Consider the following 57,099-nt stretch of genomic DNA (forward strand, 5'->3'; position numbering starts at 1 on the left):
TCCCCGTTGGATTTCCCGCTTCACCGATGCTGCCCGGCAGGCCGCGTCCTATCGCGTCCGACGGGTGCTGGTCGCCGGCGACGCCGCGCACGTCCATCACCCGGTCGGCGGGCAGGGTCTGAACACCGGCGTCCAGGATGCCGTGAATCTGGGATGGAAGCTGGCCCAGGTGGTCAACAACACGTCACGCGACGGCCTCCTCGACACCTATCACGCCGAACGACACCCGATCGCCGCGCGGGTGCTGCGCAACTCGATCGCGCAGCTGGCGCTTCTTCGCGCGGACGACGGCACCGAGGCGCTGCGAGAAACGATGGGCGAGCTGCTGGGCATGGAGGAGCCTCGCAAACGGTTCGCCGCGATGATGTCCGGGCTGGGCATCCGCTACGACCTCGGGGAGGGGCACCCGCTGCTGGGGCGCCGCATGCCCGACCTGGACCTGATCACCGCTGACGGTCCGCTGCGGGTGTTTGCCCTCCTGCGGGACGGCCGGCCCGTTCTGCTCAACTTCGGCTCGGCCGGGCGCATCGACATCGCGTCGTGGGCGGGACGGGTGCGTGTGGTCGACGCGAAACACGAAGGGGATTGGGAACTTCCGGCACTGGGGACGGTGTGCGCCCCAACGGCGGTGTTGATCCGTCCGGACGGATATGTTGCCTGGACCGGTGAGGGAACCGACCCGGCGCTGCGTGATGCCCTCACCGCCTGGTTCGGGCCACCGGCCGGGTGATTGGCGCCGGTCGCGGGCCACCGTCGGGTGACTTGTTTTGGGGGGCGCACGGTGTATCGTGCGTGTTCCCTGATCATGAGCAGGAAGCACGCACCGTGGACATGGCAAGCGACCAATCGTCGACACCGCCGCTGGATTGGGGCGAAGCCCAACCCCTGCTGAGGCCGGTGCTGCGGCCGCAAAGCTACGCCAATCAGCTGGTCAACAACGGGGCACAGCCCTGGGTCCGTCCGGTGTTCCCGCACATCAACGAGATGGTCGTCGTGGACCTTCCCACGGTTCGGGCCATGGTGACGCCGGCCGAAACCGGCGCCTGGGGCATTACCGGCGACCAGGCGTTCGCGGTGGCCCGGGAGAATCTGACCGCGCGTCAGCAGGTCTTCACACCGGGCGAGAAGTATCTGTTGAAGGACGCCGACGGTGCCAGCTATGTCGACTCGATGATTCTGGCCACCGGGTGGCTGGGTTCGCTGGCGGTGGCGGGCGGCCCACGACCGCTGGTGTTCTTCCCCGGGGACGGGTCGCTGGTGCTGGGCACCGACGCCCCCGACCAGGTGGCCGAACTCTTCGAGGTCGCCGAGCAGCTGTACCTCGAGGCCGAACAACCTGTCTCGCCGCAGGGCTACACCATTGCGGGCGCCATCATCGTGCCGTTCGATCAGGCCGGCCCGCACCCGCTGCGCGGGTACGGCCTGGCGGCTCGAAGCCTCTTGGCCGCAAGGGAATACCAACACCAGACCGACTACCTGCGGCAGCATTACGAGCGCGAACTGTTCCCGCAATACGTCGGCGAGGCCCAGGTGATCGACACGCCGTGGGGGCGGCGCACCACGACGGTGTGGGGGCAGGGCCCGGCCTGGGAGCTGCCCCACACCGATTACGTGACGTTCCTCGTCGGCGACCCGTCGAACGTGTCGGACAAGTTCACCGTGCCGTTCGCCACGGTCGTCGACGTGGTGGGCATCCTGCCCGTCGCGGGGATCACCCCGGCGCGATACCGAGCCAACGAGTGGCCGGCACCGGAAACGCTGGCGACGCTGAAGGCTCACGCCATAGATCTGCCGAGCGGATGACTCGCTAGTCCGGCGGCTCGTTGTCCGAGCCTCGGACGGCGGCATGCTCCCGGTCGCTGGGCTTGCCGGGGACGTCTTTGGCTTCGCGGTCCCCGGCGACCTTCTCCTCGAGCCGATCGACGATGTTCTCCAGCTCCTGAGCGCGGCTCAATGGGTCTTTATCGGGCTTTGTCATGTCGCTTTCCGTTGGCTTGGTGGGGCGGCGAACCCCGATGCCGGGGGCCGCCGCTATCCCATACCCGATCGAGCGATCGCTAACCGGCCGCAACCGGAGAACAGGGGCGACAGAGCGTCGCGGCGGTGGAAGTATCGCAGGAGTGGCCACCGCAAAACCTCAGACGATCTCGTACCCCGCGCCCGACGCACGCCCGCGTCGCCACCACCCCGATCCGTTGGACCCCCACGTCATCGTCCTGTTCGGCGCGACGGGGGATCTGGCCAAGCGAAAGCTCATCCCCGGCCTGGCCTACTTGGACCAGTCCGAGCTGGCGCCCAACATTCAGATCGTCGCCACCTCACTGGAAGACTTGACCGACGACGAATTTCGCGAGCTCGCCAAGAACGCGATCGATTCATTCGGGACACACAAGCTCACACCCGACCAATGGGCGAACTTCGCGAGGATCATGACCTACGTCCCGCAGGGCGCCGGACCCGAAGCGCTGGCCACCGCCGTGGCGGACGCCGAAGCCAACCTGGGCCCCAACGCCCGGCGGCTGCATTACCTGTCGGTGCCGCCCAAGGCGGCGCGCGCGGTGATCACCATGCTGCGCGACGCGAAATTGGTCGACCGCTCACGGGTCGTGATGGAGAAACCATTCGGCACCGATCTGGCCAGCGCGGTGGCGCTCAACGACTTCGTGCACGAAACCTTCGAGGAATCCCAGATTTTCCGCATCGACCACTTCTTGGGCAAAGAGGCCGCCCAGAACATCTTGGCGTTCCGCTTCGCCAACGGGCTGTTCGAACCGATCTGGAACCGCAACTTCATCGACCACATCCAAATCGATATCCCCGAGGCACTGGGCCTGGATCAACGAGCGAGCTTCTATGAAGAGACCGGCGCATACAAGGACATGGTGGTCACCCACTTGTTCCAGGTGATGGCGTTCGTGGTGATGGAGCCGCCGACCGCGCTCGAACCCTTTGCCATCAGCGAAGAGAAGAACAAGGTCTTCCGGTCGATGCTGCCGGTCAAGCCCTCGAATGTGGTGCGCGGCCAGTACCAGGGATACCGCGACGAAGCCGGGGTGGCAAGGGATTCCGACACCGAGACGTTCATCGCCCTCCGGGTCGGCATCGACAACTGGAGGTGGGCCGGGGTGCCCATCTACCTGCGGACCGGCAAGAAGATGGCCGAGGGCATCCGCATCATCTCCATCGCGTTCAAGGAGGCCCCGCGCACGATGTTCCCACCCGGATCCGGGGTGGGAACCCAGGGTCCCGATCACCTCACGTTCGACCTCGCCGACAACTCGAAGGTGTCTTTGTCGTTCTATGGCAAGCGGCCCGGCCCCGGCATGAAGCTGGACAAGCTGTCCATGCAATTCTCCTCGCAGGAGATCGAGACGGTCGTCGATGTGCTGGAGGCCTACGAACGGCTCATCCTCGACGCGATGCGGGGCGACCACACCCTGTTCAATACCGCGGAAGGCATCGAATCCTTATGGGAGCGTTCGGAAGAGCTCCTCACCGATCCACCTGCGGTCAAGCTGTACCAGCCGGGAACCTGGGGGCCCAACGCCATTCACCAGTTGATCGCGCCGAACGCCTGGCGGTTGCCGTTCGAGCGGGAGTGGCGCCACGCCAGGCCCTGACGCGGGCGCCGGATCAACTCAGCTCAGCTCGGCGCTGAGGTAACTGATGGCGTGACGGAATCGCTTGAGGATTTCGTTGTCGGGCATCGCGAAACCGTAGTCGGCATACACCTGTTCGGTGGGGTGGCGCGTGACGTTCCAGCCGGTCGTGGACAGGTGCTCGGCGGCCGGACGGCGCTCCCCGAGCCAGACGAGTTCGGCGACGTCGATGTCGAGGCCGTGCTGGCGCCAGTTGTTGCGCATCGCCCGGGCCCGCTCGTCGGTGAACACGCTCATGTCGGTGATGTTCTCGGTGGCCAGCCGGCTACCCGGGGCGCTGAGCGCGGTGATGTTGTCCAGCAACCTGTCTTGGGCTTCCGGCGGTAGGTAGGGCAGTAGGCCCTCGGCGATCCAGGCGGTTGGAGAGTCGGCGTCGAAACCGCTGCCGCGCAAGGCGGTTGGCCAATCATCGCGCAGATCGATGGCGACGGTGCGGCGCTCGGCGGTCGGTTCCGCGCCGATCTGGGCGAGCGTGTCGGTCTTGAACGAGATGACCTCGGGCTGGTCGACCTCGAAAACCACGGTGCCCGCAGGCCACGACAACCGGTAGGCCCGGGCGTCGAGCCCGGCGGCCAAAATGACGGCCTGGCGTGCGCCGGCCGCCGTCGCGGCGCGGAAGAAATCGTCGAAGAACCTGGTCCGCACCGTCATCTGCTCGCGCCGCTGCTGCAGTGTCATCGGCGAGTCGTCGGTGTCGAGCGGGATCTGGCCGTCCAGCATCCGGACGAAGAAGGGATGTCCGACCGCCCGCACCAGCGGCTCGGCGAACCTGTCGTCGAGCAGCGGGTCCGGCTCGCGAGACGCCAACGCCCGGGAGGCCGCCACCATCGTCGCGGTCGCCCCCACGCTGGAGGCCAGGTCCCAGCTATCGCCCTCGCTTCGTGCCGAATCGATCGATGACATCCGTGTTTCCCTTCCAGGATCCGGCCGCCGCGCCGGCCGATTGGGCCGTGGGGCGGCCGCCACCCGCGACTACACCACCGCTACCGAAGGGTACTTTCTGCTATGCCGCGGTCACCACGCGCCACATGCAGGTGACTCCTTTCCCGCACGACTAGACGACAGGAAGCGAATCACGCTATGGCACCGACCCTGCGCCCGCGCCGCTCCGCCCTGTACTTGCCCGGCAACAAGCCCCGGGCGCTGGAGAAGGCCAAATCGCTGCCGGCGGATGTGCTGATATTCGACCTCGAAGACGCCGTGGGGCCCGACGCGAAGGCCGAATCGCGTGCGACGGTGTGCGAGGCCGTCTCGTCGGACAGCTACCGGCCCCGCGAGGTCGTGGTGCGCATCAACGGATTGGACACCAACTGGCACAGCGACGACTTGGCCGCGGTGGCCGGATCGGCCGCCGACGGGGTGCTGGTGCCGAAAGTCGAGACGGGCCAACAGGTTCGGGCGCTGGCCGACGCGCTCGACGCGCTGGGGGCACCGAAGTCGTTGCAGCTGTGGGTGATGATCGAAACGCCCCGGGCGTTTCTGAGGGCCGAGGAGGTCGCGTCGGCCAGCGAGCGCCTGGCCGGTTTGGTGGTCGGCACCAACGATCTCGTCAACGAGCTGCACGGCCTGCACGTCCCCGGGCGCGCGCCCGTCGTCCCCGCGCTGGGCATGGCCCTGCTGGGCGCGAGGGCGGCCGGAAAAATCATTCTGGATGGCGTGTTCAACGACATCACGGATGAGGGCGGATTCCGGGCCGAGGCGCAGCACGGCCGCGAAATGGGATTCGACGGCAAGACCCTGATCCATCCGTCACAGATCGCCCCGGCGAACGAGCTGTTCGGCCCATCGCAGAAGGAGCTCGACGACGCCCGCAAGGTCGTATCGGCCTACGAGGAGGCGCGGGCCGCGGGCACCAGCGTCATCACGGTCGATGGCCGCATGATCGAGAGCCTGCACGTGCGCGACGCCCAGCGGATTCTCGCCCTGGCCGATTTGATCGCGGAGATGGAAACCGCTTCCTAGCTCGGATTAGGCCGGGCAGAGCGATCGGGGTCGGCCACACGGTAGGTTGTACGCGATTCCCGACGACTCGAGAGGAGACAAGGTGGGCGAGACCGCGGCCATGGCCGAGGCCGACCGCACGTGGATGATCGACACGCTGCTCGCACTGCTGCAGACCCCGAGTCCGTCGGGGCGCACGGATGCCGTGATGCAGGTGATCGGCGACATCCTCGACGACTTCGGCGTGCCGTTCACGCTGACGCGGCGCGGGGCGCTGACCGCGGAGCTCCCGGGGGAGTCGGCGACCACCGACCGGGCGCTGGTGGTTCATTCGGACACCATCGGCTGCATGGTCCGCGACCTCAAGGACAACGGCCGCCTGGGACTGGTCCCGGTCGGCACCTTCTCGGCCCGGTTCGCCGCGGGAGCCCGCGTGCGCATCTTCATCGACGACCCCGACGAGTTCATCACCGGCACGGTCATGCCGCTCAAGTCCAGCGGACATGCGTTCGGCGACGAGATCGACACCCAACCCACCGACTGGGACCACGTCGAGGTTCGGATCGACCGCAAGGTGTCCTCGCGCGAGGACCTGCTTCGCCTCGGCCTGCAAATCGGCGACTTCGTCGCGTTGATCACCAGCCCCGAGCTCACCGCCGACGGCTTCATCGTCTCCCGCCACCTGGACGGAAAGGCGGGCGTCGCGATCGCGCTCGCGCTGGCCAAGAACTTCTCCGAGAACAAGGTGGTGCTGCCGCACCGCACCACGATCATGGTCACCATCACCGAGGAGGTCGGCCACGGGGCCAGCCACGGGCTGCCCGCCGACGTCGCCGAATTGGTGTCGGTGGACAACGCGGTGTGCGCGCCCGGGCAGCACTCGCTCGAGGACGGCGTGACGATCCCGATGGCCGATATGCACGGGCCCTTCGACTACCACCTGACCCGCAAGCTCTGCCGCCTCGCCCAGGAGCGGGGAATCCCGTTCGCGCGCGACATCTTTCGCTACTACCGTTCCGACGCCGCCGCGGCGATCGAGGCGGGCGCGAACACCCGCGCCGCGCTCGTCGGCTTCGGTCTTGACGGCAGCCACGGCTGGGAGCGCACCCACATCGATTCGCTCGAAGCCGCCTACAACCTGCTGCATGCATGGCTGCAGACGCCGTTGACGTTCGCCAAGTGGGACGCCAAGCCGACGGGCAGTCTGCGCGACTTTCCGTCGTCGAAGCAGCCCGCGCCCAGCGAGCGGTGGGTGCCGCTGTCTCGCGGCGATTACGAAAGCCCGGGCGAGGCGTCGCCCGGCACGCCGTGGCCGCCGTCGGAGGGACCCCAGGCCTAACAGCCGCGGGGCATCCGGTCGGCGCGCCAGCAGCGGGACTGCATGGGGACGTCGATCGAATCAGCCGCGGGGAAGCGCTCACGCAACACAGCGCGGGCGTTGGCCAGCCGGCGTTCGCGGTCGTCGGGAGACGCGGTGATGATCCTGCTGTAGGTGCCCACCATCCCGACGACGTCGTCGAGCCTCATCGTGCGCACGAAGGTGAACGCCTCGCGGGCCACCTGGTGGAAGATCTGCGGATCGGGGAGTGTGACGTTTTCGTGGAGCTGGCGGAAGCGTTCGGGGGCATCCGCCTCAGTCCTTTCGTCGCCGGGCAGCAGGTCGAGGTCGCGGACCCAGTCCACGTCGCGATCGCGACTGGTCCAAATCAGGCCGAAGCGCCCGCCGTCGCGAAGCACCCGCCCGATTTCCGGAACCGCCCGTTCGGGATCCATCCAGTGCCACGCCGCCGAGACGAACACGGCGTCCGCGGCACGGTCGGGGAGTGGGATCGACTCACCGCTGCCCTCGAGGACGCGGACGCCGGGGGAGCGCTCGGCCAGCACCGCGCGCATCCGGGCGTCGGGCTCGACGGCGATGACCTGTGCCGCCCTGCCGATGAGCGTGCGGGTGAACAGCCCCGTCCCCGCGCCCACGTCGACGGCCACCTCGCACTCCGATGGCATCAACCAGTCCACCGCCTGCCGCGGGGCCTGCGGACGCAGCCCGTCGTAGTTTTCGGCGATCGATCCGAACGACATTGCGCGCGCTTGACGATCAGTCACACGCGACAACGTAATCCAGCTCGCTATGCAGAACGTGAGAAAGGATCGCGCGTCACCAGAGGGCGCTGTGATTGACGAGCGCATCGGCGATGAGGCCGACCCCGAAAACGAGAAACAGAAGCCGCACCGACATGGGGCCGTAGCGGGTGAGCGCGCGCACCAGTCCCCGCTGAATGCGCGCGGCCCGCACCGTTCGTCTCATCGACAGCGCAAGGATCGCCAGCGGCGGCGACACCGCGATTGCGCAGTAGGTGATGATGACCAGCGGCCAGAGCGGGGGCCGGGGATGCAACGCGGCCAGCATGGCCAGCCCCGTGAGGTAGGGCACCGCGGTCGGCGCTTGTCCGCTTCCCACCGCCAGCCCGAGGAATCCGAGCAGCCACGGACGTTTGCGCATGGCCGCCATCGCCCAGCCGGGCGCCGACGATTGTGCGGTCAGCGGGAAGTATGCCAAGCCGATCAGCACGATCCCCAACAGCAATTCGCCACGAAACCGGATGGCCGGCGTGATGTGAAAATCGAACGCCTCGGTGATGAAGCTGATACCCAGCACCGTGCACAGGCCGAAGGTGGTCGTCACGGCGAACACGCCCGCGACGAAGCTCAAGGCGCCCGGGATGGGGGAGCGGCGACCGAGCCGGCTGTCGAAGATGACCGCCGAGACGACGCCCACGTTGAGGACGTTCAGCGAATCGAGAAACGCCAGCCCCGCCAGGGCAAGAATCAGAGCTGCCACGCGCCTGTACCGGCTCTAGCGTGCGGATTCGCCGGGTGCTCGGAAGCGGCTGGGCACTGACCACGGCGACACGATCAAAGCGGCGATCATGCTGCAGACAATACGGTCAGACCGGAGCGCTCACGCAGGGGGCGATGGCGCCAGCGCGGGCGATCCGCGGCATGATCGAGGCGTCGACGAAGCGGCTGACGCATCCACACAGCCACAGCACATCGAATCCGGAGGCGCGCCACCGATGAACACGCTGACACCGCAGGGGCTGCACGAATACCTCATCGGGTTTGCTGGAAATGACCCGGCTTCCAAACGAACTCGGGCATAGACCGCCGACACCGCCGCGCCGACACCGGGAGAACTGAATGGGATTGCTCGACCGCAAGACCGCCGTCGTGACCGGCGCCAATTCGGGGATCGGGCTGGCCACCGCCGAGCGATTCCTCGCCGAAGGTGCCGAACGGGTGTTCATCACGGGCCGGCGTCAGACCGAACTCGATACCGCGGCAAGCAAATTGGGACCGAGGGCAACCGCCGTGGCCGGCGATGTCGGCGTTCCGGAGGACTTGGATCGGCTCTATGGGGAGGTCGAGTCCGCCGGCCGGGGCCTCGACATCGTCATGGCCAACGCGGGGGTGACCCGGGTGGCGCGGCTGGGGGAGATCACCGACGATGACCTCGACGCGCTGCTGACCACCAACGTCAAGGGGGTCGTGCACACCGTCCAAAAAGCGCTGCCCCTGCTCAACGACGGCGCCTCGGTCATCCTGACGGGCTCCACCACCGCCGACCGCGGCCGCGCCGGGCTGAGCATCTACGCCGCCACCAAGGCTGCCGTCCGATCACTGGCCCGCGCCTGGGCCAACGAGCTCGCCGACCGCAACATCCGGGTCAACGTCATCGTCTCTGGGTCCACCGCCACCCCGGGCAGCGATAGACTGGCCGCGCAAACCGACCCGGAAGCGTCGATCGAAGAGTTCCGCGCCGGCCGCATCGCGACCATTCCATTGGGTCGCTTCGCCGATCCCATCGAGATCGCCAATGCCGCGGTCTTTTTGGCGAGCGATCTGTCCAGCTTCACCACGGGATCCACGGTTACCGCCGACGGTGGATTCAACCAAGTCTGACGCAGAACGCGCGGCTGCCACGGCAGTACCCACCACAGCGTGGAGCTAAGCGCTTCGTATACCTGCGCGAATCGCGCGAAGCGCGGACGCCGACGGGCGCGGCCCTCTACAGTTCGACGAATGACGAACACCCGCACTGGCACTTAAGGGAAAACGCGATGTCGAAAAGTGTTGCGACCAAAAACGACAACGAGAAGATCGTGGTCGACTTTATACATGCCGCTTACGGCGAGAGCATGGACATCGACGCGATGACCGCGCTCATGGCCGAGGACTTCGTGTGGCAACTCCACGTTCCGCTGTCCCCGGTCGTGCGGGGACGCGACGCGGCGCGCGCAGAACTCGAGAAGCACAACACGCTGTCGACCGGCATGGTCGAGGGGAGCGAGATCCGCACGATCGTGTCCGACGGCGACACCGTCGTCGTCGAACGAGTCGACGTGAACTCTATGAATGGCGTGGCCGTCACGTTTTATGTCACAGCCATTTTCGAGGTTCGCGACGGTGCGATCGCTCATTGGCGAGAGTATTGGGACACCGCCCACGTCGCGCAGCAACTCGGCATCGATCCCGCGCTGATGTTCGCCCCGCTGACGAATTAGTCGCCGGCGCAGGGTGTTTGGCGGGCGGAGCTAGCCCGATGTGCTGAGGATCTTGATCGCGAAAACCAGCGTGTCACCCGGGCGGATTCCGGCGCTGGGCTGACCTTCGGGGTAGCCATCCGCGGGGACCATCGCGACGGCGACGGTGGACCCCACCTTTTGTCCCGCGATGGCCTTTTGGAAGCCCGGCACGACGCCCGTGAGCGGGAAGTCGACGGGGGCGCCGCGTTGGTAGCTGCTGTCGAACACCGACCCGTCACGACCATTGACACCCATGTAGCAGACGGAGACCTTCGCGGTGCTCGAGACCACGGGTCCATCTCCGGCGCGCAGCGTATGCACCTGCGTCTGGGTCACGGCGAACGGTGCCGTCACGGTCACCCGCGGGGCCGTCGTGTCGGTGGACCCGGTGACGGCGACGCTCCCCGTGTTCCCGGCGAGGGTCCAGTCAGGCGTTCCACCATTCTGCGGTGCCGCGGTTGGGCACGAGTCGGCCGCGTTGGCCGTGCCCGATCCAGCGAGCAGGAGAGCGGTTGCCGCGGCGCCGGCCGCGAGCGCCACAGACGAATACATCCGGAACGAGTTCACGGCCGTCACGCTACAGCGACGCATCGCGCGCCTTGCTGGTAGCTCATCTGTAGCGACTGCGCTGCGCAATTTTTTCGATGAGTGCCCGAACGATAAGGCAGAGGTTCTCGGCGCAAAATAGGCCATTCGTACAAAATGGACAAAGCAGCTAGAATGGCTAAGGTGCAGACCAAGGAGGGAGCGCCATGTCCACCGTCTCGTTCCGCAACCGCGACGGCAAGCTCGTCGATGTCCCCTCGGTGACCGCCAGCCGCCTCAAAAATGAGTTCGGCACAGTCTTCGATGAGGCCGCGGTCAGCGGGGCGGTGGTGATCACCAAGCACAACACCCCCAGGGCAGTGCTGCTGTCGTACGCCGAATTCGAGGCCCTGGCCGCAACGGCGGCACCCGCCCTCGACGACCTCAGTGCACGCTTCGACGAACTGCTGGCGACCATGCAGACGCCGAAGGCCAAAGCCGGGGTCGCCGCCGCGTTCGACGCCACACCGGAAGAGCTGGGCGCCGCCGCGGTGAAGGCGGCACGCACCGCGCCGCTGCGCTGATCCGGCGCGGCCCATGGCTCGCACGACGACACCGGCGCAGATACACGTGTTGGCGGGCGTCAACGGCGTCGGCAAGAGCAGCGTCGTGGGCGCGACGATCCGCGACAAGGGCGGTGAGTACTACAACCCGGACGAGGCCGCGCGAGAGATCATGGCGGCCCACCCCGGATTGGGCCAGGCCGAGGCCAACGCCGCGGCGTGGGAACAGGGCCGAAAGATGCTGCAGCGGGCGATCGATCAACGCCTCGACTTCACCTTCGAGACCACGCTCGGCGGCACCACGATGCCGGCACTGCTGGCCGAGGCCGCCAAGCGCGGACTCGAGGTCCATGTTTTCTATGTCGGCCTCGACAGCGCCGATACCTGCATCGAGCGGGTCCGCCAACGGGTCCGCGCCGGCGGGCATGACATTTCCGACGCCGACGTCCGTCGCCGTTACCGCCACAGCCTGATCAATCTCGTGAAACTACTGCCGGTGCTCACCGGGTTGCGGATGTACGACAACTCGGCGAGCGCCGATCCCGCCGAGGGGCAGGCGCCGAAGCCGGTCTTGGTGTTGCACATGGACCGCGGCCGCATCGTCGGGCCGTCCGACTTGAGCTCCACACCGGCTTGGGCCAAGCCGGTCGTCGCGGCGGCGTTGGAGCTCGCGCAGGGATCGTAAGCGGGAGTCTGGATCTCGGAACCGCAAATTGTTCTCGATTTGCCAGCACGGTCTTGACCCCGTCGCCCGCCTCGGTTCGATAATGCTCGTACCTCGAGGGAAAGGCCCGCATTGACATCGATGGCAACCGTGACGATCGCGATGCGCGCGGTCAGCCCTTTGCGCAGCAGCTCCGGTGGCCCGCGAACCTACCGGTCGGAATGATCGATGGGCGCAATGCGGACGGTAAGCCGGCGTCGGACCATCGCCGCGCCGATCGACGCGGTGCTCGACTGGCTCATTAACGGAAACAATTGGAGTGACATACCGGGGATGTTTTACTCCCGCGTTCGCCCGGTCGATGGGCCAGAGCCTTTTGGAGTCGGCTCAATTCGTGAATTCGCCAGCTCGGGTTCGAAAGTCACCGAAGTGGTCACGGCGTTCGAACGGCCACACTCGATTAGCTACCAAGCCCTGTCAACCGTGCCGCCAGCGCAACACAGCGGTGGCTCGGTGACGTTGCAGGAGGTGCCGGGAGGCACCGAAGTTCTATGGACAACAAGCTTCCGCCTCAAAAGCCCCGTCCTCGCTGGCTTATTCACCCGGCTCTATGCGCCCTTATTCGGATTGGGAATCCGCATGGTCCTGCGAACAGCAGAGCGGGCTTTGACCAGCGACCAAGCGAACACCTGACGCACCAGTGCCGCAACAACATTGGGCGCGCACGGCGCACCAGCGCCGCCGCGGCCGGTTTCCCAGCCGAGCTGCGGCGGCTGTCGCGGTTGCCTGGGCGGTCTGGCCGGTGTCTTTCGTGGTAGCCGGTGCTTGCTGAAACGGGATCAGCTTTCCGCGGCTTCCGAGGAGCTGGCGTAGCTGGACATCGCGGTGACGTCTTGGGACCACATCTGGCGTATTCGATTTCGGTGGCCGCGATCGCCGCGCCGTTTTGCCCCAACAGGTTGGTCGCCTGCAGCGCTGCCAGCCGGGTGCGGCTTGCCGCGACCGGTGCTGGCGGGACGGTCGCGCCAGCGCGGCCTCATAGGCGGCAGCCGCGGCTTGGGCTTGGGCGGCGGTCTGCTCAGCGAGGCCCGCCGTGGTCGACATCCAGTTCACGTACGGTGCGCCGCGGCCGCCACGGATGTTGACGACGGACCCTCCCGCGACTCGCTGGTCAGATTCGAAATCGCCGAGCCGTAGGAGGATGCGGACCGACGTAGAGCTGGGTGAAGATGACCTCGGGTGGGAGCGCTGCGAAATCGGTGAAAACCATGGCGGTGCCTTTCCTTATTTCGCGTTCGGCGGGATCACGATGACCGTGGAGGTGGTGGCGATGTCATCGACGGCCACCGCCCCGGGCACGCGCACCGCCGCCCCGGCCACCGCGCGGGTGGCGCTGCCCCCGACGGCGCGCCCGGCCAGGCTCGACAGGGCGGTGGGGCCGAACAGGCCCTGGCCGGGATTGACGGTCATCGCCGGTGCGGCGTCCAGCATCGTCTCGGGCAACTCGGCGGCCAGGGTCCTGATCGCGGGCGTGGCCGAGGCCCAGTTCGCGGGAACCGACAACGATCCGACGACACCGGCGCGACCCACCGCCGCCGACACCGTTCCCGCACTCGGCGCCTGAAAGGAGGTGGAGCCGGTCAGCAGATCGCTGTGCAGCAGCGGAGCCAGAACCCCGTGGAGGCCTTTCGGATGCAGTGTGCCACCGATGCTTCGCAGGTTGGCGCCCATCCCGCGGACATTGAGCGCGAGCTGATAAAAACCCTTCCCCGCGGTCCCGATGCCGATCGGCGAGTAGGGCCCGGTCAGGACGTTGAGGACGTTGTTGAAACTCTTCAGGCCCCCCGTGGCTTCCCCGAGGCCGAGCGAGATTCCCGGCGACGTCGTCGCCGTCGCCGCGGTTTGCGTCGCGGCCGGGGCCTGCGAGAGCGCCTGGGAGACGGCGGATTCCACGTTGGAGCTCGCCGAGGACTGAGTCGCGGCGGCGACCGCGGCGGCCTGGTTGGTTTCCGCGCTGCCGTCGGTGGTCGTCGGTGGCGTGGTGAACGGTGCCAGTTGAGTCGCGGCCGCCGAGGAACCCGCATAGCCATACATCGCGGCCGCGTCTTGGGCCCACATCTCGGCGTACTGGGCCTCGGTGGCCGCGATGGCCGGGGTGTTTTGGCCCAGGATGTTGGTCGCGACCAGTGTCGCCAACAACGCCCGGTTGGCCGCGATCACCGGCGGCGGCACCGTGGCCGCGAAGACGGCCTCATACGCGCCCGCCGCCGCCTTCGCCTGACTTGCCGACTGCTCGGCCTGCGCGGCGCTGCCGATCAGCCACGCAACGTACGGCGCGGCCGCCGCCGCCATCGACGTCGACGAGGGACCATTCCAACCTGCTTTCAGCTCCGAGATCACAGTCCCGTAAGACGCTGCCGTGGAATGTAATTCGGACGCTAGTCCATCCCAGGCGGCCGCGGCGGCCAACAAGGGTGCCGGTCCGGGGCCTGAGTAGATCCTGCCGGAGTTGATCTCCGGAGGTAACGCTCCGAATTCCATTGCTTTCCTCCGCATCCGGATATGGCCAACGTCAGCCAGCATCTCAACCGCCGATAACGTTGTCCTTCAACAGCATTCAGCATGCTCAGCTATCGAAAGCCATGGCCGCCGATGGCTTGAATGCTCTTGTGCCCAGAAGACTAGCCAGCTCCGGCGGAAGCAACATCGACCAACAAGGGCCGACTCCGCACGGTCACCACCCCCGGAGGGCAGCGGGCGCGCCTTGGCGATGGGGGTCGGCATAAGCGCCCCTGCGCCCCGTCTACCTCGGACGAATCGCGAAGTACCCCGGCGTGAACGGAAGCCAACTTCCGCACGAAACGTTGCCCGATGAAACAGTTTTCATCAGTAAAAATCTCGGCGTCAAATAATTCGAAAGGGGCACTTTGGCCGCGAGGCCGTTTGCCGGCTTCCCGCTCGCACGGCGACGATATTGCGTCGCCATCGAATGTTGGCTTGCTTCATGGCGTCCAGCGCCTGAGTCGCATGTCCATGTGTTGCACCGCGCAACCATCGAACGCCGGCCCTGCCACGGACCAGGCGACGGCATGCATCAGTTGGAGCGGCGGGTCCGCTTCGAGGTTCCCGCAGTCTTTTTCGACAACGCGTCGCGAGACGGCACGGTCTGTTCGATGTGGTCGGCGACGCAACCGACAAAGGCCTGGCATGCGGCGGAGCGCATTTCAGGGCGCGGTGCCACGAGGTTTACCCGGCGGTGCATGTCAGCTCCGGCGACTGGCCGCAGTGCCAGGCTCGGATCGGCGTTAGCGCGGGTACGGGCGACGGATTCGGGCAGCAACGCGACACCCAGGTCTTTGCGCACGAAGTGGGTGACCTCATCGACACGCGTCACTTCGAAAGCCACTCGCCGCGTCACGTTGGCGAAGCCGCGGTCGGTTTCGTGTCGCAGACCGTAACCAGGGGGAAAGTCGATGAACGGTAATGCGGCCAGCGCAGTTATCGACACCGATGATTTTTTTGTGAGCGGGTGGTGGGCGGGCATGACGGCGATGAGCGGCTCGCTGAACAGATGGGTGAACGTCAAGGCACCGCCGGTCCTGGATACGTTGGAGCCCACGATCGCCACGTCCAGCTTCCGGTCGCGAACCGCCTCGATCAGCACGTCGCTGCCGCCGCTGCGCAACGTCACGCTGACGTCGGGATAGTGCGAGTGAAAGGTCGCCATCAGAGTGGCCACATCGAGGCTTTCGGATGGGATCTCCATCATCCCGACCATGAGCCGGCCAACGACCGTGCCGCCGAGAGCCTGTGCGTCAACGGCGATCTGGTCAATGCCGGCAACCACCTGGCGCACCAGCGGCATCAGCGCTTCACCGGCGGGAGTCAGCGAGACCGAGCGAGTCGTCCGTTCGAACAGCCGTAAGCCGATCTCACTTTCGAACCGACCGACCTGCTGACTCAAGGCTGATGGCACGACGAACATCGCCTCGGCCGCCTTGGTGAAACTATTCGCCTCGGCCAACGCCACGACGTAGCGCAATTGCTGCAGGTTCACAATCCTTCATCTTTCGTGATTAATCGCATCATATCTATTCACTGGACTCGTGGGTTCGTTGCCTTCAGGATCAAGGGCATGTCCGCGGATCCGTCGTCACCGGCTGCCTTGGCGGCTGCCGGCATCGTGGTGCGTCCGCAGCCAGGCATGGCCGGCAATGACTGCTCGGTGGCAGCGGTGCGCGACGAGATCACCGAACAGTTTGACCGCCTTGCGTTCCTGGGAGAGTTGCGCTGCTCGCATGACCGGGTGGTCGCGGGTTCTCTCGAGGAGTTGGTGTTCACCTACACCGTCGGGGGATCCGGCATTGCCGACAGCGGTTGGCTGAAGCTGTGCTTCCGCTACTACTCGGATTGGGATCTGCAGACAACGTCGCCGGACGCCCGCGACTTCGCGACCGCCCGCTTGGTGAGTCGGTCGCTGATCGGCGGGGCCTCCGACGACAGTGCCGCGACGGTGCAGCACCTGGTCACGAGATATGACGTCAAAGGCGGGGAGCGGCCATTTCAGAAGTCACTACTGATCCACGTCGTGGACGGGTACCTGCGTCCCGGTGATGTGATCGAGATCCGCTGCGGCGACCGCCGTTTCGGCGGCCCCGGGACGCGCGTGCAGACCTTCGTGGAAGACGAGTTCGAGGTCCACCTGTTCGTCGACCCGCTGGGCACGTCGCGCATGGCGCACGCTGATGTGCATCGAATTGCGGTCGTACCGGGTGCACCCGAACGAGTCGTCGTGCACGGCCCTCGCATCGTGCGCAGCGATGCGCCGGCGGTGCACCTGCATGCCCATCTGCAAGACCGTTGGGGCAACACCTGTTCCGACGTTGCCGCGACGATGCATGCGCTCATCGACGGTGTCGTCGTGGACAGCGCCCGTACGCCTGCGAACGGGTGGTCCAAGGCGTCGCTCCGCGTGCCGCCGGTCGCCGCCCGCATTGACGTTGCCGCCGAGACAAGCACAGCCGTGCTGCAGGGCGGTGAGACCGTGATCGACATCGTCGACGACTTCCCGTCGCCGCGGGCGTACTTCTGCGACCTGCACGTTCATTCCAACGACACCGTCGGCACTCAGGACACCGACTGGAACCTGCACTACGCGCGCGATATCGCCGCGCTCGACGTACTTGGGTATACCGCCAACGACTTTCAGATCACCGACGACACGTGGGACGACGTCGTCAGGGCGTGCAGGCAGATCGCCGAGGACGGCGCGTTTGTCTGCTACCCCGGAGTGGAGTGGTGCGGCACCGCCGGCGCCGGCGGCGACCACAATGTCGTCTTCCTCGGTGAGGACACCACGTTGGCTCGCTCGCTGGAATGGCACCAGCGCATGGCGACCACGGCGCCCACCCCGCAGACCTGGCCGGTCACCCAGTTATACGCCGCCTACGAGAAGGACCCGGAGTCTTACCTCTTGATCCCGCACGTGGGCGGGCGACGAGCGATCCTGGACTGGCACCACCCCGAGCTCGAGCGGCTGATCGAGGTGCATTCGGCCTGGGGGAGTAGCCCATGGTTCTTCGAAGACGCCCTGGCGCGCGGCCTACGGCTGGGGGCGAGCGCCGCCAGCGATGAACACCGCGGACGGCCGGGGGCCGGGGCGCCGGGCGCCAACATCTTCGGCGGCTTCGGCGGTCTCACCGGCGTCCTCGCGCCGGCCCTTTCCGCCGCAGACGTCGGTCGTTCGCTGCGCGCCCGCCGCACCTGGGCCACAACCGGTGCGCGCGCGGTCGCCCTGCTGCGCAGCGGTGAGAACTGGATGGGTGACGAGTTCGCCGCTGACGCCGGAGAACTGACCGCCGGTTACGCCTTGTACGGCACGACGGGATGGGATGACGTGACGGTCTACGACAGCGCCGGTTTGCTCTGGCGTCGTGACCTGCACGCCGAGACGGGGCTTTCGCCCAACCTGGTTCGCGTCAGCTGGGGTGGCGCTCGGCACCGTGACCGCTACCGCTGGGCCAGCTGGTCGGGCCGACTGCGTATCGATGGCACCGCCGTCGAACACGTAACGCCGTGGGCGATCACCCATCCCGAGCAGATCGTCGATGTCGACGGACCGACCGTGGCTTGGGATACCAAGACTTACGGCGCGGATATCGGCATCGTGATACGGCTCGCCGACCTGAGCCGCGCGCGCTTCGAACTCGACGCGACGGTGCAGGAAGACGGCCTGCGCACCCGGGCGAGCCTTTCCGGGGCGGAGCTCGTCACCGAGGGACATCGTGACATCGCCGTCGGCGGTCTCAATCTGCGCGTCCGCCTCGAACGCATCGCCGACCCGAAGGCACTGCCGACCACCGTCACCGGCGAACTCAACCTGCAGCTGCCCAAGGGCGACAGCGCAATATACATGCGCGGCAAGCAATTCGATGGGCATCAGGTATGGACAAGCCCGCTGTTCGTGACCCGAACCATGGGGACCCCGTCGTGACCCGACTTCGAACCGGCCTTACCCGCCGCCTCCACATCGACTTGCGCCGCATCACCTGCGCGGCTTGTCCGGCCCCCAGGGCCGTCTGACGCGCGCGCACCGCCGCGCCATCAGCACTCACCGCTCCCGCGGTACGGCAGCAACTCTCGTTGTGAGCCGCGGCCAAATCCGCCAGGTTCTGATCCGTTTCGATTCGAGGAAACCATGTCACTGCACCGATTCGGCAGCAAGCTCATCGCGCTGATCGCCGCGTCAGCTACCGTCGCCGTGCTGTCCGGGTGCTCGAGCCAGGGCGCGTCGCCGACCTCCTCCGCCGTATCGCTGCGCCTGGGATATCTGCCGCGCATCACGCACGCCTCGGCACTGGTGGCTCTCCACGACGGCTTCTTCGCCAAGCAACTCGGACCCCAAGTCAACTTCACCGCAAAGCCATTCAGTCGAGGGACCGAGGAAGTGACCGCGCTGCTGTCTGGCCAACTCGACGCCGCCTACGTCGGTCCCAATCCCGCCTTCAACGCCTGGCAGAAATCGGGAGGGAAAGCGATCAAGATCATCTCCGGCGCGGCCAGCGGAGGTACCTCGATGGTCGTCAAACCCGACATCAAGACCGCCGCAGACCTCAAAGGGAAGACCGTGGCGGACCCCGCGCTCGGCGGGACCCAGGACGTCAGCCTCCGCGACTGGCTCGCCCACAACGGGTTGAAGACGAATATCCAAGGAGGCGGCGATGTTTCGGTCAAACCGACCAGCCCGGAATCGGCGATCGTCCAGCAATTCCTTACCAACCAAATCGTCGGCGCCATCGACTCCGCGCCTTTCGACGTGCAGATGATCAAGGCTGGTGGGGTGCGACTGTGGTCGGACCCCAACACCATCACCGTCCTGGTGGTCCGCCAAGAATTCCTTGCGGCCCATCCTGACGCGGTCGCCGGACTGCTGCGCGCCCAGGCCGAGGCGACCGAACGTATCGCCACGGACCGCGGTGGCGCGGCCCAATCTGCCAATGCCGCGCTGGCGAAAGATCTTGGCAAGGGGCTTGAACCGGATGTACTCGCGGCCTCCTTCGAGGAAACCACCTACACCAACGATCCCGGAATGGCCTCACTGCGCGACCAGGTCTCCAAGGCCGTGGCCATAGGGTTGCTGAAGCCACTCGATATCAGCGGCCTGTACGAGCCGGGACCGCTCAACAAAGTCCTCGCCGAGCCGGCAAGCCGCAGGTGACCCGTGATCCACTACGTTCAGTCTGATCACCTCAGCGGGCCGCCAGCCGAAGCGAGCGCCCAAACGTCACGGGCCGTGCGGCTCACCGACGTGACCAAGCGGTACGGCCGGGGCCGGTCGGCCGTCACAGCCCTCGATCGCATCACCTTGACGGTCAACTCCGGTGAATTCGTCTGCGTTGTGGGGGCATCCGGCTGCGGTAAGAGCTCACTGCTGTCGCTGATCGCCGCGATGGACCAACCGTCCGCCGGCGAGCTCAGCACCGATGGGCAACGGGTGGCCTTGATGTTTCAGGAACCGGCGCTGTTCCCATGGCTGACGTCGGCCGCCAACGTCGAGTTGGCCTTGCGGGCGCGCTCGGTGCCGCGCCCGCAACGCCGCCAGCGGACGACTGACTTGTTGCAAACGGTGGGCTTGGCTGACTTCGCCGACAAGCGTCCTCATCAGCTGTCCGGTGGCATGCAGCAGCGCGTCGCATTGGCGCGTGCGCTCGCCCAAGACGCCGACGTCTTGCTGATGGACGAGCCATTCGGGGCGCTGGATGCCCTGACCCGTGATCGCCTGCACGAGGAGCTGGAGCGCATCGTTGACGAACGCGGACTGACCGTCGTGTTCGTTACGCACAACGTTCGCGAGGCAGTGCGACTCGCCGACCGTGTCGTATTGCTCAGCCCGCGGCCCGGTCGCATCGTCGAAGAGATCGCGGTCCCGGTGGCGCGCCGCCACAGAGTCAACAACCCGGACGTTGCCGAATTGGCCTCCCGCATCTCCACCCAGCTACGGAACGAGGGAAACCGTGGCGGTGCTTGACAGCGATCTCGCTACCAAGAGTCACCGGCCTGCGCTGACGCCCCAAGCGCCGCGCCCAAACCGGGTGCGGATCAGGTCGGTGCTGGCGGCGATGCGGGCGAAAGTCTTTGCCGTCGCGATGGTTCTGCTGATCTGGCAGCTCGTGTACCTCAGCGGGTGGAAGCCGTCATTCGTGCTGCCCGGCCCCGGAACCGTCGCGGCCAACCTCTGGCAGCGGCTGCATGAGGCCGTGCTGTGGGACGCGATCGGGATCACGATGTGCCGTGCGCTGGCCGGTTTCGCGCTGGCATTGCTCATCGGCTCGGTCGTCGGCGCAGTGATCGCGCAAAACCGGCTGCTGCGCACGGCATTCGGGCCGGTGATCACCGGTCTGCAGACCATGCCGGCCATCGCCTGGTTTCCCTTCGCCATCATTTTCTTCGGGCTGCACACGTCGGCGATCCTGTTCGTCGTCGTCATCGGCGCCGCACCGTCGGTGGCCACCGGGGTGCTCGCCGGAGCCGGACAAATCCCGCCCCTGCAGCTGCGGGTCGCAAAAAACTTGGGATTGCACGGCTTTGGGCTCTACCGGCACGTGGTTCTGCCCGCCTCGCTACCGATGTTCGTCGCCGGCCTGCGCCAGGGATGGGCGTTCGCCTGGCGTAGCTTGATGGCCGGCGAATTGGTGGTGCTGATCAGCGACACCGCGTCGATCGGGGTGCTGTTGGAAAACGCTCAGAACCTCAGCGATATGCCGTCGGCGATGGCCATCATGATCGTGATCCTTTTGATCGGCATTGCCATCGACGCCGTCTTCGACGCGGCCGATCAGCGTATCCGCCGGTATTGGGGACTGATCGAAACCAATTCTGAATGACTCGACCATCCACTCGGACAAGGAGCCCCATGCCGGAGGACCACCACGATCATCGACTGCCGGACAGCCCATTTCGTCTTTGGGCGTTCGGTGATGCGCACGTCGGGACAGACAAGCGCTACGGCAGACGGAGCCTGGCCGAGGCGATAACGCATTCGGAGGCCGGCGGATCCGAAGGTGGCCCACCGTTCGAGTGGGATATCGCCATCGACGTCGGCGACATGTCCGGGGCCCATCACCATCTTCCCGACGACGCCGAGGGATCCGAGCTTCGCCGCCAGTTCGCGAGCCTGCGTCGCCACCGACGCGAGGCCATCTACAGCGTCTGCGGCAATCACGACCGCAGCGGCCTACACGAGCCCGAGGCATGGTGGTGGCAGAAGTGGGTAGATCCCCTTGGACAGCACACCGAATTCTCCGGAGTCGACGCCAACGCGCGGCCTTATCCAGTCGAGGGCGCGTGGGACCACTATTCCTTCCGGGTGGGCAACCTCTTGTTCCTCATGCTCAGCGACCGCAACGAACCCACCCAGACCGTGGGGCGGGGCCCGCTCGGCGGCAACCCGGGCGGCGTCGTCAGCGGCGAGGCGTTCCGCTGGTGGAAACACATGGTGCTGAGCAACCCCGATTCGATCATCATCGTCGTCCACCATTACGTCCTCAAGGACACCACCGTGGCCTCCGGGGAGTGGGAAGGCGTTCGCAAAGGGCCGGACGGGCAGCTGCTGGAGCACTATCATCGCCCGTTCGAACTCGGAACCCCACACGCGGCGTCCTATCTGTATTGGGTGGACAGCAAACCAGACTCCGGGGCGTTCGAAGACTTCCTCACCGAACATCCCGGCCGGGTTCACTTGTGGATCGCCGGGCACACCCACACCCACCCCGACGACAGCTATGGCGGCAAAACCCATATCGAACAACGCTGGGGCACATGGTTTCTCAACGTCGCATCACTGAGCCGCCACCATATGCCCATTACCACACTTCCGATCAGCAGGCTGCTCACCTTCACGCCCGGCAGAGCTGAGGTGCGGGTCCAGTGCTACCTGCACACCAGCCAATACGCACCGCAAGGCTGGTATCCCAAGGCCGAACGGAGCCTCACGCTCAATAAGGCGTTCGTGGCACCGGCGAACCATTCGCTTGAGCGGACAGGCGCATCGCGCTCGGCCGTCGTTAGGTGACGCGCAGCTGAAGTGAGTAATCAGTGAGTCTCGGTGAGCTACCACCGGAAATCAATTCCGGCCGACTGTATTCAGGTCCCGGCTCGGCCTCGATGAGCCTGGCGGCTGAGGCGTGGGATGAAACGGCGGCGCAGTTATACGACATCGCGGAAAGCTATGGCTCGGTGGCGTCGATGCTATTCCAGGTAGAGCAGCACCCGGCGTCGATCGCGGTCGCGGCGGCGGTGGTGTCCTTTACCGCATGGCTCAATGCCGTCGCCGCCCGCGCGCGGCAGGCCGCGCGCCAAGCGAGAGCGTCCGCCGACGCATTCGAGTCCGCGTTAGGGGCGGTGGTGCCGCCGTCGGTGATCGACGCCAACCGCGCGCTGCGGCTGGCGCTCGTGACGGCAAACGGCCTGGCCCAAAACGGCCCCGCAATCGCCGACACGGACGCTGGCTACGAACGGATCTGGGCACAGGACGTCGACGTCATGTACGCCTATGCCGCAGCCTCTGCGGCCGCGTCAACTCTGACACCATTCGACTCGCCGCCGACCGTGGGATCGGGCCAGCACGACCCCGCGGTCGCAGAAACCGCGTGGAGCCTGATCGCGGCTCCGCAAGTGGTATCGGCCGGCGGCCACGTGATGCCCGTGATTCCCCGAGCGCTGCGGGCGCTGTCTCGTTCGCCGATAACGACATTCGACGCATGCCTGTCCGCGGCGACATCACCGCTGTCAAAACTGGGTTCACTGTCCGCTCCCACCGACTTCGCGATAAGCCGTCTGAGTTCGCTTAACAAGACAGCGTCACTGAAAAGGGCCGCGGCGTTGCTGCCACTCCCGGGTCAGGTCGGCGGCGCTACGACCTCGGCAACGGCGCGGTTAGGTCGCGCGTCCTCGATCGGGGCACTGTCGGTGCCCCAATCCTGGGCCAAAGCCGCGATGCCCCGCGGCATTGAGCTCGAGACATCGGATAGCGACTATGTCCTGATCGACCCGTCCAACCTCCTGTGGTGAGCGGGCATCCGGCGTCACAATAGCGCTGTGTCTCAGGACTATTCGCAGTGTCGCGCTACAGACGTTGGGCAGCAAAATCCGCGCCCTGGTCGACCATGCCGTTTGCCGCGTACAGGGTATGCGCGATCCCGGGCGGTCCAGGAGGTGCGCCATTGCAAACCGTGTCGTCGGGGGCGCACAACTGAATGGTCTTGCCTGCGTACAGCGGACCGATCGTAATGGGTGGCGCGCCGGCGCCGCGCAGGAATTCATTGGAGGGTGTTCCGAACAGGACCACCGCGGCCACGTGATCAGCGACCGCCCGCGGCAGCGGCTGCGGCACATAGGACACGAACTCCTGTGGCACTTCCTTGGGTATGGCAGGGGAGGTCACAAAGCCGGCCACGGCGGCGCCTTGGGAATACCCGCCGAGCACCATTTTGGTTCTGGGGCAGTTCGACGCCGTGGATTCGATGTGGCCGCCGGCGTCCTTGATCCCGTCCACAAAGGTTCGGGCGAAGGCGATGCCTCCGTTGAAGTCGCCGCTCGCCTCGTAGTTGACCGGAGAGACGCGCACCGACTTTCCGCCGACTCGCGAGCTGAGCGCGTCGACGAACGCCTGCCCGACCCCGCCGACCCCGGGTGGTTCGCCGGTGCCGCGAGCAAAGACCACGTCGACGTCGGGACACGGTTCGGCGGAGGCCGCCGGGACGGGCGCGCTCAACAGCGCCGCCGAGGCTGTTACTACCGCAGTAGCGAGATAGCGAATGGATCGTAGCGAGCTCATGCATGCGAATGCCCAGACGCGATTGACCCGAAACCGGCAATTATTCAGCGGCAGCGGACTGAGGTTCTGCCTGCCACTGAGGGTGAGGCAACCAGGCCGGCGCGCCGCATCACGACGAGCGCGCTGCACGCCTGGCGCGGTGTCGGGCCCTGACTCTTCCTCAGCGTCCGTCAAGCGTCAGGCGCGATCTCAACGGGATGTTCGCTCAACGGCTCAATCACAATTCCCACGTTCTTCATCACCTCAATTGAGCGGTTGGTCTCCAGCACGTCTTTAATGTCTCCCTCAATTATCATGTACGCGGCGCGGTTCATTCGTTCATAGAACTCGTTCATCGTCTCCACGCTGCGAAAAACCGGGACGAACCACGCACCGTCGCGTTCAAGCAAAAACGGCTTTTGTTTGCCATCCTTCGTGTCGCCAAAAGGAGTGGAGTAGTAGACCTTAGCGTCGCGAGCAGCTTTTTCGGCCGGCTTCTTCTTTCTGAATGGCCACACAATTTTCTCCCTTCCGCCGGACGCCGTTGCTTCTGGCAACCGCCGCCGGGGCAAGCGCGGCGATCGTGGTCATCTGGCAGACCGCTCGAGGCGCAGCACGGCGATGTCATCGGTAAACCCACCGTGTGGCTGGGCAAGCTGGTGGGCACTGTCGATGAGCGCGTCGACGAATTGTATGCCGGGCAAGTGTGCGTGGGAACGGGCCAGAGCGAGCAGACCGTCCTCGTCCAGGGGTTGGCTGCCGTTGCTTGAAAACCCTTGGAAGAGTCCGTCGGTCACCAACACCAGGCCCTGATCATCCGGCAGTTCCAGCTCGTGTTGTGGCCAGTCGTCGGCGCGCAGTCCCAGCGCCGGGCCGGCCGGAGGCATGATCCATTCCACGGTGCCGCCGCCGTGTAACAACATCCCGGGATGCCCGGCACGGATCGTTTTGAGGCGCGGGTTGTCGGGGGAGATTTGCAGGGTGAGCGCCGTGGCGCAGATCCCCGAGCCGCTTCGTTCTGAACGCAGCACTCGCTCGAGGTGGTGCATCCTCGCCACGTCGTGCACGCCGGCGAGGGTGAGCGCACGAAACGCGATCCGCAATGCCGCACCTAGTGGTGCCTCATGGGGACCGTCCTCAGCGACCTCACCGATCAGCACATGCACGGTGCGGTCAGGTGTTTGGATGACGTCGTAGAAATCTCCGCATAGCAGCGCGTGCTCGCGGCTGGGCCGGTACCGGGCGACGACGTCGACGCCCGGGTTGTCGAGTAGCAGCGGGGAGGCCGATAGGCCCCGTTCGAGTATGGCGTTCTCGCGGGCCCGCAGCTGGGTGGCATCCAGGTCGACGGCCATCAGCTCGGTGCGCTTGCGTTCGATCGCATACAGCAGCGCACGGCGCACCACGTCGGGTTGGACGCGGCCCTTGACCAAGAAGTCCTGGGCACCGGCCGCCACCGCCGTAGCTCCGAAATCTTCATCGTTCAGCCCCGTCAGCACGACAATCGGTACGGTGGCATCACGTTTGGTGATGCGCTCGAGAGCGTCCATTCCGCTGGCGTCCGGCAGATGCAGATCCAGCAGCACGCAGTCGGGCCGGGCCGAGGCAAACACCTGCTCCGCGTGTGCCATCGACCGCGCCCACACCAGCCGTACGCTGGCGGCATCATCGATCAGATCTTCGACGAGTAGCGCATCGGCGCGGTCGTCCTCGATCAGCAGCACGGACAAGGACCGCGCGGCGGGCGTGATGGGAGCACGCAACGGAATCAATTCCCGATCATCGGTGAAGGCCCAGGTCGACTCGGGTTGTTCGCGGGACCTGTCGTGCGTTGCGTGCAGGCCCACCACGTTCAGATCTCGCCCGCGGCGCCGCGGGTGTGGCGTTTCACCATTGCGGCAGCGACGTCGACGAGCTTGATGTTGGCCTCTTGGGAGACGCGGCGCAGCGTATCGAAGGCCTCGGCTTCGGTGAGGTCGTTGAGCGCCATCAGCATGCCGATGGCTTTGCCGATCTCGCGGTTGCTGGCAAGGCCGCGTTGCAATGTCGCGGCATCTTCGCCTTGAGCCACGGCGTTGGCGGCGACGCCGGCGAAAGCCGCCAAAAGGATTGCGCGTTCGACAGCCACCATGTCGAACGCATTGGGGCTGTCGGAGAACAGGTTTAGGGCGCCGATTTTGTGAGGGCCGACAAGCAGGCGAAAGCCCATGATTCCGTGCACCGGTGTTTCGGTGAGGACCCGGGCGGCCAGAGCGGGCCACTGACTGCCGGCGCGGAGATCGGGATCGATTTGTGGGGTTTCCTCCGAGATGGCATCCAGGCAAGGGCCTTCGCCGAGCGCTTGCTCGAGCTTGTCGATCTTGCGGGCGACGCTGTCGCTGGCTGCCGCCGTCGTGGCGATGTGGTTGTCGCGCAACATGACGCTGGCATGGTCGCAGCCGGGAACCATGAGTGTGGCTGCGATGCAGATCGCAGCATAGATCTCTGCGGGCGTTGAGCCTTGGTAGACGATGTCGGCTAAGCCGGTGAATACCGCGGTGGGCTCGGCACGCGAACGCGATGCCGCCACATCGGGGGATTCGTTACCGTCTGGCATCCTCAAACCCGCCTCGTCATAGCCTCACGCCACCAAAGGTGCGCCGGTGCGCCAGGTTTCGACCTGACCCGCCCTTGGCTCCCGCCGGCCCGCAACCTCGCTGTGGCGAAATCCTGCCCACTGCTGGCACGGGCGCCTGTCGCAGTCCGCGCGCTGCCGAACTCCGTTGTAAAACCACGTGACCGCAGTGCCCCTACGTTCATCCCGCCGATCCTGCGTAGGTGACCTGCCCGGCGGAGGGCCCGCTCGCTTGCGTTGCGTTGTGCGGCGGTGCCGGCTGCAACTCCACGTTCGTCAGTTGAAGCACGCCGACCAGCCTGGTGGGGATTCGTTGACCGGTTCGCAGGATCACGGTGCGGCCGTTGGTGCGCGCGTAGTGATCGAGGGTGTAAAGCTGCTGGTGACTGATGAACTCTAGGCCTTGCGCGTCGATGACGATCAGCGGGTCATCGTCGAGCAGCGACCAAATGCGTTGCAATGCGGTGGTGTAGAGCCCGTCGCTGTGTAAGTCGATATTGCCGGTCAGCGCGAACGTTGCTTGCGGTGCAGGGTGCAGCCGGAAACGGGGCGCACGCTCACCGAGATCGGGGTGAAGGCAGATGAGTTCGTCCGCGGCGCCCGCCAGCTGATGGGTGTCGTAGGCGCACAGCGCGGAAAAGGGCAGCCCTGTCATCGTGCGGGAGAGGAGGAACTCAAATTGCGACAGCGCCGCTCGTTGGTCGGGGCGGCGGGCCAGTGTCGTAGCGTCGACGACCACGCGAAAGCCGTTGTAACCATTTTGGATTGCGTGATCGAGGGCCGCCACACTGATGGCCACTGCGGTATGCGGGTCCACAATGTCGGTGCCGTCTAAGACGGCGTAGAACTTCGATGCCGGTGTCACGCCGACCCCGCCGGCCGTAAGCCGGTCGGCGATGCCGGGCAGCGCCGTCAATTCCGCCCACAATTGCTCGCGGCTACCGTGCCCGACGAATTCGATCCAATAATTGTGAGCGAGTCCCTCGGCGATGTACCGCGCAGCACGGGCGTGGAAGTCGGTGCGGTCCTGGAACTTCCAGCCGAGATGCTCGAAAGCCGAGGTCACCTCTGCTGCTGTGGGCTCCATGGAATCAAGCGTCGAGCACGTCGGCGGTGGCTGCGTGCAGAGCCAATCCTGATTCCGCGCCATCAGCCGGTGGGGTTCCCAGACCAGTCACCCGGCGCGGGTGGTGGGTTATCAGGCGCCGGCCCGGGAATCGGGGGATTCCCGGCATCTTGATTAAGCCGCCCGGCGGCGAAATTTGCGCCCTGGTCAATCATGCTGCTGTTGTCCGCATAGGTGTTGTGCGCGGCGAAATTGAGGCCATCAGAGCACACCGGGTCCTCGGGAACGCACACCTTGATGGTCTTGGCCGCATACGTCGGTCCGATGACCACCGGCGGCTGACCCAGGAAGTTCATGGCCCGCACATTGGGCATTCCGAACAGCACCACCGCGGCGACGTGATCGGCCACTTCAGGTGCTAATGGTTTCGGTACCGTTGCGGGATCAACGCCCTCGGGCACCGCATCCGAGGTGACAAAGCCCATCACGGCCGCGCCCTGCGAATAGCCGCCGAGCACCATCTTGGTCCTGGGGCATCCGTTGGCCGTGGAAACCACATGCGCGCCAGCGTCTTTGATGCCCTCGAGGCCGGTGTCCCACTGGTCGCTGGCGGGGTAGTTGACCGGGTACACGTCGAACGAACCGGCGCGCACCCGCGAGCGCACAGCGTCAACGAACGCCTGTCCCGTCGGGCCCACGCCCGGTGGCTCACCGGTGCCGCGTGCGAACACCACCTCGACATCGGGACATCCCCGGGCGACGGCGAGGGGAACCGCGGCGGACGGGAGCACCGATGCCAGCGCAATACCTACAAATCCAACGACCAAATGCACGCGCACGTTTCGTATTCCTCGTCGTTTCGGGCCTGAGCGGAACCGCAGTGCACCGTTCGGCCGCAACGGACCAGAGTCGCATTGCTGGTGGCTGACGAGCACGCCGCGTCGTTTACAGCGTAAACAGCAGGGCTTACGTTGTAAACAGGTGGGCGCGATTGTTGGGTTGTCGGCGGCGACAGCCCTATTAGCGACGAGCCATCAGAAGTTCGATGCGATCGAGCAACGACTCGAGTCCCTCTTCGAACTCTGCGGTGCTGTGATCCTCGGACAACATCGGTTGTAACCGCTGCAGGCACGGGTAGCCCGTGAGATGCCGACGCGGTGGTTCGCCGTCGAGAATGGCCTCGTCCGGATGTAGTTCGGCGCCGTGGGCGTGTACTTCCAGAAGCAACTGGCCCAGCAGGAACGTGGTGTAGGCGCGGTAGGCGGCCACTGCCGCATCGTCGTCGAAGCCGTAGGAGAAGAGCGTCTCGAGGAAGGTTTCCATCCAGCGCAGGCTGCGCAGCGGCGGGCGGACCCATGGCGCTTCGGGCGCATGCGTGGCCAACAGCGGGAATATCTGCGGGTGTTCAAGGGCGATTTGGCGTACCCCATGCGCCAGGCGTACCAAGTAGTCCTGCCAGCCGTCCTCTTGACGACGCGCGGCAAGTTGTTCGGCGTGGAGGCGATCAACGATGCGGTCAATGATGCCGGTGAGCAGGTCACCACGACTGTGAACGTGGCGGTACAGCGCCATCGCCTCCACGCCGCAGGCCGCCCCCAGCCGACGCATGGTCAGCTGCGGCAGACCGTCGCGGTCAACGAGCGCGATGGCGGTATCCAAAACCACTTCGCGGGTCAACCGCGCGCCCCGGGGAGCATCGTCTCCATCAGCCGATGTCACCACCTGCTGGTCAGCATCGGCTATGTCACGCTGTGTGCGGTCGCGGCCATCACCGTTCACCGAATCGCCTCCTACGTTGGATCGGTGACGTGTCATCGAAGATTCGGCCTATACAAGTGGTGTTTGTCGACCAGATGCGGCGAGATGATCACCTCGGTAATTCTTTGTATCGCCGACTCTACAGCTGCTACCGATCGCAATAGGGGCGATTGCGGGCATCTCAGTAGATAAGGAAGCCGACCCGACAGCGATCCCTGACTGGCGCGCTCGGCCCCGATAAGCGTCGAAGTCCGCGACCGCGGCAGCAACATCACGTCGACGCCTCTCAACGCCCGGTCGGCGCCGCTCCCGTCTATACGAGACCTGACGATTGCTCCGCGGTTCCGGCTGCGGTAACGGCCCCTGGTTCCCTCCAGACCTTTGGTGCCACAGACGGATTCGTGCCACTAGCCATCAACGGCGATGCACGCCAGGCGCGCTAAAATCCTTCTTAGCCGCTACGGCGGTCGCATCCCAGCGATAGAGTTTTTCTCGTGCGAGTGGACCGCGAGCGTGTCTTCGCCGCTGTCGCGAACGAGCGGCGCCGGATCGCGACACTGGTCGAAGGGTTGGACGACACCCAGCTGGCAACGCCAAGCCTGTGTGCCGGCTGGGACGTCAAGACGGTGGCCGCCCATCTCGCCTGCTCGGTCGCTGATGGACTCCCGCCGGCCATGACGATGGCTCTGCGCCGCGGCAGCCTGAACCGCGCGATTGATGAGCTCGCGCGTCGTCGTGCGCAGCGGCCGGCCGCAGAAATCGTTGCCACCCTGCGTCAGTGCGCCGATCACCCTTTGAGCCCGCCGGTGATCGGGCCGGTGGCTCCGTTCACCGATATCTTGATCCACGGCGGCGACATCAGCATTCCGCTCGGGCTCCCGTTTGATCCCGATCCCGAAAGCGTCGGGCTTGCGCTGGATTTCCTGACTGGGCCATGGCCCGTTGGCTTCGTGCGGCTGGGCCGACTGCGGGGCATCTCGTTGCACGGCACCGACATTGATCGATCCTGGCGTAAGGGAGCCGAAATCCGGGGCCGCGCGTCCGCTTTGATGATGGCCGTCAGCGGCCGCACCGCGCTGCTGGACAAACTCGATGGGCCCGGACTGCCTGTACTGCGCCAACGGCTGCTGTCCGCTTGACGATGGGTGCATTGGTGCCGGGTAGGGGAGATGTGATCAGCCCGCGACCCATCGCTCCAGTGCGGCCAGCGATGCGACCAGGTAATCCTCAGAGAAAATGGGCATTTCACCAACGCGTTCTCGGAAGTGCTGCGGCGTGCCGCTCCAGTCGTAAGTGAGGGTGACGTCCGTGCGGTGGCCGTTGGGGGCGAGGTCGTAACGCCAGAACCACCCGCCGGGCACATGCCCGCCCGCGTCGTCGAGCACGCCCGGCATCCACCCGATGACACGGTTCTCGTCGAACACGTTGACCAGATTGTGCGTGACGTAGTCGCCTCCCGCCCGCGTGAGGTACATGTTCATCGCGAACATCTGTCCCGCGCCGGTGATCGGCGCAGTGTCGACCGGGTCGCGGACCCAGTCGGTGGGCTCGGTGTCCTGGTGGCGCGCTGGGTCGACGAGGACAGCGAAAATCTCGGCCGGAGTCGCGGCGATGGTGCGGGTGACGACGTATCGTTCGTCGCTGGCACTCGTGCGTTGTCCTCGTTTGTCCCTGGGCCGTAGGCGGCTGCGATAGCGGGGGAGTCGAGCCATCCGGAGTATGTGGGTCGCGAGGGCCAGCCTTCGGGCGAATCGAGCCATTCCTCCTGGCGGCCCCATGGCAGGAGGTCGATCAACGCGAAGGTGTGACTGAGTTGTTCGGTGCCCCGCCCGTTCGTATGCCACGTGCGGTACACGGTGCCGCCGTCGCGTAGGAACACGTTGACGCCGAAACCGCCGCCGGGTGGCGCATCCATGTCGGCGGCGAAGGGGCTCTGCGATGACGAATACCAATCCATGCGATTGCCGACCTTGCGCTTGTAGGCGAGTGCTTCCTCGATCGGTCCGTTGGTGACAACGACGAACCGGGCGTCATAGCGGTCGAGGAACTCCAGCCGGGTGAACTGTGACGTAAAGCCGGTGCACCCGCTGCACTGCCACTCCGCGCCGTCCGACCACATGTGGTGGTAGACGATGAGCTGGGCGCGACCGTCGAACACGTCGACCAGGCGGATGGGCCCGTCGGCACCGATCAGAATGTAGTCGGGCAACTCGACCATCGGCAGTCGGCGGCGCTGCGCGGCGATCGCATCCAGCTCGCGGGTGGCGGTCTTCTCACGTTTGCGCAGTTTGTCGAGTTCGGCGCGCCAGGTTCGGTGATCGACCACAGGCGGCAAGGCCGCGGTTTCGGGGGGCATGGCATCTACCTTCGCTCTCGATTTGTTCGTCTGGAAGGACTGACTGCCGGAGTGCCGGGGATTCATCGGTAGGGATGGGCGGCCCGTCGACGCCGCCGCTAGCGATGTCACATGTTGCTGCCCCGTCCCGTCTAGCGAATGAGGAACAGACAAGCCAATTGTGGGAGAGGCGGCATGATGAAGCGCTTGAGTGGCATTGCGCGGGCATACCTGATCGCGGTGACGGCCTTTGTCGGGACGGTCACCACCGGCATCGGGATCTGGTGTGTGCTCGATCCGCCCTCATTCGCCCGTGCCGTCGGGTTTGGCGAGCACCAGCACTTTCTGCACGACGTGGGCGCGTTCCAGATAGGCCTGGGAATCACGCTGCTGCTCGCCCTGATCTGGGCGGACGCTCTGGCTGTCGCCCTCGCGGGGTTCATTGTGGCCAACACCGTGCATACCGTGAACCACGTGATGGACCTTGACCTGGGAGGTTCGCCCGCCCAAGCGTGGGCGCTCGGTGCGGTATCGGTGGCGCTGGTCGCGGCGTTCGTGCTGCGGTTACATCAACTGGGCTACGTACTGGGCAGCGTTCCCATGGCCACCAGCCAGACGTTGGCGCCATTGGTGCGCCAGAAGACGATCCGGCTGATCACCTTTCGCAAGGACGGCACCCCCGGCTCGAGCCCCGTCAGCATCGTCGTGGACGGCGATCACGCCTACTTCCGCAGTTTCGAGCAAGCGATCAAGATCCGCAGGATCCGGCGTAACCCAGCCGTCGAATTCGGGCCGTCCACGGGGTCGGGCAAGCCGACGGGGCCCGCGCAACCTGGCGTCGTGCGCCTGCTCGACGGAGATGAGTATCGGCAGGTGGGGCGCCTGCTGCGGCAGAAGTATCCCTTCCTGCACGGCGTCCTGGTCCCGTCGGCGCATCGCTTGATGCGGTCCAAGTTCGGTCGCACGGTCCACGCGGAGCTGACCCCGTCGTCTCGATTCGAATAGCCCAACGTCGCGCTTCCAGGTTCAGCAACGCCGCTCTTCAACGTGCCACCGAGGTCGAGACATCGGCCGAGGTTTCTCAGCGATTCTGAGCCGCGCCCGCACCGGTGGCAGGCTTGCACGGATGAGCGATGTCGTGCGGGATTTCGAGTCTCAGCGGCCGCGTTTGTTCGGGTTGGCATACCGGCTGTTGGGGTCGGCGAGCGAGGCGGAAGACGCCGTGCAGGACGCGTACCTGCGCCTGCACCGCGCTGATGCGGAGGCCATCGAATCGCTGCCGGCCTGGCTCACCACGGCCGTCACGAACCTGTGCCTCAACCGGCTCACGTCGGCCCGCGCCCGCCGGGAGGTCTACCCCGGCCCGTGGCTTCCCGAACCCGTTCTCACCGACGACCGGACGCTCGGGCCGCTCGAGACCGCCGAACAGCACGAGTCGGTATCGATCGCGCTGCTGAGCCTGATGGAGCGACTCGGGCCCACCGAGCGTGCGGCGTTCGTGCTCCGAGAAGCGTTCGCCTACAGCCATTTCGAGATCGCCGAGATCCTGGAAACCTCGGAAGCCAACGCCCGCCAGCTGTATCGGCGGGCGCGCCAGCGGCTGGATGAGCCCCGGCGGCGCTTCCAACCGGACCGGGCGCAGTGGCGGCGCCTCGTCGAACGGTTCTTTAGCGCCGCCCGGGCCGGCGACGTGGACGGACTCGTCGAAATCTTGACCAACACCGTGACGTCGACGGCCGATGGCGGCGGCAAGGTGGCGGCCGCCCGGCGCGTCGTCTCGGGCCGCGATCGGACGGCCCGCTATGTGGCGCGCGTGTTCGGCAGGAACCTGGCGCAGGCGGGTCCGCGTCTCGACGTCGCCGAGATCAACGGCGAGCCCGCGATGCTGGCGTTCGACGGCGACACGCTGGCCGGCGTCCTGTGCTTCGACATCGCCGGGGACCAGATAGCGGCGCTGCGGGTCTTGGCCAATCCGGACAAATTGCGCTTTCTTGCCAAGCAGTTGTCACATCCGGTGGCGCCATCCGGTTCATAAGACGTGACGAACTGTGTACTCGTAACCGGCGGCACCGGAACTGTAGGCCGCATCGTCGTCGACCAGCTGACGGCCGCGGGCAAGGACGTCCGGGTCCTGAGCCGCGGACGGCGCCCGAACCAACGCGCGGACGTCGAACATGTCGTGGGGGACGTGCAGACCGGTGCTGGGCTCGATGCGGCGCTGGACGGCGTCGACACGATCGTGCACTGCGTCTATCCCACCGAGAACCTGGTCGCGGCTGCCAAACGGGCGGGTTCACCGCATCTGCTGTACGTCTCCATCGTCGGGATCGATCGCGTTCCCTTCGCCTTCTACCGCAGAATGCTCGCCAACGAACGCACGATCGCCGAGTCGGGCGTGCCATGGACGGTGCTGCGGGCGACCCAGTTTCACGACCTGATCGCTTTCGTATTGCGCGTGCTCGCGAAACCGCCGGTCATGGCGCTGCCGTCAGGCCTGAAATTCCAACCGGTCGACGTGCGCGACGTGGGCGAACGGTTGGCGGGTTTGGCCCTCGGCGAGCCGATCGGGCGCGCACCAGATTTCGGGGGTCCACAGGCGCGTACGCTCGACGATCTCGCCCGCAGCTACCTGGCGATTGCCGGTAGGCGCCGTCCCATGGTCCCGATCCGATTGCCCGGCAAGGTATTTGGTGGGATTCGTGGCGGCGGGCTGCTGACCCCCGAGCACGCCGCCGGCACGATCACGTTCGAGCAATACCTCGAGGAACAGCAAGCCGCCGGACGGCTGCCGTACCGCGACGCCATCCGCGCTTACTTGAGGCGACGATGACCAGCCCCGTGCTGCGCGGCGGACTGTGGTTTCTGGCATTCGTGGAAGTCGCGGTCGGGCTCGTCGCGACGCTGGCTCCTCGGGCCTTTTACGACTATGTCCCGTGGGTCGATCGCATCCCGCCGTACTCCGAACACCTCATGCGCGATTACGGCGCGATGAACCTCGCGCTGGCGCTCGTCGTCGTCACCGCCGCGATGACGATGGAACGACGCTTGGTCCGGGTCGCACTGGGCGCCTACCTGCTGTTCGCAGTCCCGCACTTGGTCTTCCACGTCACACACCTCGAGAACTTCACGACGGCGGCCGCGGTTGCGCAGACCACAACCCTCGCGTTCGCCACGCTGCCGATCGCGTTGCTGATCCTCACCCGAGGGCGCGACTAAGGGGAGTCCGGGGACGGATCAAGGCTAGATTTCATGACGGTTTCGGTTGGGCAAAGGTACTGCGGCTTACCCGCGATGCGAGGCCCGATGTCGCCTCTGCGGCTTTAGTGTTGCTGGTATGGCGGGAGTGGACAATTGCGTGAAGCGCTGGCGCACAGCGCTTCACGCGGCCGTGGCGGCCTTGATGGTTGTCATGCTCGGACTCGCCATCACGCCGGCAGCTCACGCGGCCGCTGCCACGGCGACGTTATCGGTGTCCCATTCGTGGCAGAGCGGTTTCATCGCCCACTTCACCGTCACCAACTCGAGCATGGCGCCGCTAAACGATTGGAAACTCGAATTCGACTTGCCGGCGGGCGAATCCGTCTTGCACGCGTGGAACAGCACCGTCACGCAGACCGGCACGCACTATGTGCTCACTCCCGCGAATTGGAATCGCGTCATTGCGCCCGGTAGTTCGGCCACAGGTGGTTTCAGGGGCGTGCTGAGCGGTACCTACTCACCACCGGTGAATTGCGTGCTCAACGGGCAATATCCTTGCACTTAGCGTCGACGGTGCACTGAGCCTGTGCCGCTCCGGGGCCCACCGGCCCAAGCCGGGCGCCGATGCGCTTCGTGCCGTGCAGCGGCGAGTTCGTTGCCTGCGAGCGCAGCGCAACGCACTACGTAGCCAAGAACTTCGGAGGTAGAGAATGCCACCAACGAAGGGATCGTGGGATCCCGCCACCAGCGTAGGAACCACGGCGACGATGGTGGCCGCGGCGCGGGCCATAGCGACCGCCAATGGTGACATCAACGATCCCTTCGCCGAGCCGTTGGTCCGCGCGGTCGGCGTGACCTTTCTGACCCGCTGGGCTACCGGTGAGCTGTCCGCATCGGATGTCGACGTGGAGGGCAGCCCGTGGGGCCTGGCACAGATGCCCGCGTCGATCGCGGCGCGCACACGGTACTTCGACGAATTCTTTGCGGATGCCGCCGCGGCGGGCATCCGCCAGGCCGTCATCCTCGCCTCGGGCCTGGATACCCGCGCGTATCGGTTGGGGTGGCCCGGAGGGATGACGGTGTTCGAGATCGATCAACCGGCCGTCATCGAGTTCAAGACAACGACGCTGGCCAGTCTTGGCGCCGAACCCAAAGCCGACGTGCGCCCGGTCGCGACCGACCTGCGCCAGGATTGGCCGACGGCGCTGAACGCGGCGGGCTTCGAGCCCAACAGAGCTTCGGCGTGGATCGCCGAGGGGCTGTTTGGCTACCTGGCACCCGGGGCCCAGGACCAGCTGCTCGACACCGTCACCGCGCTCAGCGCGCCAGGCAGTCGACTCGGCACCGAGGCCGTCCCGAATACGGCCGACATGGACCCCGACGCGGCCCGCGAACGCATGCAGGCGGCGACCGCCAAGTGGCGCCGGCACGGCTTTGAACCCGACTTCACCGTGATCGAGTTCGAGGGCGAGCGCCACGACGTCGGCGCGTACCTCGACGCGCGCGGCTGGACATCGGTCGCAACTCCCATGGGTCGACTGCTCGCGGACCACCAGTTGGGGTCGATCCCACAGACCGACGACAATCGACAGACGATGAACGGTGTCACCTACTACACGTCGACGCTGGGCACGGGGCGGGCTAAAAGTGGAATCCTGGGAGGATGACCAAGCGCATCCTCAACGTCGTCTCTAATGTCTCCCATTACGACGACCCCGCCGAGCCGACCGGGCTGTGGCTCTCTGAGTTGACGCACGCCTATGACGTCTTCGCCGAAGCGGGTTACCAACAGATGATCGTCAGCCCGAAAGGCGGCACTTCACCGCTGGAGCCACGCTCGTTGAAGTTCCCCAGTTTCGGCAAGAGCGCCAAGGCCTGGAAGGCCGACGATACGAAGATGGCGCTGCTGGCCCGCACCGCCGCACCCGATGAGATCGACTCGACGGCCTATGACGCGATTTACTTCACCGGCGGCCACGCGGTCATGTATGACTTCCCGGATAGCGAAGGCCTGCAACGCATCACGCGCGAGATCTTCGAGCGCGGGGGAGTCGTGTCCTCGGTCTGCCACGGCTACTGCGGCCTGCTCAACACCAAGCTGTCGGACGGATCGCTCTTGGTTGCCGGGCGCAAGCTCACCGGGTTCGCCTGGTCGGAGGAGGTCCTGGCCCGGGTCAACAAGTTGGTGCCCTATAACGCCGAAGCGGAAATCAAGAAGCGCGGCGCCCGCTACGTTAAGGGTCTGATTCCCTTCGCCTCGCACGTCGTTGTCGATGGGCGGCTGGTCACGGGCCAGAATCCGGGATCGGCCAAGGCTACCGCCAAGAAGATCGTCTCGGTGCTGGGCAGCTGACAAAGCTGCGGTGATCCTCCGTTAGGTGCGCTGGCTCGCCGTCGATGACCGCGGGTAAGTTCGTTCGGAGCCACGACGACCGCGACCGCCTGCCTCAGGAAGACGCGAGAGGAAGCTCATGAGAACGATCGCATACCGCCACGCGGCAGTCGCCGGCCTGGCCGCCGTCGCACTGATTGCTGTGGGCTGCGGCAATGGCAAGAGCGTCGACGCGTCGGCACCGCCTCACGCAGGGGTGAACGCCACCACCACGTCTAAGACTCCAGCGCCGCCCGCGGAGGTGAAGCTCATCGGTGAGGGCAACGTCGAGGTGATCCTGACCGGCCCGATCGCCGCCAAGTACTCGTCGGCAACCCAGGATCAGAAGCAGGCCCTCGGCAAACCGCTGACGGGTGACCGCAACGCGGGAAAACGGGAGAGCGGCTTGGTATTTCAGCAGTTCCAGGGCGGCGTGATCACCGCCAGGAACGACGCGGTCGGTACACCCGCGTTTATCACCACGGGCAAGATCCGGGAGGCATGGAATGTTCCGCGCGACCCGAACGGCGCGCCCGCGATCACCGGCAATAACGGGTCGGCGGGACCGCTGGGCTTTCCGACCAGCGACGTGAACACCGTTGGCGATCTGCTTGTATCGAACTTCGAGCACGGCAAAATCGAGTACAACCCGAAGACCGGCCAGGTCGAAGTGACGGTAAACGGCAACGTCGTACCATCCGGGCTGTAGCCCGCGGCCCCAACTCCCAGTCACGGGTCGTCGTCTGGCGCCAACAGACGAATGTTGATCTGAAACACCCCCTGCTGAGGAATTGTCAATTCCTGTGGATGGGTGATCTGTTTCCCGCTTCCCCGACATTGCGTTGTGGCGGTGATCGCGTCGGCGGGAGGCGTTGATCAGGAAACGCGGTCAGAGGCGGTTGGCGGCGGCTGCGATGAATTCGTCGAGTTGGTGGTTGGGTTCGTCGCCGCCCATGGACACCGCAGTTAGTAGATCCCAGGTGGGGTGGTATTCAAACTGGCCGCTGGCGTGCATCCAGTGCCGCAGGAAGCGATCTGCGACGGCTTGTCCGTGGTGCATGGCCAGGTTCACGCGGAAGTGGGCGATATCCTCCTGGACGGGTCCGGCGCACGACGAGACCCAGTCGACAAGTCCGGATATTTTGCCTTGCTGCCACAAGATGTTGCCGGGATGAAAATCGCGGTGTAAGAACACACGGTCGCTGCTTGGGCGCACGTCATGGTACGTGGTGACGGCGCGTTCCCATGCCCACCGGTAGCGGGTCCACGTCGGTGGGGCGTTCTCCGGCGGGTAAGGCTCCCACCGGCGTAACTGTTGCGGCGCCGGTATGGCATGAATCGTCATCATGACGTCGATGACGGCGTCCAGCCATGGGTCTAGCTCTGGTGGGTCCCACACGACGGCGCCTGGCAGTGCGGTCATCAATACGGTGGGCACACCGGTGTCCTGTCCGTGCGGGTCGGCGGCAATCACCTTCGGCGCTGGAACCGATGTGTCGGCCAAAAGACCTAAGATCAGTACCTCGTTCGCAGGAGCCCACGGCTCGTCGCGGATCCAGTCCAAGACGAATCGCTGCAGGATCACAGCGCTTCGGTTATCGAGAACAAGACGGTGAATCGCCGCGGACTGGCCGCCTTCCAACGGCCGCTGCGCAATGACCTGACATTTTGTCTGGCGCTCAACCCATGCCAGTACGCCCGGTGGAACTGGAGCACGCAACTGATCGTGCAACTCATCATCAATGTCGAATCCGTACGGCGGCATCCGCCTTATCCTGTCGAACGGGCCGAGCCGTCGATCACCTCAGGCGGATTAATTCCACACCAGAGGGAGTCGATGTCATAGCCAAAGCTTGCCTCAGGCCACCAAGGCTAATCGCGACGTGCGATAGCGGAACCGTCCGGATTACCGGTAACACTGCATATTCGAATCCGTCGTATTCAGGCGCCAGTCCCGATGTCATGCCTTCAGAATCGCCGAGTGGCCAGCGCAATGCCGAGCGCGATTTCGAGGGGACGGGCGTTGCGCATGGTCCATTGTTCCTGGAGCGGGGAGGTTGTGCTGCGACCGTTAAGGAGCGTTGCCGCAATCTTGATCTCGCACTCTTACCGTGGGTATACGAGATAACGCCTGTTGGCGACCGCAATCCTGGGGGTTCATATGACGACCGCAATCGCCGCGCTTGAGGCAATCGAGAAGGATGCGGACGACGCGAACGATCTTCTCTTGGCGGTCGCAGCAATCAACGCGGTTGCGCCCCTAAGGGAAACCGCTCTTGTCGACGAACCGCGTTGGCGCCTCACGGAAGAAGAGATCGTGGGCGTGTCGATTACGGTGATTTGGGTGTCCCTCATGGTGGTGATCAGCGTCGCCGTGGGCACGGCCTTGACGATGAGTTAGCGACCGGAGCTCACTGATCAGTCAACCCGCACACAGGGTGAGGCGCTTTTCAGCGGTTGCATATGGGCACATTCCACCATGCAAAAGCTGGTGGTGCAGTGTGCACACGGGATTAGATTCGCGAGCTGGTTGCCTCAGATCCTCCTCGGTGAGCACGGCCTCCAGCGGGCCTGATTCATCAGATGAACCCGGCGTAGTTCTGCCGTCTGGCGCATAAGCCCACGCCAGCCCTGGGTCAGATTGCACCGCAACATCTTTGATGTCGGCGCTTAACCGACTTATTCCATGAACGCGCGCGCTGCGTGCTCTGCGACGAGCATGAGCGGCGCGTTGGTATTGCCGGAAGTGGCGGCAACACCTATCGCACGTCGCCGCTTGGACGACCCGCATGGAGGTTCCACTGGCCGCAGTCGGGGGCCAGGACGTCGTTGACGTCCACTTCGAATCCGCCGACCTTCGGCCCGGGATTGGACGCGGTGCTCACGACGCGCTGGTAGAGAACAGCGGCGGGGTGGACCTGATCACCGGACCAGGCTCGAGTTTGCCAGGCCCACCGGCGGCCAGGTGTGCTCGAAGACCCGATAACGCCATCGGCCGCGGCCCACTGGCAGACCCTGACACCTCCGTAGACCCCAGTGCGCTGAACCCCAAGAACTGAGTTGATTCCGCGAAACCACGGCAGCGCGGTGTGAATCCAGGTGTTGCGGTTGATGTCCTCGTCGATGGTGAAGAAAATCGGCGCACTCTGGCCGCCGCCTGCCGCGGTGTGCAAACGCCAGGCGGTGCGCGCATCCGCGACGCCGCCCGCGTAGCCCCGCGTGAAGTCTGACGGTGTCGACCCGCCCGGCTTGCCGTATTGGTAGTTACTGACAATCACCAAACCCGCGGCTGTCAGTGAGTCGGCGTAGGACCGAGTGATGGGCTTGGCGCCAAACGAGGAGCCGGGGCGTGACAACGAGACGTAGTTGACCACCCCGCTATAGCCGGCAGCCCGGATCTGCTGCGCCGGAATCTGGTGTGCGGCAAAGTCGATCAGCTGAGGGGGAGCGGCGGTCGCTGTCGGCATGCCGCAGGCTACCGATGCGGCACCCAGACCGGCCAACGTGGCGGCGTAGCGCAGCGCGTCGCGCCGGGAGACAGTGCGCAATGGCACATCGGTGGCGGCAGAGGGCAAATTGCGCACGGCGCAAGGTTAAACATGTGACTGTTGTTACCGATAGTGCTGCGCCAGTCGAAACGCGGTTGCATGCCCAAATAGATACCAAGCGGTGATCGTTCGGCTATCACCGCGAAAGGACATGCGGGAGAACGACCTACCCTGCTGCGGCGCGGGAGGGAAAGATTAGCGCGGCGGTTCTCGGCGGGACGTTGATTTATCCTGCGAGCCCGCTGATAGCACGCCATACATCCGACTGCGGGGTTGAGTTGTCCGCACCCATTGATGGGAGAGCAGCGGATCAACTCCGAGTCTGACGGTGTCGATGTCATGCCCAACTCATGCCGCAGGACACCGATACTGATGGCAACGTCCGAGAGTGGAGCCTTCTCCCGATTACCCGACATAATGTCGCTTATCGGCATAATGCTGACCGGCGCAAAGCGGCTAGCGCGTCCGCGTCGGGGCTAAAACCGAGTCCCCGTAACCCGTGTCCAACTGCCTCCCATGGCGGCAAGCCCAACGCTCAAGGCAAATCTGTCGCGTGGGTACGGGCCAGTCGCGCGACGAACCAACTCTTGTGATCGTCTAATCGAGCGCTTCCGGACGACATCGGGCGCTAGCCCATTGAGTGATCCTCGGCCTCGCTCGCCTGACCGGCCTTTACCGCCATCATTACGTCACAGTGACGAATTGCGTTGCAGCGGCGGCACATAAGGCCCGCACCAATGTGCGGCCAATGCGGGTCCGACCCTGGGCGCGGACGCGCTACGGCCCCGATCCCACCTCGCCGCGCTCGGCGAGGGTACGTACGAGGCGCTACTCCGGCGGCGGGGGCGCCACCGGCTGGCACGCATTGGCCCCCGGGTTCCACCAGTTGCCCGGACCGCAATCAGGGGGTGCCGTCGGCTGGCACGCATTGGCCCCGGGATTCCACCAATTGCCAGGACCGCAATCAGGGGGCGGCGGTGCCACCGGCTGGCACGCATTGGCCCCCGGGTTCCACCAGTTGCCGGCACCGCAATCCGGGGGCTGGGCGGAGGCCACGCCGGACGATACCGCCGCCACGTAGGCCATTGGTCCTAATGCCACCGCCACGGTGCACACGACGCGACGAACGAACACACTCATCGAGCCCTCCCATCGCAGGCGTCCAGACTTTAGCTGGGCGTGAGTGTAAACCGACTACCCAATCCGGCGGCCTCGCAATCACTACCTCGCATCTTTACGCAGCGGCTTCCGGGCCCCCGCGAGGTGGGTGGGAATCCCCGACCCGCCCGATTCGTCACGGTGACGATTATGAAAGGCGGTAAGCGCTACTGCGATCACATCGTGGCCGGCTCGGCTTACGGACTCCTTCGTCGGGCGCAGAGAGCTCCACGAGACTGCGATCACCACGAGACAGTGTAAGGACATGGCGGAGAAGAGACACCGGGTCGCGCTACAGACCCCACCCGACCACCGTATCCCCTTCCCCACCGTGGAAAACCCTATGGCCTAATTACGTCACTGTGACGGAATTGCCTTGCGGCGCAGCCATACTGAGACGGTACGATGTCACGCGTTGCGATAGTGAACCATCGGAACGTGCGCCGTGACTGTCCCATCAATTGCGCGTCGGAAAATACATCTCCTGTTTCACCGTGCACACCAGTTCGCCGGTGCGGTTGAACATCGTCCCACTCGCCAGTGCCAGCGAACCGGCGCTACTCGGCGAGGACCGGTCGTAGAGAAGCCAATCCGACAACGCCGCCGGACCGTGGAACCACACCGAATGGTCGCGCTGCGCCGATCCCCCGACACCACCGCGTGCGGCATATGCCGGTTCGGTCAACGTCACCGCCGACAGGTACGCCACCAAGCTGGCGGTCAGCACCGGGTCATCGGGAACTCGCCCGTCGGGTCGCCACCACATCGGCGCGCGGGCGGGCGGAGCAGCCTCGGTGTCGATGATCCGGCGCTCGAACCAGCGCAGGCTCGCCCACCGCCCTTGGGCGCTCTCGTCGGATTCCGCGAGATGCGGGGCAACCCACGGCAGGGATTCCGGGCTGGAAGCCGGCGGCATAGGTGGCTGATAGACGACCTGCGCGGGAGCGAAATCGGCGACTTTGAACGACGACATGGCCTCCATCAGAATCTTGCCGTCTTGGCGTGCGGTGACCCGTCGAGCAGAAAACGTCCGGCCTTCTTGGAGGTCGACGACCTCGAAATCAACCGGGTGACGCGAGTCGCCGGACCGCAGGAAGTACGTGTGGACGCTGTGCGGCGTTCGGCCCGGTGCGGTATGGCTTGCCGCCAACAACGCCTGAGCCGAGATGTGCCCACCGAGTATATGGTTGGCGGGCGCGGGAAGCTGCCGCCCGACGAAGAGCCACTGATCGACTCGGTCGAGCTCCAAGGTGGCGAGCACGTCGCCGAGCGAAGATGACATCACGACGTATCTTGCCGGATCCTCACTCACGCGCTGAGTCGCCGGTACCGTTGCAGCCGCCGCAACGCCGGTGCCGACGCCGACCCCGACACAGGCTGCAGCGCGTCATCGAGCCGCGCGCGTACGGCGGGGATGTCGAGATGCATCCCGATCGCCACGAGGCAATTGGCCATTGCTCCCGACGGCGCCTTCGCGATGTGGACGGCGCCACCCACCAAGTTGATCACGTATTCGCGCACGGTCGCGCGCTCCCGCACAGCCACAATGCCTTTCATCCTGAACACCTGCGGAGGCGGCTGTTCGAGAAGATCGACCAGGGCGTCGGGGTCGATACAACCAGCGACGGCCACGGTGACCGCATCAGCATGGACGTGGTCATGCTCGTGCTCGGGCACCAAGTCCAGGAACGAGAGCTGGCCAACCTGTCCGGACGTGCCAGACGCGTCGAAGAGCAGCTCCGGGTCGATCCGGCCACCCGATGTGCCCACGACATGAATGTGCGGGTTCCGTTGCGCCGCACGCTGTGTGACGCGCTGCACCACAGCCGACCTCTCGCTGTCAGGCACTTGGTCGAGCTTGTTGACAACGATCAGCGACGCCGCACCATAGCGGACCGGCGGTAGCGTCCCGGAGTCGACGGTGTCGAAATGGTTCACCGCATCGACGACATCCACGAGTCCCCCCGGCCGGACCCCCCGTATCTCGCTGAAACCGATGATCCGCGCGATCGCCACGGGGTCGGCCAGACCACTGGCCTCGACGACGATGGCATCAAGGCGCCGGGCCGGATCCGCGAGTTTGACGAGTGCGTCGTCGAGCCCACCGCCATCGGGCAGGCAACAGATGCATCCGCCGGCGATCGAGGCCGGTTCGTCGACCTGACCGGCCACCAGAGAAGCGTCGATGTTGATGTCGCCGAAATCATTCACCACGACACCGATTCGGGTGCCGGGATGGCGCAACAAGTGGTTGAGCAGCGTCGTCTTGCCAGCGCCGAGATGACCGGTGAGCGCGATGACGGGTATCGCAGCCAATGCCCTACCTTCCGCACCGACATCCGGACGTCCGATGCTAACCGGCGCCATATCACGGTCGGATCGTGCCCCGCGGCACAGGAGATACTCACGCCCCGGCGCGTAATAGAGCATCCGCTCTGTTATGGTGGTTGCATGCCGCGGCCCCGCCTTCACGATCCCGACGCCGTACTCGACGCCGTCGAGGACCTGGTGGCGCGGTCGGGCCCGAGCGCGGTGACCATCCGGGCGGTCGGCGCGGCCGTGGGTGTCTCCAACGGCGCTGTGTACCACACGTTCACATCGCGGGGCGGGCTGATGGGCCAGGCTTGGCTGCGGGCTGGCCGGCGTTTCCTGGCGGTACAGACGGCACTTGTCGACGACGCCGCGACCGGTACCGACCCGGGCGGTCCCATCGAAGCGGTGGTGGCCGCCGCCGACGCGCCGGTGGTTTTCACTGAGCAATATCCCGGCTCATCGACGCTGTTGTTGCGTGTGCGCCGCGAGGAAGTACTCGCCGACGATGTCCCCGACGACATTGCCGACGAATTGCGACGCCTCGACAAACTTCTCGTCGATTTGATGGTGCGGCTTGCGGTCGCGGTGTGGGAGCGCAAGGACGCGGCGGCGGTGGACACGATAACCAGCTGCGTCGTCGACCTGCCCACCGCGTTGCTGCTTCGGCGAGACCGCCTCGGAAGCGCCACAGCGCGAGCGCATCTGCGCGCGGCCGTGCGCGCCGTGCTGGAGATCGGCCCTCCCGCCCCGCGGCAACGACGCGGCTGACCGATGAGAACCATGAAAGAAGTCAGGGGAACACATGGCTGTAAAACTGGATTACGACGACAAGATCGCCATCATCCGGCTGGGCGACGATGAGAACCGTTTCTCCCCAGCATTTTTGGATGACGTTGAGGCCGCGCTCGATCAGGTCATCTCGGACGGCGCCCTGGGGCTGGTCACCACCGCCGGCGGAAAGTTCTACTCCAACGGGCTGGATCTGGACTGGCTGAGCGCCCACACCGACCGGGGCTCCTGGTACATCAATCGGGTGCACCGGCTGCTCGCGCGCGTGCTGACGCTGTCCGTTCCCACCGCCGCCGCCGTGGTCGGTCACGCGTTCGGTGCCGGAGCAATGCTGGCGATCGCGCACGACTTTCGCGCCATGCGCGACGATCGCGGGTACTTCTGTTTTCCCGAGGTCGACATCCGCATTCCGTTCAACCCGGGCATGGCCGCGCTCATCCAGTCCAAACTCACTCCTCGCGCCGCGGTGGCCTCGATGACTACGGGCCGTCGGTTCACCGGGCCCGACGCAGCACAATTCGGCCTCGTCGACGTCGCCTGTCCGGCGGACGCGGTCACCGGCACGGCCGTCGACCAGATTCGCCCATTCGGAGGCAAGGACCCGGGCACGCTCGGAGCGATCAAACAGACGATGTTCGGTCACGTCGTGCGCGCACTGACCGACAGCGACGAGGCGCTCTGAAACGGGCTGTGCCGCTTGGCCAATGCGTCCGCAGCCGGGCCGACACGTGACGGCGCGAATACCGCTGAAACTCGTTCAAATTCCCACGCATGGACATTACCTGCGTCCTGTATGGTCAGCATGTCTGCCGGCGCGAGGGAACAGAGGCATCCGATGGCAAACGGCCTTCCCGATAACGCCTACACGTCGCCCCATGTCTTGGATCCCGGTCTTCGCAAAGTGGCTCGATTCCTGCCCCGGGGTTACGCCTTGCACCGCGGTCTGAAGCTGCAGCGCGCCATCATGAACCTGATGGGCAACGCCGGCCGCATCCGCACCGTGCCGGTGGCCGCGGTCAACGAGCACGTCAGCGTCCGCCTGCACCGTCCGGCCGGCCTTGCCGACCACGCACCGGCGCTGCTGTGGATCCACGGCGGCGGCACCATCATGGGCCACGCCGCCCAGGACGACAAGTATCTGCGCCAACTGTCTCAGCTCACCGGCGTCGCGATCGCGGCGGTCGAACACCGGCTAGCCCCCGAACACCCCTACCCGATACCGGTCGAGGACTGTTATGCGGCCCTGCTCTGGCTGGCGCGCCAGCCATGGGTGGACCCGGATCGAGTCGCCGTCGGCGGCGCCAGCGCCGGCGGGCATTTCGCCGCCGCGGTGGCGCAGCGGGCGCACGACCGCCAGGACGTCAAAATCGCTTTCCAAATGCTGGTGTATCCGATGCTCGACGATCGCACCGGCGCCCGGCGTGACGGCCCCAGGCGGATCATGTGGACCGAATCCGATAACCAATTGGCCTGGCAGTGGTACCTCAATGGGGCCGATCCCGAAGAGGCGGCACCGGCTCGCCGCAAGGATTTGTCGGGCTTGCCGCCCGCCTGGATCGGCGTGGGAACGCTGGACCTCTTTTACTCCGAGAGTCTGGAGTACGCGCGACGCCTGCGCGAGGCGGGCGTCCCGGTGCAGGAGGAGATCGTTCCGGGCGCGTTTCACGCGTTCGACCAGATCGCCGACAAGGCGGCGATCTCGGCGAAGTTCTTCCAAAGCCAATGCGACTATTTGCGGGGCGCCCTCACCCCCAGCGGATGACCGGCCCGAACCCACCTCTTGCACCACAGCGGCTGGCCGAATGATGTTGCGCAAGAACAGGGCTGGTGCGAGGCGGCGAGAACGCGGAACGCCGCCGCTCGCCCTGGACGGTGCCGGGCGGCCTCGCCTCCGCACCGCCAGATGGCACCTTTTGACTGCAAACTGTGCACAACGTGCAACTATATGAGTATGGCCAATCCCCTGGGGCTACGCGAGCGCCGCCGCCGGCAGACGAGCGCCGACATCCGCGACGCCGCCGTACGGCTCACGCTGGAACGGGGATTCGACAAGGTCACGGTCGACGAAATCTGCGCCGAAGCCGGCGTCTCGACCCGCACGTTCTTCAATTACTTCCCCAACAAAGAGTCCGCACTCGCCTACGGCCCCTCTGACATACCCGCCGAGCTGGCCGAGGATTTCGTCGCCGCCGGACCCGCCCCCTACTCGGTCGTCCTCGCGGAACTGATCACCCTGGCGGCACACCACCTGCGCGACGTCCCCCCTCGGCGCGAACACGCAGCTCACATGCTCGAACTCGCGAAGACTTCGCCCGCCGTCCTGGCGGCGTTCCTCGCCGATCTGGAACGATTCCAGAACCAGTTGACGGACATCATCGTCCGCCGCCAGGCGATGCAGCCCGACGACGAGATGGCCGCGCTGATTTCCGCGCTGGCGCTGACGGCGGTGCGGTCGGGCCTGGAACGCTGGGCGAGCGGGGAGGCGAGTGAAACCGCCGACACGCCGATGCCCTATGTTGAGCGTGCCGCCGCGCTGGTGAACAGCATCTTCACGAAGTGACCTGAAACACCAGCAGCAAATGTTGCATACACTGCAAGGTATGCACATCATGTACTATGCGCTGGTGGCGTTACCCGGGGAGGCTTCAGCAACAAGGTGAGCCGGGTGTCGCCGCCGGGGACGTCGGCAGTGGGGATGGGCGACTTTCACCGCGTTTGACGGTCTTGCGCGCACGAACCAAGCAATCCACGCAATTCGTTGTTGATCGGTGCGACTGTGGGCACTCACCTGTCCACGACCTCCAGTCGCGCAAACGCTGATCCGCGTCACGTCCGCGTGATGAGGAAGGGATCACCCAGGTGCAGATATCGAGACTTGTGCGCAACGCCTGGCTGCCGCTGTTGATCGTGGCGGTGGTGCTGGTCGGCGGGTTTGCCGTCGTTCGGGTCAAGTCGTTCTTCGGCGCGCACGACACGGGCGTCATGACCAGCCCGCGACTCGATGAGTCCAAGCCGTTCAAGCCCAAGGTCGTCAAATACGAGGTCTTCGGCTCGGCCGCCCAAGCCAACGTGAACTACCTGGATCTGTCCGCCGACCCGAAGCGGATCGACGGCGCGCCACTGCCGTGGACGCTGGTCCTGAGCACCACCGCCCCTTCGGTGTTCCCGAACCTCTCGGCACAAAGCGACGGCAACTCCCTCGGTTGCCGCATCACCATCGATGACGAAGTCAAGGACGAGAACCTCACCCACGGCGTACACGCCCTGACCTTCTGCATGGTGAAATCCGCATGAGCACAACGTTCAACGACGCCCGCACCGACACCATCCCCGTTGTCGACGAACCCGTTCGGGACAAGATCCCCCGGCTCATCCGGACGTTCGCCGTACCGATCATTCTCGGCTGGATCGCGATCATCGCGGTGCTCAACGTCTCCGTCCCCCAGCTGGAGGAGGTCGGCAAGATGCGCTCGGTGTCGATGGCACCGGATGACGCGCAGTCGGTCGTCGCCACCAAGCGCATGGGCGCGGTGTTCAACGAGTACAAGTCCAACAGCTCGGTGATGATCGTCCTCGAGGGCCAGAATCCGCTGGGCGCGGACGCGCACGCCTACTACGACGACATCGTCAAGAAGCTCGACGCCGACACCAAACACGTTGAACACGTACAGGATATGTGGAGCGATCCACTCACCGGAGCGGGCGCGCAGAGCAACGACGGCAAGGCCGCCTACGTCCAGGTCTACCTCGCCGGTAACCAGGGCGAGGCCTTGGCCAACGAGTCGGTGGAATCCGTCCAACACATCGTCAAGAGTGTGACCCCACCCAAAGGGGTGAAGGCCTACGTCACCGGTCCCGCGGCGTTGTCGGCGGACCAGCACGAGGCCGGCGACCGCAGCATGCAGCTCATCACCGCGGCCACGTTCACCGTCATCATCGCGATGCTGCTGTTGGTCTATCGCTCCGTCATCACGGTGCTGCTCACGCTGGTGATGGTGGTGCTCGAGCTGTCGGCCGCGCGCGGAATGGTCGCGTTCCTAGGCTATTTCCAGCTCATCGGGCTCTCGACGTTCGCCACCAACCTGTTGGTCACCTTGGGGATCGCGGCCGCCACCGACTACGCGATCTTCTTGATCGGCCGATATCAGGAAGCCCGCTCTATCGGCGAGTCCCGAGTAGATGCGTACTACACGATGTACAAGGGCACCGCGCACGTGGTGCTCGGGTCGGGCTTGACCATCGCCGGCGCCACCTTCTGCCTGCACTTCACCAACCTGCCCTACTTCCAGACGCTGGGTATCCCACTGGCGATCGGCATGGTGGTCGTCGTCGCGGCGGCGTTGACGCTGGGTCCCGCGGTCATCTCCGTGGTAATCCGCTTCGGTAAGACACTGGAACCCAAGCGCACGCAACGCATTCGGGGGTGGCGCAAGGTGGGTGCGCTCGTTGTGCGCTGGCCCGGCCCGATCCTGGTCCTCACCATCGGCGTGGCGTTGGTGGGCTTGCTGACCCTGCCCGGGTACCGGACCAACTACAACGACCGCAACTACCTACCGACGGACCTGCCGGCCAACGAGGGGTATGCGGCCGCGGATCGCCACTTCTCGCAGGCGCGGATGAACCCCGAGGTGCTGATGATCGAAAGCGACCACGATCTGCGGAATTCGGCGGACTTCTTGGTGATCGACAAGATCGCCAAGACGGTCTTCCGGGTCCCGGGCATCGGGCGCGTGCAGGCGATCACCCGCCCGCAGGGCACGCCGATCGAACACACGTCGATTCCCTTCCAGATCAGCATGCAGGGCGTCAGCCAGCAGATGAGCCAGAAATACCAAGAAGATCAGATGGCCGACATGCTGCACCAGGCCGACATGATGCAGACGACCATCGACAGCATGGAAAAGATGTCCAGCATCACCGTGCAGATGGCCAACGACATGCACGTCATGGTCAGGAAGATGCACGACATGACCATCGACATCAACGAATTACGCGACCACATGGCCGATTTCGAGGACTTCTTCCGGCCGATGCGCAGCTACTTCTACTGGGAAAAGCACTGCTATGACATCCCGGCGTGCTGGTCGCTGCGCTCGGTGTTCGACGGCCTCGACGGCATCGACACCATGACCGACGACATCGAAAGTCTGCTGCCGGTCATGGACCACCTGGACACCCTGATGCCCCAGATGGTGGCGCTGATGCCTTCCATGATCGAAAACATGAAGGCGATGAAAACGACCATGCTGACCATGTATTCGACCCAGAAGGGCCTGCAGGATCAGCAGAAAGAGGCGCAGAAGAACTCCAGCGCCATGGGTAAGGCGTTCGACGCCTCCAAGAACGACGACTCGTTCTACCTGCCCCCGGAGACCTTCAACAACAAAGAGTTCAAGAAAGGCATGAAGAACTTCATCTCCCCCGACGGGCACGCCGTGCGCTTCATCATCAGCCATGACGGCGATCCGATGTCGCAGGAAGGCATTTCGCACATCGGGGCGATCAAGAAGGCCGCCTACGAGGCGCTCAAGGGCACGCCGCTGGAGGGCTCCAAGATCTACCTCGCCGGCACCGCGTCGATCTACAAGGACCTCAGCGACGGCAACACCTACGACCTGTTGATCGCCGGAATCGCTTCGCTGTGCCTGATTTTCATCATCATGCTGCTCATCACGCGCGGTGTGGTGGCCTCGGCGGTCATCGTGGGAACGGTTTTGCTGTCGCTGGGCGCGTCCTTCGGACTGTCGGTGCTGATCTGGCAGCACCTCATCGGCATCGAACTGCACTGGATGGTGCTCGCGATGTCGGTGATCATCCTGCTGGCCGTGGGCGCCGACTATAACCTGCTGTTGGTCGCGCGGTTCAAGGAAGAGATCCACGCCGGCCTGAACACCGGCATCATCCGCTCGATGGGCGGCACCGGCTCGGTGGTCACCTCAGCCGGCCTGGTGTTCGCCTTCACGATGATGACGATGGCCGTCAGCGAGTTGACGGTCATCGGCCAGGTGGGGACCACCATCGGGCTGGGTCTGCTGTTCGACACCCTGATCGTGCGGTCGCTGATGACACCATCGATTGCGGCGCTACTGGGCAAGTGGTTCTGGTGGCCACAGCACGTGCGTCAACGGCCGGTCCCCTCGCCGTGGCCCAAACCCGCCGCCAAAGAACGCGAATCGGTAACCGCGCACGCCTGACGCTCGAGAGTGCACCTGCCGACGGTCCCACTCGGGATCCCGTCGGCAGTTGCGCTTTCGCGGCAGATGACTCCTACGTGACCCAGTCCGGCTGCGCGTCGGTCTCCACGTTGGCGAAGTCCTTGTGCCCCAGTCCGGCGGTGGTGCCGCCGTCGACGACGAACTCCGAGCCGGTGGAGTAGCTGGACTCGTCGCTGGCCAGATAGACCACGAGGTTGGAGACCTCCACGGGTTGGGCGGCCCGGCCCAGCGCCGTTTGGAAGATGTCGTCGGGGACCCAATCGGTCATCGGGGTCTTGATGAGCCCGGGGTGAATGGAGTTCACCCGGATTCCGCTGGGCCCCAGTTCCAGTGCGGCCGACTTCGTCAGCCCGCGCACCGCGAATTTGGTTGCGGTGTAGCCGTGGCAGGCGATGGTGCCGGCCATGCCTTCGATCGAGGAGATGTTGATGATCGATCCCCGGCCCGCTTCCTTCATCGGCTTCACCACGGCGCGGATGCCGAGAAACACCCCCGTCAGGTTGATGTCGAGAATGCGCTGCCACTCCGAGAGCGCGTAGTCCTCCAGCGTGCCGATGTTGATGATGCCCGCGTTGTTGACCAGCACGTCGATGCGGCCGAACTCGCCCAGGGCGGTCGCCACCGCCGCGTCCCAATCCTGCGGCTTGGTCACGTCGAGGTGCAGGTAGCGGACCGCTTGGAAATGGGGGTCGACCTCGGCCGCCACCGCCTTGCCCTCGTCGTCGAGGATGTCACCGAACACCACCCTGGCTCCCTCGGCGACCAGCGACCGCACGTGCGATGCACCCATCCCCCGGGCGCCGCCGCTGATGAGCGCGACCTTTCCCGCCAACCGTTCTGCCACTGCGCTTCTCCTGTCCTCTGAGTTCGTCTCTGCACCATACGTTCCGGAGGCAATGTATGGCCATAGCCAAACGCCGGGTCAGGAGTCGTAGGCGCGCAGCAGCGCCCGAGTGCGGGCCCGGCCCTCCGGTGACGGATCGAATGCCGCCGCAACATACTCGTCGACGCCCGCGGCGCGCAGCTCGTCGAGCCGGCCGCGCACGGTGTCCTCGTCGCCGATGATGGCGGCATCCTGCGGCCCCGCGTAGCCCTCGCGGTCGAGCATCGCACGGTACGACGGCAACTCGCCGTAGATGGCGAACTGTTCGGCCGCCTGCTTGCGGACGGCGTCGACATCGTCGGTGACGCTGACGGGCAACGACGCGGCGACACGCACCTCGTCCTCCCGGCCGGCATCGGCGGCCGCCCGCCGCAGCGTCGGGCCGACATGTTCGGCCAGCGTCTTGGGGCCGGTCATCCAGGTGCAGGTGCCCGACGTGCGCCGCCCGGCGACCTTGAGCAGCTGCGGGCCCAGGGCCGCGATGTACACGTCGGGCTTCGGCGCCCCGGTGATCATCAGGGCACCGCGGGTGGTCACAATCTCCCCCGCGGCGGCGGCGGGTTCACCGGCCAGCAGGGGCAACAACCCGTCAAGGTACTCGTTCAGCCTGCGCACCGGCTTGTCCCACGGGATGCCCCACATCCCTTCGGTCACCGCCTGATGGGTCATGCCGAGCCCGAGCGTGAACCGGCCACCCGAGGCGAGGCTCAGCGTGAGGGCACGCTGCGCCATGAGCATCGGATGCAGATTCTGGATCGGCACCACACCGCTGGCCACCTCGATCGTGTCGACCTCGTGCAGCGCGATGGCCAGAATCGTGAGAAGGTCTGGCTCATAGGGCAATTGGCTCATCCACACCCGCGTGAAGCCCTCGTCGCGCAGCATAGCGAGGTTGGCGATCGTCGCGTCGATCGGCGATTGACCGCCCGATCCGCTGAGTTGCCCGAACATGGAGATCTGCATGACCATCACGCTCCTTCGCGTCGCCTTCGGGAAGGTTATCGCCCTTCCCCGGGGCGCACCCGAGCGGAGGTCGCCGAGCCCGGCTCAGCCGACGACGTCGAAGACCGCGGTAGCCGAGGTGACGGCCTTGTCGGCGTTGCCTTCGTCGTGCAGCAGCATGCGCACGCCGACGCGCCCGGGCCCGCCAGGATGCGCGGTGCCCTCGACCCGGAATGGACCCACCTTGCCGCGCGACATGAACATCACGTGCCAGCTCACGACCTGCAGCTTTCTGGTTCCCGCGACCTCGGCGGCCAAATCGATTGCGGCGGTCTCGAGGACGACGTGCTGGGGCCCGATGTGCAACGCCGCATCCGGTGACGCGAGTTCGGTGCTGAGCTCGGGCAGGACCCAATGGCCGTCGCCGCGACGGCTGGCGCCGAAGGCCCGCCACAGCGGGGGCAGATCCGGTGAGTCCTCGATCACCAGCTCCGTGCCCGAAACATCCATCCTGTCCAGGCCTTCGGGCGGGATGCCGATGATCGCTCCCTGCCCCTCGTTGAAGGCGATCACCCGCTGCGGGTTATCGGCGTCGACGATCGTGCAGCGCCCGTAGCCCATGGTGCGGCCCTGGTGCACGATGCCCGACCCGACGATCTCCACCCGCGTCACGTCGTAGCCGGGGTCGACGATCTGTACCGACGCGATCACCGGGTTGGGCACGGCGACCATGTCGGTCTGGCAGCCCTCCGGGGAGGAAATGGCCAACGGCGCCACCATGATTCCGCCCGCCTCGTTGCGCATGTCGCGGCGGATGGTGACGGTGTCGTCGGTCTCGCCGAGATTCATCGACGAGTGTTTGCGGCCGATATAGCGGTAGCTCAGCAGGCCCGTCCAGCGTCGGTACAGTTCGTCGCGGTAGGCGTCGGCGTCCCCCGCCAACTCTCGGATGTCACGAAGCTGGTCGCTCAATTCCGTTCTCCTCCCGGACTTTTGCCGTGTCGCACCTGATTGAACGGCACGCCTCGGTCATCGGCGCGCTCGCGCGGAAAGTTCAGCACCCGCTCGCCGATCACGTTGCGCGCCATCTCGGTGGTGCCACCGCCGATGCTGGCGGTCTGCCGGCCCAGATAGCGCGTCCCGATATCGAGGAGTGCGCCGTCGTCCGCGACCACGGCCGACGTCCCGGACACGGCAAGGGCGGTGTCGGTTTCCACGTCGTGCACCGCGGCCATGGATAGCCGGATGATCGATCCCGCGGCTGGCGGCAGGACGCCGCCGGCGACGGCATGAAAGACGTGCTCGCTGAGCTGGCCGTGGACCGTGCGGTGAACCAGGGCCCGACCGATCATCTCCCGGACCCGCTCGCTGTCGTGCTGGTCGGTCTTGTCGACCAATGCCAGCAGGTCGACCGAAACATCTTCGGCCTCAGCGATTCCCGGCCCACTGGTGTACTCCGAACCGTCGCCCATGCTGCGGCGTTCGTGGTAGAGCTGGCGCGACGCAACCTCCCAGCCCTTGCCCGGCTCGCCGACAACGGCGTCATCCCCCACGTCGACGTCGTCGAAGAACTCTTCGCAGAACTCGATCGACCCGTTGACCTGTTCAACGCGGTTGATCGTGATGCCGGGATGCCGAAGCGGCACCAGGAACATCGTGAGACCGTCGTGCTTGGGCACGTCCCAGTTGGTGCGGGCCAGGCACAGCCCGTAATCGGCGGCGAATGCCCAGGTGCTCCAGGTCTTGGCGCCGTTGATGATCCACCGGCCGTCGCGGTGTTCGGCGCGGGTGATGACGCCCGCCAGGTCCGATCCCCCGCTGGGCTCCGAGAGCAGCTGCACCAGGACCTCGTCGCCGCGCAGCGCGGCCGGGATGTGGGTTTGCTTTTGCTCCTCGCTGCCCATATCGAGGATCGTGGCGCAGCAGATGGCGAAGGACGGGACGTTGAGCAGAAGCGGCGTCTCATAGCCGAGCGACTCGGCGTCGAAGGCCTTCTTGTATTCGTAGCTCAGCCCCAGGCCGCCATACTCACGCGGGAAGCAGATGCCGGCGAATCCGCCCTCCCACAGGAGCTTCTGCAATTCGCGGGCCCGGTGCCAGGCCGGCAGCTGATCGCGCTGAAGCGACACCGCCTCGGCCGGATCGAGTCGCGGCATGTTCGCGGCGAGCCAGGCCCTGGCCCGGCGCCGAAATTCCTCGACCGACTCGGAAGTCACCGGCTGGCCTCTCACTCGACCGTCGTCCTTGTGCTGGGCGACTGTACAGCAACGGCGACGGCACTGTACAGGTGGCGCCCTACGACCTGTTCAGGTCGACCGCGGCCCGAATGAGCGCCGTCAACGCCTTCTCGTCGATCGTGTCGCCCTCGTGGAAATCGATTGCGCGTCTGGTGTTGCCGTCGAGGCTCGAATTGAACAGACCCGCGGGATCCTGCAGCGACGCCCCCTTCGCAAACGTCATCTTCACGACGTTCTTGTACGTCTCGCCAGTGCAGATCATCCCGTCGTGATACCACACCGGAACGCCACGCCACTTCCACTCTTCAATTACGTCGGGGACGGCCTCTTTGATCAGTTGCCGGATCCGGGCGAGCGTCTCGCCGCGCCAATCCCCCAGTTCCTCGATCCTGGCATCGATCAACTCGGCGGGAGATTTGGTTGCGGCTTCGTGCTTGGAGTTGGTCATGGCGGTTCGCTTTCGTTCAGGCTGTCGCTCGCCGGACCGTATCAGGGGAGGTGATTCGCCGGTCGGGTGCAACGACCCCGTGTCCAGCGGCGAGTTCGACCGCAAGTAGTCTGCCGTCGACCAACATGACCGACACACATCCCTTCGACGAAGCCGTCCGCCTCGACACCGTCAGCGCGGACGTCCGACGCGGTCGCACGCACGCGGAGTGGGCCAACATGGTCGGGCCATTCGGCGGGATCACGGCCGCCGTCATGCTGGCCGCCGTCGAAGGGCAGCCCGACCGCATCGGCGAGCCGCTCGCCCTGACCGTCAACTTCGCCGCACCGATCGCCGACGGCGACTTCGACATCGCGCTTCGGGCCGCGCGCACCAACCGCACCAACCAGCATTGGATTGTCGAGCTCAGCCAGGATGGGGTGGTCAAGACCACGGCGACCGCGATCTTCGCGATCCGGCGCGAGAGCTGGGCCGACACGGAAGCGCACCCGCCGAGCGCGCCCGCCCCGGAGCAGTTGTCCGCCGTCGATCCGGGCCTCGTGCGATGGACCGGCCTCTACGACACGCGCTACGTCGAGGGGGCGATGCCCGGCAAAGGCGGGGACCCCAGCCCCTCTTCGACCACCACGCTGTGGGTGCGCGACCGCGCGCGCCGCCCGGTCGACTACGCGGCGCTCGCGGCGCTGTGCGACATCTTCTACCCGCGGGTGTTCCTGCGTCACGGCGGCTTCCTCCCGTCCGGAACGATCTCACTGACCACGTACTTTCACGCCGATCAGCAGCAACTCGAGGCCGTCGGAGACGACTTCGTGCTGGCCACCGCCCACGCCAACCGCTTCGCAAACGGCTATTTCGATCAGAGCGCGCAGGTGTGGACCCGGGCGGGCGGACTGCTGGCCACCACACATCAGATCGTCTACTTCAAGGGCTGACAGGTTTACACTTCGCCAGTGAAACGTCACGCCGGGGCCCTTAC

General features: G+C 65.6%; 57 protein-coding genes and 2 pseudogenes (1 of these 59 cut by a window edge). 33 read left to right on the forward strand and 26 right to left on the reverse strand.

Features of this window, described 5'->3' with window-relative positions; translation table 11 throughout:
* Together QGN31_RS14190 and QGN31_RS14195 are read left to right on the forward strand one after the other, a co-directional pair.
* Nucleotides 1–730, forward strand: the 3' portion of a protein-coding gene (locus QGN31_RS14190; protein ID WP_236591192.1) for an FAD-dependent monooxygenase. It extends 698 nt beyond the left edge of the window; only the last 730 of its 1,428 coding nucleotides appear in the window; its start codon lies beyond the left edge, outside the window; it ends in the stop codon at nt 728–730.
* A 95-nt stretch (nt 731–825) separates the two neighbouring features.
* Nucleotides 826–1,803 carry a hypothetical protein gene (locus tag QGN31_RS14195; RefSeq protein WP_009957162.1) on the forward strand — a complete coding sequence of 326 codons (978 nt, stop codon included), beginning with the start codon at nt 826–828 and terminating at the stop codon, nt 1,801–1,803.
* Nucleotides 1,804–1,807: 4 nt separating this feature from the next.
* Here QGN31_RS14195 and QGN31_RS14200 read toward each other — a convergent pair whose 3' ends face one another.
* On the reverse strand, nt 1,808–1,978 hold the full coding sequence (locus tag QGN31_RS14200; protein WP_201407217.1) for a hypothetical protein: 171 nt from the start codon (nt 1,976–1,978) through the stop codon (nt 1,808–1,810).
* 142 nt (nt 1,979–2,120) lie between these two features.
* Here QGN31_RS14200 and zwf point away from each other — a divergent pair, with 142 nt between their 5' ends.
* Complete coding sequence (gene zwf / locus QGN31_RS14205) at nt 2,121–3,620, forward strand: glucose-6-phosphate dehydrogenase (RefSeq protein ID WP_014380122.1); 1,500 nt, start codon at nt 2,121–2,123, stop codon at nt 3,618–3,620.
* 18 nt (nt 3,621–3,638) lie between these two features.
* On the opposite strand, the gene QGN31_RS14210 is transcribed toward zwf, so the two are convergent.
* Nucleotides 3,639–4,562 carry a class I SAM-dependent methyltransferase gene (locus QGN31_RS14210; protein ID WP_009957159.1) on the reverse strand — a complete coding sequence of 308 codons (924 nt, stop codon included), beginning with the start codon at nt 4,560–4,562 and terminating at the stop codon, nt 3,639–3,641.
* A gap of 177 nt (nt 4,563–4,739) precedes the next feature.
* Here QGN31_RS14210 and QGN31_RS14215 point away from each other — a divergent pair, with 177 nt between their 5' ends.
* Together QGN31_RS14215 and QGN31_RS14220 are read left to right on the forward strand one after the other, a co-directional pair.
* Nucleotides 4,740–5,621 (forward strand): HpcH/HpaI aldolase/citrate lyase family protein, encoded by an 882-nt coding sequence (locus tag QGN31_RS14215; RefSeq protein ID WP_009957158.1) that lies wholly within the window; start codon nt 4,740–4,742, stop codon nt 5,619–5,621.
* Between the two features lie 82 nt (nt 5,622–5,703).
* Nucleotides 5,704–6,939 carry an osmoprotectant NAGGN system M42 family peptidase gene (locus QGN31_RS14220; RefSeq protein WP_009957156.1) on the forward strand — a complete coding sequence of 412 codons (1,236 nt, stop codon included), beginning with the start codon at nt 5,704–5,706 and terminating at the stop codon, nt 6,937–6,939.
* Here QGN31_RS14220 and QGN31_RS14225 read toward each other — a convergent pair.
* Entirely contained in the window at nt 6,936–7,703 is a 768-nt protein-coding gene (locus QGN31_RS14225; RefSeq protein WP_041784973.1) for a class I SAM-dependent methyltransferase, read from the reverse strand. The genes QGN31_RS14220 and QGN31_RS14225 overlap by 4 nt on opposite strands.
* 52 nt (nt 7,704–7,755) lie before the next feature.
* The gene (locus QGN31_RS14230; RefSeq protein WP_008256612.1) at nt 7,756–8,439 is read right to left on the reverse strand and encodes a GAP family protein; all 684 of its coding nucleotides are present in this window, start codon (nt 8,437–8,439) and stop codon (nt 7,756–7,758) included.
* A gap of 359 nt (nt 8,440–8,798) precedes the next feature.
* Between QGN31_RS14230 and QGN31_RS14235 the strand changes: the two genes are divergently transcribed.
* Both QGN31_RS14235 and QGN31_RS14240 read left to right on the forward strand, forming a co-directional pair.
* On the forward strand, nt 8,799–9,560 hold the full coding sequence (locus tag QGN31_RS14235; protein ID WP_008256611.1) for an SDR family NAD(P)-dependent oxidoreductase: 762 nt from the start codon (nt 8,799–8,801) through the stop codon (nt 9,558–9,560).
* 236 nt (nt 9,561–9,796) lie between these two features.
* Nucleotides 9,797–10,162: a limonene-1,2-epoxide hydrolase family protein gene (locus QGN31_RS14240; protein WP_231119642.1), complete on the forward strand. Its 366-nt coding sequence runs from the start codon at nt 9,797–9,799 to the stop codon at nt 10,160–10,162.
* Between the two features lie 30 nt (nt 10,163–10,192).
* Here the strand turns inward: QGN31_RS14240 and QGN31_RS14245 are convergent, their stop codons facing one another.
* Entirely contained in the window at nt 10,193–10,750 is a 558-nt protein-coding gene (locus QGN31_RS14245) for an FKBP-type peptidyl-prolyl cis-trans isomerase (protein WP_009957154.1), read from the reverse strand.
* 185 nt (nt 10,751–10,935) lie between these two features.
* On the opposite strand from QGN31_RS14245, the gene QGN31_RS14250 reads away from it, so the two are divergent.
* The 3 genes from QGN31_RS14250 to QGN31_RS14260 all read left to right on the forward strand — a co-directional run bounded on the left by QGN31_RS14250 (nt 10,936) and on the right by QGN31_RS14260 (nt 12,628).
* Nucleotides 10,936–11,292 (forward strand): type II toxin-antitoxin system prevent-host-death family antitoxin, encoded by a 357-nt coding sequence (locus QGN31_RS14250; protein WP_008256608.1) that lies wholly within the window; start codon nt 10,936–10,938, stop codon nt 11,290–11,292.
* A 13-nt stretch (nt 11,293–11,305) separates the two neighbouring features.
* On the forward strand, nt 11,306–11,956 hold the full coding sequence (locus tag QGN31_RS14255; RefSeq protein WP_201407218.1) for a zeta toxin family protein: 651 nt from the start codon (nt 11,306–11,308) through the stop codon (nt 11,954–11,956).
* Nucleotides 11,957–12,163: 207 nt separating this feature from the next.
* Nucleotides 12,164–12,628: an SRPBCC family protein gene (locus tag QGN31_RS14260; RefSeq protein WP_236591191.1), complete on the forward strand. Its 465-nt coding sequence runs from the start codon at nt 12,164–12,166 to the stop codon at nt 12,626–12,628.
* Here the strand turns inward: QGN31_RS14260 and QGN31_RS14265 are convergent.
* From QGN31_RS14265 to QGN31_RS14275, 3 genes and pseudogenes are all read right to left on the reverse strand, one after another.
* Nucleotides 12,534–13,039 (reverse strand): annotated as a pseudogene (locus QGN31_RS14265) (PPE domain-containing protein). The gene QGN31_RS14260 and the pseudogene QGN31_RS14265 overlap by 95 nt on opposite strands.
* Before the next feature lie 180 nt (nt 13,040–13,219).
* Nucleotides 13,220–14,476: a PPE family protein gene (locus QGN31_RS14270; protein WP_201407219.1), complete on the reverse strand. Its 1,257-nt coding sequence runs from the start codon at nt 14,474–14,476 to the stop codon at nt 13,220–13,222.
* Between the two features lie 553 nt (nt 14,477–15,029).
* Nucleotides 15,030–15,992: a LysR family transcriptional regulator gene (locus QGN31_RS14275; RefSeq protein WP_201407220.1), complete on the reverse strand. Its 963-nt coding sequence runs from the start codon at nt 15,990–15,992 to the stop codon at nt 15,030–15,032.
* Between the two features lie 78 nt (nt 15,993–16,070).
* On the opposite strand from QGN31_RS14275, the gene QGN31_RS14280 reads away from it, so the two are divergent.
* The 6 genes from QGN31_RS14280 (at nt 16,071) to QGN31_RS14305 (ending at nt 23,503) form a co-directional block, all read left to right on the forward strand.
* Nucleotides 16,071–18,428 (forward strand): hypothetical protein, encoded by a 2,358-nt coding sequence (locus QGN31_RS14280; RefSeq protein WP_201407221.1) that lies wholly within the window; start codon nt 16,071–16,073, stop codon nt 18,426–18,428.
* 204 nt (nt 18,429–18,632) lie between these two features.
* Nucleotides 18,633–19,652 carry an ABC transporter substrate-binding protein gene (locus tag QGN31_RS14285; RefSeq protein ID WP_014384681.1) on the forward strand — a complete coding sequence of 340 codons (1,020 nt, stop codon included), beginning with the start codon at nt 18,633–18,635 and terminating at the stop codon, nt 19,650–19,652.
* Nucleotides 19,653–19,727: 75 nt separating this feature from the next.
* Nucleotides 19,728–20,462, forward strand: a complete 735-nt coding sequence (locus QGN31_RS14290) for an ABC transporter ATP-binding protein (protein WP_008256573.1) — start codon at nt 19,728–19,730, stop codon at nt 20,460–20,462.
* A gap of 64 nt (nt 20,463–20,526) precedes the next feature.
* The gene (locus QGN31_RS14295) at nt 20,527–21,318 is read left to right on the forward strand and encodes an ABC transporter permease (RefSeq protein ID WP_014384679.1); all 792 of its coding nucleotides are present in this window, start codon (nt 20,527–20,529) and stop codon (nt 21,316–21,318) included.
* A 29-nt stretch (nt 21,319–21,347) separates the two neighbouring features.
* Nucleotides 21,348–22,505, forward strand: a complete 1,158-nt coding sequence (locus QGN31_RS14300) for a metallophosphoesterase (RefSeq protein WP_008256571.1) — start codon at nt 21,348–21,350, stop codon at nt 22,503–22,505.
* 23 nt (nt 22,506–22,528) lie between these two features.
* A complete protein-coding gene (locus QGN31_RS14305) occupies nt 22,529–23,503 on the forward strand; it encodes a PPE family protein (RefSeq protein ID WP_201407222.1) in 975 nt (324 codons plus the stop codon).
* A gap of 55 nt (nt 23,504–23,558) precedes the next feature.
* Here the strand turns inward: QGN31_RS14305 and QGN31_RS14310 are convergent, their stop codons facing one another.
* The 7 genes from QGN31_RS14310 to QGN31_RS14340 all read right to left on the reverse strand — a co-directional run bounded on the left by QGN31_RS14310 (nt 23,559) and on the right by QGN31_RS14340 (nt 29,671).
* Nucleotides 23,559–24,269, reverse strand: a complete 711-nt coding sequence (locus QGN31_RS14310) for a cutinase family protein (RefSeq protein ID WP_014380113.1) — start codon at nt 24,267–24,269, stop codon at nt 23,559–23,561.
* A gap of 170 nt (nt 24,270–24,439) precedes the next feature.
* A complete protein-coding gene (locus tag QGN31_RS14315; RefSeq protein WP_009954571.1) occupies nt 24,440–24,766 on the reverse strand; it encodes a hypothetical protein in 327 nt (108 codons plus the stop codon).
* A gap of 69 nt (nt 24,767–24,835) precedes the next feature.
* Nucleotides 24,836–25,978, reverse strand: a complete 1,143-nt coding sequence (locus QGN31_RS14320) for a PP2C family protein-serine/threonine phosphatase (protein ID WP_201407244.1) — start codon at nt 25,976–25,978, stop codon at nt 24,836–24,838.
* A gap of 122 nt (nt 25,979–26,100) precedes the next feature.
* Nucleotides 26,101–26,844, reverse strand: a complete 744-nt coding sequence (locus QGN31_RS14325; protein WP_014380110.1) for a GAF and ANTAR domain-containing protein — start codon at nt 26,842–26,844, stop codon at nt 26,101–26,103.
* A gap of 199 nt (nt 26,845–27,043) precedes the next feature.
* Complete coding sequence (locus QGN31_RS14330) at nt 27,044–27,928, reverse strand: MEDS domain-containing protein (protein ID WP_014941903.1); 885 nt, start codon at nt 27,926–27,928, stop codon at nt 27,044–27,046.
* Between the two features lie 83 nt (nt 27,929–28,011).
* The gene (locus tag QGN31_RS14335) at nt 28,012–28,761 is read right to left on the reverse strand and encodes a cutinase family protein (protein ID WP_014380108.1); all 750 of its coding nucleotides are present in this window, start codon (nt 28,759–28,761) and stop codon (nt 28,012–28,014) included.
* A 187-nt stretch (nt 28,762–28,948) separates the two neighbouring features.
* Complete coding sequence (locus QGN31_RS14340) at nt 28,949–29,671, reverse strand: TetR/AcrR family transcriptional regulator C-terminal domain-containing protein (RefSeq protein ID WP_372457281.1); 723 nt, start codon at nt 29,669–29,671, stop codon at nt 28,949–28,951.
* A 515-nt stretch (nt 29,672–30,186) separates the two neighbouring features.
* On the opposite strand from QGN31_RS14340, the gene QGN31_RS14345 reads away from it, so the two are divergent.
* Nucleotides 30,187–30,825 carry a maleylpyruvate isomerase family mycothiol-dependent enzyme gene (locus tag QGN31_RS14345; protein ID WP_095562710.1) on the forward strand — a complete coding sequence of 213 codons (639 nt, stop codon included), beginning with the start codon at nt 30,187–30,189 and terminating at the stop codon, nt 30,823–30,825.
* A gap of 36 nt (nt 30,826–30,861) precedes the next feature.
* Here QGN31_RS14345 and QGN31_RS14350 read toward each other — a convergent pair whose 3' ends face one another.
* A complete protein-coding gene (locus QGN31_RS14350; protein WP_236593146.1) occupies nt 30,862–31,398 on the reverse strand; it encodes an ATPase in 537 nt (178 codons plus the stop codon).
* A pseudogene (locus tag QGN31_RS14355) lies at nt 31,338–32,042 on the reverse strand (DUF899 domain-containing protein); the annotation flags it as partial. The pseudogene QGN31_RS14355 and the gene QGN31_RS14350, both read right to left, overlap by 61 nt.
* Nucleotides 32,043–32,216: 174 nt before the next feature.
* Here QGN31_RS14355 and QGN31_RS14360 point away from each other — a divergent pair.
* The 8 genes from QGN31_RS14360 (at nt 32,217) to QGN31_RS14395 (ending at nt 38,299) form a co-directional block, all read left to right on the forward strand.
* Nucleotides 32,217–33,026, forward strand: a complete 810-nt coding sequence (locus QGN31_RS14360) for a PPOX class F420-dependent oxidoreductase (protein WP_014941897.1) — start codon at nt 32,217–32,219, stop codon at nt 33,024–33,026.
* Between the two features lie 121 nt (nt 33,027–33,147).
* Nucleotides 33,148–34,056, forward strand: a complete 909-nt coding sequence (locus QGN31_RS14365) for an RNA polymerase sigma-70 factor (RefSeq protein WP_201358481.1) — start codon at nt 33,148–33,150, stop codon at nt 34,054–34,056.
* 3 nt (nt 34,057–34,059) lie between these two features.
* Nucleotides 34,060–34,851: an SDR family oxidoreductase gene (locus QGN31_RS14370; RefSeq protein ID WP_201358480.1), complete on the forward strand. Its 792-nt coding sequence runs from the start codon at nt 34,060–34,062 to the stop codon at nt 34,849–34,851.
* Nucleotides 34,848–35,237 (forward strand): hypothetical protein, encoded by a 390-nt coding sequence (locus tag QGN31_RS14375; RefSeq protein WP_201358479.1) that lies wholly within the window; start codon nt 34,848–34,850, stop codon nt 35,235–35,237. The genes QGN31_RS14370 and QGN31_RS14375 overlap by 4 nt, the downstream gene beginning before the upstream one ends.
* A 118-nt stretch (nt 35,238–35,355) precedes the next feature.
* Nucleotides 35,356–35,784 carry a cellulose-binding domain-containing protein gene (locus QGN31_RS14380; protein ID WP_009954558.1) on the forward strand — a complete coding sequence of 143 codons (429 nt, stop codon included), beginning with the start codon at nt 35,356–35,358 and terminating at the stop codon, nt 35,782–35,784.
* A 145-nt stretch (nt 35,785–35,929) separates the two neighbouring features.
* The gene (locus tag QGN31_RS14385) at nt 35,930–36,886 is read left to right on the forward strand and encodes an SAM-dependent methyltransferase (protein ID WP_201407223.1); all 957 of its coding nucleotides are present in this window, start codon (nt 35,930–35,932) and stop codon (nt 36,884–36,886) included.
* Nucleotides 36,883–37,572 carry a type 1 glutamine amidotransferase domain-containing protein gene (locus QGN31_RS14390; protein ID WP_201407224.1) on the forward strand — a complete coding sequence of 230 codons (690 nt, stop codon included), beginning with the start codon at nt 36,883–36,885 and terminating at the stop codon, nt 37,570–37,572. Before QGN31_RS14385 ends, QGN31_RS14390 begins: the two co-directional genes overlap by 4 nt.
* Before the next feature lie 118 nt (nt 37,573–37,690).
* Complete coding sequence (locus QGN31_RS14395; protein WP_008256546.1) at nt 37,691–38,299, forward strand: LGFP repeat-containing protein; 609 nt, start codon at nt 37,691–37,693, stop codon at nt 38,297–38,299.
* A 180-nt stretch (nt 38,300–38,479) separates the two neighbouring features.
* On the opposite strand, the gene QGN31_RS14400 is transcribed toward QGN31_RS14395, so the two are convergent.
* Entirely contained in the window at nt 38,480–39,355 is an 876-nt protein-coding gene (locus QGN31_RS14400) for a phosphotransferase family protein (RefSeq protein WP_014384669.1), read from the reverse strand.
* 396 nt (nt 39,356–39,751) lie between these two features.
* On the opposite strand from QGN31_RS14400, the gene QGN31_RS14405 reads away from it, so the two are divergent.
* Nucleotides 39,752–39,991, forward strand: coding sequence for a hypothetical protein (locus QGN31_RS14405; RefSeq protein WP_014382512.1), 240 nt, complete (start codon nt 39,752–39,754; stop codon nt 39,989–39,991).
* A 358-nt stretch (nt 39,992–40,349) separates the two neighbouring features.
* Here QGN31_RS14405 and QGN31_RS14410 read toward each other — a convergent pair whose 3' ends face one another.
* From QGN31_RS14410 to QGN31_RS14420, 3 genes are all read right to left on the reverse strand, one after another.
* A complete protein-coding gene (locus tag QGN31_RS14410; protein ID WP_201407225.1) occupies nt 40,350–41,174 on the reverse strand; it encodes a DUF1906 domain-containing protein in 825 nt (274 codons plus the stop codon).
* 1,579 nt (nt 41,175–42,753) lie between these two features.
* Entirely contained in the window at nt 42,754–43,578 is an 825-nt protein-coding gene (locus QGN31_RS14415; RefSeq protein WP_043955721.1) for an acyl-CoA thioesterase, read from the reverse strand.
* A gap of 26 nt (nt 43,579–43,604) precedes the next feature.
* Nucleotides 43,605–44,612, reverse strand: a complete 1,008-nt coding sequence (locus QGN31_RS14420) for a CobW family GTP-binding protein (RefSeq protein ID WP_014941879.1) — start codon at nt 44,610–44,612, stop codon at nt 43,605–43,607.
* Nucleotides 44,613–44,747: 135 nt separating this feature from the next.
* Between QGN31_RS14420 and QGN31_RS14425 the strand changes: the two genes are divergently transcribed.
* The 6 genes from QGN31_RS14425 to QGN31_RS14450 all read left to right on the forward strand — a co-directional run bounded on the left by QGN31_RS14425 (nt 44,748) and on the right by QGN31_RS14450 (nt 51,592).
* Nucleotides 44,748–45,377 (forward strand): TetR/AcrR family transcriptional regulator, encoded by a 630-nt coding sequence (locus QGN31_RS14425; protein ID WP_008256519.1) that lies wholly within the window; start codon nt 44,748–44,750, stop codon nt 45,375–45,377.
* 34 nt (nt 45,378–45,411) lie between these two features.
* Nucleotides 45,412–46,080, forward strand: a complete 669-nt coding sequence (locus tag QGN31_RS14430) for an enoyl-CoA hydratase-related protein (protein WP_008256518.1) — start codon at nt 45,412–45,414, stop codon at nt 46,078–46,080.
* Nucleotides 46,081–46,233: 153 nt separating this feature from the next.
* Complete coding sequence (locus QGN31_RS14435) at nt 46,234–47,160, forward strand: alpha/beta hydrolase (protein ID WP_008256517.1); 927 nt, start codon at nt 46,234–46,236, stop codon at nt 47,158–47,160.
* Between the two features lie 189 nt (nt 47,161–47,349).
* Entirely contained in the window at nt 47,350–47,958 is a 609-nt protein-coding gene (locus QGN31_RS14440; RefSeq protein WP_008256516.1) for a TetR family transcriptional regulator, read from the forward strand.
* A 299-nt stretch (nt 47,959–48,257) separates the two neighbouring features.
* A complete protein-coding gene (locus QGN31_RS14445) occupies nt 48,258–48,692 on the forward strand; it encodes an MmpS family transport accessory protein (protein WP_269147570.1) in 435 nt (144 codons plus the stop codon).
* Nucleotides 48,689–51,592, forward strand: a complete 2,904-nt coding sequence (locus QGN31_RS14450; RefSeq protein ID WP_008256513.1) for an MMPL/RND family transporter — start codon at nt 48,689–48,691, stop codon at nt 51,590–51,592. The genes QGN31_RS14445 and QGN31_RS14450 overlap by 4 nt, the downstream gene beginning before the upstream one ends.
* Before the next feature lie 73 nt (nt 51,593–51,665).
* Here the strand turns inward: QGN31_RS14450 and QGN31_RS14455 are convergent, their stop codons facing one another.
* From QGN31_RS14455 to QGN31_RS14475, 5 genes are all read right to left on the reverse strand, one after another.
* Nucleotides 51,666–52,457: an SDR family oxidoreductase gene (locus tag QGN31_RS14455; RefSeq protein ID WP_014384665.1), complete on the reverse strand. Its 792-nt coding sequence runs from the start codon at nt 52,455–52,457 to the stop codon at nt 51,666–51,668.
* Between the two features lie 78 nt (nt 52,458–52,535).
* Nucleotides 52,536–53,465 (reverse strand): TIGR03564 family F420-dependent LLM class oxidoreductase, encoded by a 930-nt coding sequence (locus QGN31_RS14460; protein ID WP_008256508.1) that lies wholly within the window; start codon nt 53,463–53,465, stop codon nt 52,536–52,538.
* A 78-nt stretch (nt 53,466–53,543) separates the two neighbouring features.
* Nucleotides 53,544–54,410, reverse strand: a complete 867-nt coding sequence (locus tag QGN31_RS14465; protein ID WP_014941877.1) for a hypothetical protein — start codon at nt 54,408–54,410, stop codon at nt 53,544–53,546.
* A complete protein-coding gene (locus tag QGN31_RS14470; RefSeq protein ID WP_014941876.1) occupies nt 54,407–55,654 on the reverse strand; it encodes an acyl-CoA dehydrogenase family protein in 1,248 nt (415 codons plus the stop codon). The genes QGN31_RS14465 and QGN31_RS14470 overlap by 4 nt, the downstream gene beginning before the upstream one ends.
* Before the next feature lie 79 nt (nt 55,655–55,733).
* Complete coding sequence (locus QGN31_RS14475; RefSeq protein ID WP_014941875.1) at nt 55,734–56,123, reverse strand: DUF1801 domain-containing protein; 390 nt, start codon at nt 56,121–56,123, stop codon at nt 55,734–55,736.
* Between the two features lie 125 nt (nt 56,124–56,248).
* On the opposite strand from QGN31_RS14475, the gene QGN31_RS14480 reads away from it, so the two are divergent.
* Nucleotides 56,249–57,055: an acyl-CoA thioesterase gene (locus QGN31_RS14480; protein ID WP_014384661.1), complete on the forward strand. Its 807-nt coding sequence runs from the start codon at nt 56,249–56,251 to the stop codon at nt 57,053–57,055.
* The last annotated feature ends 44 nt before the right edge of the window (nt 57,056–57,099 follow it).

The organism is Mycobacterium sp. 2-64, from assembly GCF_035918375.1.
In the GTDB taxonomy this organism is placed as follows: Bacteria; Actinomycetota; Actinomycetes; order Mycobacteriales; family Mycobacteriaceae; genus Mycobacterium; species Mycobacterium intracellulare.

Coding starts and splice junctions, on each gene's coding strand:
- QGN31_RS14400 (WP_014384669.1), bottom strand. CDS start 39,355: ATGCCGCCGTACGGATTCGACATTGATGATGAGTTGCACGATCAGTTG.
- QGN31_RS14415 (WP_043955721.1), bottom strand. CDS start 43,578: ATGTCATCTTCGCTCGGCGACGTGCTCGCCACCTTGGAGCTCGACCGA.
- QGN31_RS14480 (WP_014384661.1), top strand. CDS start 56,249: ATGACCGACACACATCCCTTCGACGAAGCCGTCCGCCTCGACACCGTC.
- QGN31_RS14475 (WP_014941875.1), bottom strand. CDS start 56,123: ATGACCAACTCCAAGCACGAAGCCGCAACCAAATCTCCCGCCGAGTTG.
- QGN31_RS14360 (WP_014941897.1), top strand. CDS start 32,217: ATGATGAAGCGCTTGAGTGGCATTGCGCGGGCATACCTGATCGCGGTG.
- QGN31_RS14390 (WP_201407224.1), top strand. CDS start 36,883: ATGACCAAGCGCATCCTCAACGTCGTCTCTAATGTCTCCCATTACGAC.
- QGN31_RS14450 (WP_008256513.1), top strand. CDS start 48,689: ATGAGCACAACGTTCAACGACGCCCGCACCGACACCATCCCCGTTGTC.
- QGN31_RS14270 (WP_201407219.1), bottom strand. CDS start 14,476: ATGGAATTCGGAGCGTTACCTCCGGAGATCAACTCCGGCAGGATCTAC.
- QGN31_RS14380 (WP_009954558.1), top strand. CDS start 35,356: ATGGCGGGAGTGGACAATTGCGTGAAGCGCTGGCGCACAGCGCTTCAC.
- QGN31_RS14350 (WP_236593146.1), bottom strand. CDS start 31,398: ATGGCTCGACTCCCCCGCTATCGCAGCCGCCTACGGCCCAGGGACAAA.
- QGN31_RS14215 (WP_009957158.1), top strand. CDS start 4,740: ATGGCACCGACCCTGCGCCCGCGCCGCTCCGCCCTGTACTTGCCCGGC.
- QGN31_RS14240 (WP_231119642.1), top strand. CDS start 9,797: ATGGACATCGACGCGATGACCGCGCTCATGGCCGAGGACTTCGTGTGG.
- QGN31_RS14425 (WP_008256519.1), top strand. CDS start 44,748: ATGCCGCGGCCCCGCCTTCACGATCCCGACGCCGTACTCGACGCCGTC.
- QGN31_RS14430 (WP_008256518.1), top strand. CDS start 45,412: ATGGCTGTAAAACTGGATTACGACGACAAGATCGCCATCATCCGGCTG.
- QGN31_RS14280 (WP_201407221.1), top strand. CDS start 16,071: ATGTCCGCGGATCCGTCGTCACCGGCTGCCTTGGCGGCTGCCGGCATC.
- QGN31_RS14395 (WP_008256546.1), top strand. CDS start 37,691: ATGAGAACGATCGCATACCGCCACGCGGCAGTCGCCGGCCTGGCCGCC.
- QGN31_RS14365 (WP_201358481.1), top strand. CDS start 33,148: ATGAGCGATGTCGTGCGGGATTTCGAGTCTCAGCGGCCGCGTTTGTTC.
- QGN31_RS14405 (WP_014382512.1), top strand. CDS start 39,752: ATGACGACCGCAATCGCCGCGCTTGAGGCAATCGAGAAGGATGCGGAC.
- QGN31_RS14255 (WP_201407218.1), top strand. CDS start 11,306: ATGGCTCGCACGACGACACCGGCGCAGATACACGTGTTGGCGGGCGTC.
- QGN31_RS14250 (WP_008256608.1), top strand. CDS start 10,936: ATGTCCACCGTCTCGTTCCGCAACCGCGACGGCAAGCTCGTCGATGTC.
- QGN31_RS14300 (WP_008256571.1), top strand. CDS start 21,348: ATGCCGGAGGACCACCACGATCATCGACTGCCGGACAGCCCATTTCGT.
- QGN31_RS14260 (WP_236591191.1), top strand. CDS start 12,164: ATGGGCGCAATGCGGACGGTAAGCCGGCGTCGGACCATCGCCGCGCCG.
- QGN31_RS14460 (WP_008256508.1), bottom strand. CDS start 53,465: ATGGTCATGCAGATCTCCATGTTCGGGCAACTCAGCGGATCGGGCGGT.
- QGN31_RS14385 (WP_201407223.1), top strand. CDS start 35,930: ATGCCACCAACGAAGGGATCGTGGGATCCCGCCACCAGCGTAGGAACC.
- QGN31_RS14435 (WP_008256517.1), top strand. CDS start 46,234: ATGGCAAACGGCCTTCCCGATAACGCCTACACGTCGCCCCATGTCTTG.
- QGN31_RS14235 (WP_008256611.1), top strand. CDS start 8,799: ATGGGATTGCTCGACCGCAAGACCGCCGTCGTGACCGGCGCCAATTCG.
- QGN31_RS14375 (WP_201358479.1), top strand. CDS start 34,848: ATGACCAGCCCCGTGCTGCGCGGCGGACTGTGGTTTCTGGCATTCGTG.
- QGN31_RS14285 (WP_014384681.1), top strand. CDS start 18,633: ATGTCACTGCACCGATTCGGCAGCAAGCTCATCGCGCTGATCGCCGCG.
- QGN31_RS14325 (WP_014380110.1), bottom strand. CDS start 26,844: ATGCCAGACGGTAACGAATCCCCCGATGTGGCGGCATCGCGTTCGCGT.
- QGN31_RS14200 (WP_201407217.1), bottom strand. CDS start 1,978: ATGACAAAGCCCGATAAAGACCCATTGAGCCGCGCTCAGGAGCTGGAG.
- QGN31_RS14310 (WP_014380113.1), bottom strand. CDS start 24,269: ATGAGCTCGCTACGATCCATTCGCTATCTCGCTACTGCGGTAGTAACA.
- QGN31_RS14210 (WP_009957159.1), bottom strand. CDS start 4,562: ATGTCATCGATCGATTCGGCACGAAGCGAGGGCGATAGCTGGGACCTG.
- QGN31_RS14440 (WP_008256516.1), top strand. CDS start 47,350: ATGGCCAATCCCCTGGGGCTACGCGAGCGCCGCCGCCGGCAGACGAGC.